Source organism: Pseudovibrio sp. Alg231-02, from assembly GCF_900143565.1.
Taxonomy (GTDB): domain Bacteria; phylum Pseudomonadota; class Alphaproteobacteria; order Rhizobiales; family Stappiaceae; genus Pseudovibrio.
The window spans coordinates 1-56,484 of record NZ_FREX01000003.1; the positions used below are offsets into that span (position 1 = coordinate 1).

The 56,484-nt window shown below is 51.8% G+C and carries 57 protein-coding genes, 1 other RNA gene, 1 pseudogene and 1 riboswitch; of the genes and pseudogenes, 37 read left to right on the plus strand and 22 right to left on the minus strand.

The features are described 5' to 3' along the window. Positions 1-218, plus strand: a pseudogene (locus DHN43_RS09530) (IS6 family transposase); the annotation flags it as partial. On the opposite strand, the gene DHN43_RS09535 reads toward DHN43_RS09530, so the two are convergent. From DHN43_RS09535 to nudC, 4 genes are all read right to left on the minus strand, one after another. Beyond that, the gene (locus tag DHN43_RS09535) at positions 185-598 is read right to left on the minus strand and encodes a GNAT family N-acetyltransferase (protein WP_108818467.1); all 414 of its coding nucleotides are present in this window, start codon (positions 596-598) and stop codon (positions 185-187) included. The pseudogene DHN43_RS09530 and the gene DHN43_RS09535 sit on opposite strands and share 34 nt — an antisense overlap. 46 nt (positions 599-644) lie before the next feature. Then, positions 645-1,352, minus strand: a complete 708-nt coding sequence (locus DHN43_RS09540; RefSeq protein WP_373456187.1) for a sulfate transporter family protein — start codon at positions 1,350-1,352, stop codon at positions 645-647. Positions 1,353-1,463: 111 nt separating this feature from the next. Then, positions 1,464-2,078, minus strand: a complete 615-nt coding sequence (locus DHN43_RS09545) for a histidine phosphatase family protein (RefSeq protein ID WP_108818469.1) — start codon at positions 2,076-2,078, stop codon at positions 1,464-1,466. A 61-nt stretch (positions 2,079-2,139) separates the two neighbouring features. Next, entirely contained in the window at positions 2,140-3,105 is a 966-nt protein-coding gene (gene nudC, locus DHN43_RS09550; protein ID WP_108818470.1) for an NAD(+) diphosphatase, read from the minus strand. A gap of 192 nt (positions 3,106-3,297) precedes the next feature. Here nudC and ffs point away from each other — a divergent pair. The 5 genes from ffs (at position 3,298) to DHN43_RS09575 (ending at position 7,198) form a co-directional block, all read left to right on the plus strand. Next, an RNA gene (ffs, locus tag DHN43_RS09555) (signal recognition particle sRNA small type) lies at positions 3,298-3,396 on the plus strand. Positions 3,397-3,499: 103 nt separating this feature from the next. Then, the gene (locus DHN43_RS09560; RefSeq protein ID WP_208995264.1) at positions 3,500-5,368 is read left to right on the plus strand and encodes a DNA polymerase III subunit gamma/tau; all 1,869 of its coding nucleotides are present in this window, start codon (positions 3,500-3,502) and stop codon (positions 5,366-5,368) included. Between the two features lie 80 nt (positions 5,369-5,448). Next, on the plus strand, positions 5,449-5,775 hold the full coding sequence (locus DHN43_RS09565) for a YbaB/EbfC family nucleoid-associated protein (protein WP_057463002.1): 327 nt from the start codon (positions 5,449-5,451) through the stop codon (positions 5,773-5,775). A gap of 177 nt (positions 5,776-5,952) precedes the next feature. Next, positions 5,953-6,564 carry a recombination mediator RecR gene (gene recR / locus DHN43_RS09570; protein ID WP_063302662.1) on the plus strand — a complete coding sequence of 204 codons (612 nt, stop codon included), beginning with the start codon at positions 5,953-5,955 and terminating at the stop codon, positions 6,562-6,564. A 115-nt stretch (positions 6,565-6,679) separates the two neighbouring features. After that, positions 6,680-7,198: a GNAT family N-acetyltransferase gene (locus DHN43_RS09575; RefSeq protein WP_108818472.1), complete on the plus strand. Its 519-nt coding sequence runs from the start codon at positions 6,680-6,682 to the stop codon at positions 7,196-7,198. A gap of 120 nt (positions 7,199-7,318) precedes the next feature. Here DHN43_RS09575 and DHN43_RS09580 read toward each other — a convergent pair whose 3' ends face one another. After that, positions 7,319-7,834 (minus strand): hypothetical protein, encoded by a 516-nt coding sequence (locus DHN43_RS09580; protein WP_108818473.1) that lies wholly within the window; start codon positions 7,832-7,834, stop codon positions 7,319-7,321. A 225-nt stretch (positions 7,835-8,059) separates the two neighbouring features. Beyond that, positions 8,060-8,269: riboswitch (cobalamin riboswitch) on the plus strand. 344 nt (positions 8,270-8,613) lie between these two features. Here DHN43_RS09580 and DHN43_RS09585 point away from each other — a divergent pair. The 4 genes from DHN43_RS09585 (at position 8,614) to DHN43_RS09600 (ending at position 12,370) form a co-directional block, all read left to right on the plus strand. After that, positions 8,614-9,396, plus strand: a complete 783-nt coding sequence (locus tag DHN43_RS09585; RefSeq protein ID WP_108818474.1) for an ABC transporter ATP-binding protein — start codon at positions 8,614-8,616, stop codon at positions 9,394-9,396. Positions 9,397-9,408: 12 nt separating this feature from the next. Continuing rightward, entirely contained in the window at positions 9,409-10,347 is a 939-nt protein-coding gene (locus tag DHN43_RS09590; RefSeq protein ID WP_108818475.1) for an ABC transporter substrate-binding protein, read from the plus strand. A 56-nt stretch (positions 10,348-10,403) separates the two neighbouring features. Further along, the gene (locus tag DHN43_RS09595; RefSeq protein ID WP_208995273.1) at positions 10,404-11,405 is read left to right on the plus strand and encodes a FecCD family ABC transporter permease; all 1,002 of its coding nucleotides are present in this window, start codon (positions 10,404-10,406) and stop codon (positions 11,403-11,405) included. A gap of 257 nt (positions 11,406-11,662) precedes the next feature. Then, entirely contained in the window at positions 11,663-12,370 is a 708-nt protein-coding gene (locus DHN43_RS09600; RefSeq protein WP_057463012.1) for a class I SAM-dependent DNA methyltransferase, read from the plus strand. Positions 12,371-12,546: 176 nt separating this feature from the next. Here the strand turns inward: DHN43_RS09600 and DHN43_RS09605 are convergent, their stop codons facing one another. Together DHN43_RS09605 and DHN43_RS09610 are read right to left on the minus strand one after the other, a co-directional pair. After that, positions 12,547-13,014: a DUF1499 domain-containing protein gene (locus DHN43_RS09605; protein WP_108818734.1), complete on the minus strand. Its 468-nt coding sequence runs from the start codon at positions 13,012-13,014 to the stop codon at positions 12,547-12,549. A 306-nt stretch (positions 13,015-13,320) separates the two neighbouring features. Continuing rightward, positions 13,321-13,656 (minus strand): hypothetical protein, encoded by a 336-nt coding sequence (locus DHN43_RS09610; RefSeq protein ID WP_063294261.1) that lies wholly within the window; start codon positions 13,654-13,656, stop codon positions 13,321-13,323. Between the two features lie 451 nt (positions 13,657-14,107). Between DHN43_RS09610 and DHN43_RS09615 the strand changes: the two genes are divergently transcribed. Continuing rightward, entirely contained in the window at positions 14,108-14,746 is a 639-nt protein-coding gene (locus tag DHN43_RS09615) for a septation protein A (protein WP_108818477.1), read from the plus strand. An 87-nt stretch (positions 14,747-14,833) separates the two neighbouring features. On the opposite strand, the gene DHN43_RS09620 is transcribed toward DHN43_RS09615, so the two are convergent. Next, the gene (locus tag DHN43_RS09620) at positions 14,834-15,379 is read right to left on the minus strand and encodes an ActR/PrrA/RegA family redox response regulator transcription factor (RefSeq protein WP_057463014.1); all 546 of its coding nucleotides are present in this window, start codon (positions 15,377-15,379) and stop codon (positions 14,834-14,836) included. A gap of 131 nt (positions 15,380-15,510) precedes the next feature. After that, positions 15,511-16,866 (minus strand): ActS/PrrB/RegB family redox-sensitive histidine kinase, encoded by a 1,356-nt coding sequence (locus DHN43_RS09625; RefSeq protein ID WP_108818478.1) that lies wholly within the window; start codon positions 16,864-16,866, stop codon positions 15,511-15,513. A 231-nt stretch (positions 16,867-17,097) separates the two neighbouring features. Between DHN43_RS09625 and secB the strand changes: the two genes are divergently transcribed. The 5 genes from secB to rsgA all read left to right on the plus strand — a co-directional run bounded on the left by secB (position 17,098) and on the right by rsgA (position 21,251). After that, the gene (secB, locus tag DHN43_RS09630; protein WP_063294263.1) at positions 17,098-17,607 is read left to right on the plus strand and encodes a protein-export chaperone SecB; all 510 of its coding nucleotides are present in this window, start codon (positions 17,098-17,100) and stop codon (positions 17,605-17,607) included. Positions 17,608-17,771: 164 nt separating this feature from the next. After that, positions 17,772-18,221, plus strand: coding sequence for a hypothetical protein (locus DHN43_RS09635; RefSeq protein WP_063294264.1), 450 nt, complete (start codon positions 17,772-17,774; stop codon positions 18,219-18,221). A gap of 41 nt (positions 18,222-18,262) precedes the next feature. Next, positions 18,263-18,688, plus strand: a complete 426-nt coding sequence (locus tag DHN43_RS09640; RefSeq protein ID WP_108818479.1) for a hypothetical protein — start codon at positions 18,263-18,265, stop codon at positions 18,686-18,688. A gap of 403 nt (positions 18,689-19,091) precedes the next feature. Beyond that, complete coding sequence (locus DHN43_RS09645; protein ID WP_108818480.1) at positions 19,092-19,892, plus strand: protein-L-isoaspartate O-methyltransferase; 801 nt, start codon at positions 19,092-19,094, stop codon at positions 19,890-19,892. Positions 19,893-20,210: 318 nt separating this feature from the next. Next, positions 20,211-21,251, plus strand: a complete 1,041-nt coding sequence (gene rsgA / locus DHN43_RS09650) for a ribosome small subunit-dependent GTPase A (RefSeq protein WP_108818481.1) — start codon at positions 20,211-20,213, stop codon at positions 21,249-21,251. A gap of 408 nt (positions 21,252-21,659) precedes the next feature. Here rsgA and DHN43_RS09655 read toward each other — a convergent pair whose 3' ends face one another. From DHN43_RS09655 to DHN43_RS09675, 5 genes are all read right to left on the minus strand, one after another. After that, the gene (locus tag DHN43_RS09655; RefSeq protein ID WP_108818482.1) at positions 21,660-23,252 is read right to left on the minus strand and encodes a sensor histidine kinase; all 1,593 of its coding nucleotides are present in this window, start codon (positions 23,250-23,252) and stop codon (positions 21,660-21,662) included. Beyond that, entirely contained in the window at positions 23,249-23,950 is a 702-nt protein-coding gene (locus DHN43_RS09660; RefSeq protein ID WP_108818483.1) for a response regulator transcription factor, read from the minus strand. The genes DHN43_RS09655 and DHN43_RS09660 overlap by 4 nt, the downstream gene beginning before the upstream one ends. Before the next feature lie 2 nt (positions 23,951-23,952). Beyond that, positions 23,953-25,551 carry a DUF4153 domain-containing protein gene (locus DHN43_RS09665; protein WP_208995159.1) on the minus strand — a complete coding sequence of 533 codons (1,599 nt, stop codon included), beginning with the start codon at positions 25,549-25,551 and terminating at the stop codon, positions 23,953-23,955. Between the two features lie 201 nt (positions 25,552-25,752). Further along, the gene (locus tag DHN43_RS09670) at positions 25,753-27,810 is read right to left on the minus strand and encodes a methyl-accepting chemotaxis protein (protein ID WP_108818484.1); all 2,058 of its coding nucleotides are present in this window, start codon (positions 27,808-27,810) and stop codon (positions 25,753-25,755) included. Between the two features lie 344 nt (positions 27,811-28,154). Next, entirely contained in the window at positions 28,155-28,664 is a 510-nt protein-coding gene (locus tag DHN43_RS09675; protein WP_108818485.1) for a DUF2867 domain-containing protein, read from the minus strand. Positions 28,665-28,953: 289 nt separating this feature from the next. Between DHN43_RS09675 and DHN43_RS09680 the strand changes: the two genes are divergently transcribed. Further along, complete coding sequence (locus tag DHN43_RS09680) at positions 28,954-29,886, plus strand: alpha/beta hydrolase family protein (RefSeq protein WP_108818486.1); 933 nt, start codon at positions 28,954-28,956, stop codon at positions 29,884-29,886. Positions 29,887-29,954: 68 nt separating this feature from the next. Here DHN43_RS09680 and DHN43_RS09685 read toward each other — a convergent pair whose 3' ends face one another. From DHN43_RS09685 to pyrF, 3 genes are all read right to left on the minus strand, one after another. Next, on the minus strand, positions 29,955-30,392 hold the full coding sequence (locus DHN43_RS09685) for a type III secretion system chaperone (RefSeq protein ID WP_159096816.1): 438 nt from the start codon (positions 30,390-30,392) through the stop codon (positions 29,955-29,957). Between the two features lie 395 nt (positions 30,393-30,787). Then, positions 30,788-31,456, minus strand: coding sequence for a pyroglutamyl-peptidase I (pcp, locus tag DHN43_RS09690; protein WP_057463242.1), 669 nt, complete (start codon positions 31,454-31,456; stop codon positions 30,788-30,790). Positions 31,457-31,591: 135 nt separating this feature from the next. Further along, entirely contained in the window at positions 31,592-32,308 is a 717-nt protein-coding gene (gene pyrF, locus DHN43_RS09695; RefSeq protein ID WP_108818488.1) for an orotidine-5'-phosphate decarboxylase, read from the minus strand. Between the two features lie 204 nt (positions 32,309-32,512). On the opposite strand from pyrF, the gene hisB reads away from it, so the two are divergent. From hisB to DHN43_RS09750, 11 genes are all read left to right on the plus strand, one after another. Further along, complete coding sequence (gene hisB, locus DHN43_RS09700) at positions 32,513-33,106, plus strand: imidazoleglycerol-phosphate dehydratase HisB (RefSeq protein WP_108818489.1); 594 nt, start codon at positions 32,513-32,515, stop codon at positions 33,104-33,106. A gap of 35 nt (positions 33,107-33,141) precedes the next feature. Next, the gene (locus DHN43_RS09705; RefSeq protein WP_063294277.1) at positions 33,142-33,615 is read left to right on the plus strand and encodes a DUF2628 domain-containing protein; all 474 of its coding nucleotides are present in this window, start codon (positions 33,142-33,144) and stop codon (positions 33,613-33,615) included. Positions 33,616-33,628: 13 nt separating this feature from the next. Further along, positions 33,629-34,282, plus strand: a complete 654-nt coding sequence (gene hisH, locus DHN43_RS09710; RefSeq protein WP_108818490.1) for an imidazole glycerol phosphate synthase subunit HisH — start codon at positions 33,629-33,631, stop codon at positions 34,280-34,282. 45 nt (positions 34,283-34,327) lie between these two features. Then, the gene (hisA, locus tag DHN43_RS09715) at positions 34,328-35,071 is read left to right on the plus strand and encodes a 1-(5-phosphoribosyl)-5-[(5-phosphoribosylamino)methylideneamino]imidazole-4-carboxamide isomerase (RefSeq protein WP_063294279.1); all 744 of its coding nucleotides are present in this window, start codon (positions 34,328-34,330) and stop codon (positions 35,069-35,071) included. After that, positions 35,068-35,847 (plus strand): imidazole glycerol phosphate synthase subunit HisF, encoded by a 780-nt coding sequence (gene hisF, locus DHN43_RS09720; protein WP_057463033.1) that lies wholly within the window; start codon positions 35,068-35,070, stop codon positions 35,845-35,847. Before hisA ends, hisF begins: the two co-directional genes overlap by 4 nt. Positions 35,848-35,901: 54 nt before the next feature. Further along, the gene (locus DHN43_RS09725) at positions 35,902-36,225 is read left to right on the plus strand and encodes a phosphoribosyl-ATP diphosphatase (protein ID WP_057463034.1); all 324 of its coding nucleotides are present in this window, start codon (positions 35,902-35,904) and stop codon (positions 36,223-36,225) included. A 54-nt stretch (positions 36,226-36,279) separates the two neighbouring features. Then, positions 36,280-37,245 (plus strand): type I pantothenate kinase, encoded by a 966-nt coding sequence (gene coaA, locus DHN43_RS09730; protein ID WP_057463035.1) that lies wholly within the window; start codon positions 36,280-36,282, stop codon positions 37,243-37,245. Between the two features lie 325 nt (positions 37,246-37,570). Next, positions 37,571-38,533 (plus strand): hypothetical protein, encoded by a 963-nt coding sequence (locus DHN43_RS09735; protein WP_108818491.1) that lies wholly within the window; start codon positions 37,571-37,573, stop codon positions 38,531-38,533. A 92-nt stretch (positions 38,534-38,625) separates the two neighbouring features. Further along, a complete protein-coding gene (locus DHN43_RS09740; protein ID WP_057463037.1) occupies positions 38,626-39,405 on the plus strand; it encodes a GNAT family N-acetyltransferase in 780 nt (259 codons plus the stop codon). A gap of 165 nt (positions 39,406-39,570) precedes the next feature. Continuing rightward, positions 39,571-39,828, plus strand: coding sequence for a SemiSWEET family sugar transporter (locus tag DHN43_RS09745; protein WP_063306068.1), 258 nt, complete (start codon positions 39,571-39,573; stop codon positions 39,826-39,828). A gap of 152 nt (positions 39,829-39,980) precedes the next feature. Beyond that, positions 39,981-40,286 carry a hypothetical protein gene (locus DHN43_RS09750; RefSeq protein WP_063294282.1) on the plus strand — a complete coding sequence of 102 codons (306 nt, stop codon included), beginning with the start codon at positions 39,981-39,983 and terminating at the stop codon, positions 40,284-40,286. Positions 40,287-40,361: 75 nt separating this feature from the next. On the opposite strand, the gene DHN43_RS09755 is transcribed toward DHN43_RS09750, so the two are convergent. Beyond that, positions 40,362-45,170: an NAD-glutamate dehydrogenase gene (locus DHN43_RS09755; protein ID WP_108818492.1), complete on the minus strand. Its 4,809-nt coding sequence runs from the start codon at positions 45,168-45,170 to the stop codon at positions 40,362-40,364. 357 nt (positions 45,171-45,527) lie between these two features. Here DHN43_RS09755 and argC point away from each other — a divergent pair, with 357 nt between their 5' ends. Further along, a complete protein-coding gene (argC, locus tag DHN43_RS09760; protein WP_063286369.1) occupies positions 45,528-46,475 on the plus strand; it encodes an N-acetyl-gamma-glutamyl-phosphate reductase in 948 nt (315 codons plus the stop codon). Positions 46,476-46,515: 40 nt separating this feature from the next. Continuing rightward, on the plus strand, positions 46,516-47,121 hold the full coding sequence (leuD, locus tag DHN43_RS09765) for a 3-isopropylmalate dehydratase small subunit (RefSeq protein WP_057463042.1): 606 nt from the start codon (positions 46,516-46,518) through the stop codon (positions 47,119-47,121). Positions 47,122-47,194: 73 nt separating this feature from the next. On the opposite strand, the gene DHN43_RS09770 is transcribed toward leuD, so the two are convergent. Together DHN43_RS09770 and DHN43_RS09775 are read right to left on the minus strand one after the other, a co-directional pair. Beyond that, positions 47,195-47,872, minus strand: a complete 678-nt coding sequence (locus tag DHN43_RS09770) for an ankyrin repeat domain-containing protein (RefSeq protein ID WP_108818493.1) — start codon at positions 47,870-47,872, stop codon at positions 47,195-47,197. Positions 47,873-48,014: 142 nt separating this feature from the next. Then, positions 48,015-48,638, minus strand: a complete 624-nt coding sequence (locus DHN43_RS09775) for a LysE family translocator (RefSeq protein ID WP_057463043.1) — start codon at positions 48,636-48,638, stop codon at positions 48,015-48,017. Between the two features lie 91 nt (positions 48,639-48,729). Here DHN43_RS09775 and DHN43_RS09780 point away from each other — a divergent pair, with 91 nt between their 5' ends. Beyond that, positions 48,730-49,200 carry an Lrp/AsnC family transcriptional regulator gene (locus DHN43_RS09780; protein ID WP_082596803.1) on the plus strand — a complete coding sequence of 157 codons (471 nt, stop codon included), beginning with the start codon at positions 48,730-48,732 and terminating at the stop codon, positions 49,198-49,200. Between the two features lie 12 nt (positions 49,201-49,212). Here DHN43_RS09780 and DHN43_RS09785 read toward each other — a convergent pair whose 3' ends face one another. Both DHN43_RS09785 and DHN43_RS09790 read right to left on the minus strand, forming a co-directional pair. Next, positions 49,213-49,650 (minus strand): cyclic nucleotide-binding domain-containing protein, encoded by a 438-nt coding sequence (locus tag DHN43_RS09785; RefSeq protein WP_208980539.1) that lies wholly within the window; start codon positions 49,648-49,650, stop codon positions 49,213-49,215. A 94-nt stretch (positions 49,651-49,744) separates the two neighbouring features. After that, the gene (locus DHN43_RS09790; RefSeq protein WP_063286368.1) at positions 49,745-50,428 is read right to left on the minus strand and encodes a response regulator transcription factor; all 684 of its coding nucleotides are present in this window, start codon (positions 50,426-50,428) and stop codon (positions 49,745-49,747) included. Positions 50,429-50,693: 265 nt separating this feature from the next. On the opposite strand from DHN43_RS09790, the gene DHN43_RS09795 reads away from it, so the two are divergent. The 6 genes from DHN43_RS09795 (at position 50,694) to DHN43_RS09820 (ending at position 56,368) form a co-directional block, all read left to right on the plus strand. Beyond that, positions 50,694-51,200 carry a L,D-transpeptidase family protein gene (locus DHN43_RS09795; RefSeq protein ID WP_244306701.1) on the plus strand — a complete coding sequence of 169 codons (507 nt, stop codon included), beginning with the start codon at positions 50,694-50,696 and terminating at the stop codon, positions 51,198-51,200. A gap of 152 nt (positions 51,201-51,352) precedes the next feature. Further along, complete coding sequence (gene dapF, locus DHN43_RS09800) at positions 51,353-52,258, plus strand: diaminopimelate epimerase (RefSeq protein WP_208995163.1); 906 nt, start codon at positions 51,353-51,355, stop codon at positions 52,256-52,258. Then, positions 52,255-53,523, plus strand: a complete 1,269-nt coding sequence (gene mtaB, locus DHN43_RS09805) for a tRNA (N(6)-L-threonylcarbamoyladenosine(37)-C(2))-methylthiotransferase MtaB (protein ID WP_108818494.1) — start codon at positions 52,255-52,257, stop codon at positions 53,521-53,523. Before dapF ends, mtaB begins: the two co-directional genes overlap by 4 nt. A gap of 30 nt (positions 53,524-53,553) precedes the next feature. Next, positions 53,554-55,107, plus strand: coding sequence for a signal recognition particle-docking protein FtsY (gene ftsY, locus DHN43_RS09810; protein WP_057463048.1), 1,554 nt, complete (start codon positions 53,554-53,556; stop codon positions 55,105-55,107). 145 nt (positions 55,108-55,252) lie between these two features. Next, a complete protein-coding gene (locus DHN43_RS09815; RefSeq protein ID WP_108818495.1) occupies positions 55,253-55,864 on the plus strand; it encodes a LysE family translocator in 612 nt (203 codons plus the stop codon). A 42-nt stretch (positions 55,865-55,906) separates the two neighbouring features. Next, on the plus strand, positions 55,907-56,368 hold the full coding sequence (locus DHN43_RS09820; protein ID WP_108818496.1) for a methyltransferase family protein: 462 nt from the start codon (positions 55,907-55,909) through the stop codon (positions 56,366-56,368). Positions 56,369-56,484: the final 116 nt, after the last annotated feature.

Here is a 56,484-nt window from a genome sequence, read left to right on the forward strand (position 1 = left end):
CCACACTAGGCTTCAAATCACGTAAAACAGCCTACGCCACGATCAAGGGTTTTGAGGTGATGCGTGCCCTCAAAAAGGGCCAAGCCAAAGCGTTCCAGATCCAACCTGGGATCAAGGGCGAGGTCCGTCTTATCGAGCGTACATTTGGCTTAGGGGCGGACATGTTCTCGGAGCTCTTTGATCATCACCGTGCCGAAATTGAGGCATGGGCCGCTTGATAAACGGCGCTGAGGTAAATATTTAACTCAAAGCAATATTTGCAACAGGGCCCCTTTGACTTCGCGAAGTTGAACAGGTCATCGTAGAGTTTGCCTGCAATGCCTTGTCCTCGTGCAGCTTTAGAAATCACAATCCGATCGACATAGAGAAAATCATCGTAGGTTACGCAGAACCATTTGAAATTAATCGAAGAATAATCACCGTCCTGGTCGTATGTGATGAGAAGACCAGCTTCCTTGTCAGCAATCCTTACATAGGTTGCTTTCTCGATAAGCTCTGCAAAGCCATCACGTGTCAAAGAGGACAATTCGACAGCATGCTCTTCGTTCAGAGCGTGCGTCCAGGTTAGATCGTCAGCAATAAAGCTTCGAATAGGCAACGCAGCTACTTCCTGTTATTTCTTAAAATTGTAGTTATTATTGAGTCTAGACGGATAGATTGCGTTTTGTTCGCAATGTCTTGAAAACGTGCACCATAAAGATCGTCGCAAAGAGTGGAGTGATCAGGTTCACGATTGGAATTGCGAGAACAAACGCAACGATCAGTCCGGCTGCGAATACGGTTCCGCCTTGCGATTTACGAAAAGCTTTTGCTTCTTGCGGCGACATAAAGCGCATTGCGACAAACTCAAAATATTCCCGGCCCAACAGATAGCCATTCACGAGCAAAAATGCGATTTGGCCGATACCGGGAATGAAGAACAGCATCAGAGCAAAAATGTTGGCGACAATGATAACGCCGACAAAACGGAGAGCCGTTACAATAGACTCGCCAAGCGGCAGCGCTTTGCCTCGCTTTTCATTGGGATAAGAGTCTTCTTCAACAAGTTCGGAAATCTGATCTTGATAGAAGGCTACCACCATCGCTGAAACCGGAGCTAGGATATAGCCGAGACCAATTAATGCGCCGATGCCTGTTACGATACTGACCGTCGTATCCTGCCAATCTTGTGGTAAGTCTATGAAATACCCGACTACGCCTTGAATGGCGATCCAGACGACAAGAAGAAGAAGCAATGTTAGCCCTAAGGCTTTGAAAAAGATGCTTCTGAAATGCGGTTCAAAAACCTGCGAAAATGATTTTATTGCTGCCGATAACATCTCTTGTGCCAAATTTATGAAAACAGATGGCACTTAGATAAGCATTTCCCCGGTCTGCAACAAGAGCTGACGCTTGTAAAGCAGCTTGCCATCCATCAGGATCAACAGGCTGCTTCAGTTCTTTGCGCCGGAACGTTCCCAAGTTTACTGAGCGAGTTCCATCTCATCGATCAGCTGCCACTTCAGGTTCTCGAGACTAGCGGAACACTTCTCAAGATCGACTGGATCAAAACGGAACCAGCAACCACCTCCAACATTCGGAGGCTGATCGAAGGCGCGATCGATTGCATTGTTGGCGAGGTGACATTTGAGCAGCGTTCCCACGCCTCCATGGCCAGAAAATAGAACAGGTTCGCCACTTGGAATTGCGGTGAGCGCCTGTTTAATTGCAGTGACGACACGACTTTGCGCATCCAACGCCCGTTCCCAGCCGCGAACGCTCACTGCGGGGCGACTGAAGAACTCATCAGCGACAAGCTCAAACTCATCTGGCTCAAGAAAACCGGTTGAGCTGCGATCATTTTCGTGAAGGCCAGCCGCTGTGATCAGCTCCCTACCCAGGTGGCTCGCGATAATCTGACCAGTCTCGATTGCCTTTTTTTCGCGACTGGAAATGACGTGATCGATTTCCAAAAGCCATGGCTGGCGCAGGCCTTGTTCTAAACGTTCGCGGCCTTTATCCGACAAATCCCAGTGCGGAACTGGGGTTGCCGGATCGATGTCAACATTTGGGTGGGTCAAATATATACAGTAAGTCATGGCACCTCCCCGGTGCCATCAGGCACCTGTTAAATAACCACTGGCTCTACTCGTCCATGGGTCATTTTTCCTCGATATATTTCTTGATCAAATGATGCGCGATAGAGATGTCAGGGGGACAAATTAATCCCGACTCTGCTTCGCCTTGGAGCATCTTCAGTGTCTCCTCTTTAGAAAACCACTGACAATCCTCCATTTCTTCATAGTCGATATTCAAGTCAGTCGTCAGCGCTTCACCGTGGAACCCGATCATAATATTTGATGGGAATGGCCATGGCTGGCTGGCGACGTATTCCACTTTGCCGACTTTAACGCCTGCTTCTTCAAAAACTTCTCGGCGGACGGCGTCTTCAAAGGTTTCGCCCGGCTCAACAAACCCAGCGAGTGTTGTGTAGACATTTTCCATCAGATGGTAAGGACGCCCCATCAGGCATTTGTCCCCGTGGGTGATCAACATTATCACCGCGGGGTCCGTTCTTGGGAAGTGCTGCGCAGAGCAAGACGGGCAATCCCGTCGATAGCCAGATTCGGCGAGTTCCGTTGGCTGTCCACACTGAGAACACATCTTATGGGAGGAATGCCAGCGGCCTACAGAAGCAGCCTGTGCCATCATTCCAAGCACTTCCTGACTGGCTGCTCGTTTCATCGCTATTCCGCGCAGTCCGTATGCCGCGAATGCTCCGAGTTTTTCCAGTTCCTCATCAAGCGTTTCAGCATCCACTGTGTAACGCACACTAAAGTATGGGCGGTCTCCATCAGTCTCGTCAATGCCAAGAAAGATGGTCGTCCGATCAGTGATATTCAGAGTTTTGAGCATCTCAACGGAATGAATGAAAGGCTCAGTCATAACCTCTTTATTGAAGATGAAAGCGTCGTTTGCCTGAATTAAAAAGCGGGCATCCGGGCTCGTCTTTAGCGAGTTAACCCATTCAGTGTCTTTACGTTTTTCACCACAGCGATTAAGCGAGTTGGCAGAATAACAAAGAGCTGCAGAGGCGTCATACACCTCAGCTGTTTCGGCCAGCATTTCGAATTCCTTAAATTATAAACTTATGTAAAGTGAACCCGAGATAGCACTGAAATGCAATGTTGTGGCGACATTTTCTGAATTCAGATTTGGCAGAACTCTCTGAAGATTCACAGTCTCGTCCACAGTAGCAAGCGGTAAACGCCAATGAACGCTTGCAAAATACAGGTAAAGCGACCATATACACGATCGGGAGGTTGGTGGTGGACGAGCCACTCGCCAACCGGGTCAGATCCGGAAGGAAGCAGCCCTAACGAGTCCATGGCACGGGTCATCGTGCCAGCCTCCCACCTAATTTTCCCCGCGCCCATACTCGACAAGCGGCCGGTCTTCGTCTTGAATGGCCGGGAGTAAGTTTTACCTTGCCTTTGAAGTGGCTGAGGATTTGGGCGATATGGACGGAATAGACCTTCAAGACGAGCACCAGACAACAACAGGCGCGGAAGATAATTCTTCCAGCAGCGATGGTGCATATCGCGTTCTCGCCCGTAAATACCGACCTAGTACCTTCGATGATCTTTATGGTCAGGAACCGATGGTTCAGACTCTGCAGAATGCATTTGAGACTGGACGCATCGCTCAAGCGTGGATGCTAACCGGGGTTCGTGGTGTTGGTAAAACGACCACTGCACGTATTCTGGCACGAGGCCTGAACTACGAGATCGCAGGCGAAATTGATAAGCCTACCATACACTTAGATAAACCCGGCGTTCACTGTCAGGCGATCATGGAAGGTCGTCATGTCGATGTGATCGAGATGGATGCGGCGTCTCATACCGGCATTGACGACATTCGCGAGATTACCGAAGCAGCGCGGTACCGTCCGGCGAGTGCGCGGTACAAAGTGTACATCATCGATGAGGTGCATATGCTCTCCAAGTCGGCGTTCAACGGGTTGTTGAAGACGCTGGAAGAGCCGCCGGAGCATGTGAAATTCATTTTTGCGACTACAGAAATCCGTAAGGTTCCTGTGACTGTCCTCTCTCGTTGTCAGCGGTTTGACCTGCGCCGGATTGAAAGCTCTACGCTCGTTTCTCTGCTGCGCGAGATCTCCGGTAAAGAGGGCATAGAAATTTCTGATGAGGCGCTGGCTCTGATTGCTCGCGCTGGTGAAGGGTCTGCCCGAGACAGTTTATCCCTTTTGGATCAAGCTATTGCGCATGGTGCAGGCCGCATTGAGCCGAATGAAGTGCGCCAGATGCTGGGCCTTGCTGACCGCAGCCGGGTGATAGATTTATTTGAGCACGTGATGCGCGGCGACATTGCCAGCGCTCTTGATGAGCTCAAAGCCCAGTACGATGTGGGCGCCGATCCGGCAGTTGTCCTCTCTGACCTTGCAGACTTTACCCATTTGGTGACTCGCCTTAAAGCAGTGCCGAAGGCGGGTGAAGAGAACTCTGTCACGGAGAGTGAGCGGCAGCGTGGGCGGGACTTTGCTGAAAAGCTATCCATGCGCGTTCTTTCTCGAACATGGCAGATATTACTGAAGGGAATTAACGAAGTACAGAATGCGCCGAAACCGTTGGCTGCGGCTGACATGGTTTTGGTGCGCTTGTGCTACGCCTCTGATCTTCCTGATCCGGAAGAGGCGCTGAAGCTACTAAAGTCTGGCAAGTTCTCTCCTGCTGGTGGCAATGCGCCTGCGGGCAACGCGCCACAGGGCGGCGGTGGACCAAGCGCCAGCGCTGTTCCATCCGGTGGCGGCTCAGCCCCTCAGTTACGCGCTGTGGCTGGCGGCCAGCCGATGACGCAAGCTATTGGCGCTGCACCGCAATCAGCCCCTCAGATGCGACAGGCTGAGGAAGCGAAAGAGAAGATTGCGATCCGCTCATGGGCCGAGGTTGCTCAACTTGCAGCCCGCATGAAGGACATTCCAGTCAAAGTTTCTGTCGAGCGTGCGCTGCGTCTTGTCAACTTCCAGCCGGGACGCATTGAAGTGCAGCCGACTGAGATTGCGACAGCTGATGCGGCTGGAGAGTTGGGCCGAAAACTGACGGAATGGACGGGTCGTCGCTGGATTGTTGCGGTTAGTCGTGACCAAGGCCGACCGACGTTGCATGAGGAAAAAGAAGCTAATCAAAGGCAGTTGGTTTCGGATGCACATTCTGATCCGGAAGTGGTGAAACTTATTTCTGCCTTTCCCGGGGCTAAGGTTGTTGACGTGCGCATTTTGAAGCAGGAGGAAGATCTCCCCCTTGAAGCGGCGTCCGAGTCTGTCGACATAGAAGACATGGACTCTATGGATTTCACCCAAGATTTCTAAGGTTTCTGTGCTATGAAACCTTATGAACCGAATTGATAGAGCGCTGATGCGCGCTCAAGAGACGTTTAAGGAGCGAGTCGATGGACTTTCTTAAAATGATGAAGCAAGCCAAGCAGATGCAGGAAAAGATGGGCGAGCTTCAGGAGACTGTAAACGACCTTTCCGTTGAGGGAACCTCAGGCGCAGGCATGGTCACCGTTACGCTGAATGGTAAAGGTGAAATGACTGGTTTGAAGATTGATCCTTCTCTCATCAATGCGGATGAAGTTGAGATCCTGGAAGATCTTATCCTCGCTGCGCATAACGATGCTAAGGGAAAAGGCGAGGCTTTGGTGCAGGAGCGTACGCAGGACATGATGTCCGGCATGGGTCTGCCAGCTGGCATGAAACTCCCGTTCGGCTCTTAATATCTTCAAGGCTATCTGTTGCCAAATCACCGCGGCCCTGCGCAGATTTGGCGGTAGGCCTGAAACGGATTTATTCCCTCTTGCCCGCCTCTTCAGGCGGGCATAGTTTATCTGGCATTGTCTCGCAAAACTGCTTTGCGGGTGCCTTTTCTTTCTCGCAGAGAGCATAGATTTTAGATGAGTACACGCAGGGTTGCTGGTCCCGAAATTGAACGCCTGATACAGCTGCTGTCCAAGCTGCCCGGCCTCGGCCCGCGCTCGGCCAGACGTGCTGCTTTGCATCTGGTTCAGAAGAAAGATCAATTGCTTATCCCACTGGCTGAAGCCATGGGCGTGGCGGTTGATCAGGTCGGCATCTGCTCTGAATGTGGCACCGTCGACACCAGTGACCCTTGCACCATTTGCTCTGATCCGCGCCGGGATGGAGCAACCATTGTGGTGGTTGAGGACGTCTCTGACCTTTGGGCGCTGGAGCGGGCATCCGCTGTGAGTGCGCATTATCATGTCCTCGGTGGCACCCTGTCTCCGCTGGACGGGATTGGGCCGGATGACCTCAACATTTCCAAGCTGGTTGAGCGGATTGAAGGCGGTGCGGTGAGCGAAGTTATCCTCGCTGTTAATGCGACCGTTGAAGGGCAGACCACTGCGCATTTCATTACGGACCAGCTTGCGCGATTTGAGAATGTGAAAGTGACCCGTCTTGCCCATGGCGTGCCGGTTGGTGGGGAATTGGACTACCTTGACGAGGGCACGCTGGCACAGGCTTTGCGAGCAAGAACAAAGTTTTAGCAGGTTTCTTGCTCGGCACTTATGCGGGTATTTCCGCCGCTTAAGTCGTTTGCGTTGCTATGTGCGTTGATTTGAAAGATTTGCGTATTTATTGCGTTGAACAGGATTTTTGAAAATGGACACGTCTTCCGCCAAACCAACCCAGTTTTTCATCCGTAAAACCCAGCGCAACGATGTGGACGAACTGCTCGCCCTGCTCAACCGGATTATTGAGACCGGGGGGACAACTGGACTCGAGAAGCCATTGAACAAAGGTGAGTTCATTGAGTGGTTTCTTGAAGCCAAAATTCTGGAGAGCAGTGTTTGCGCGATTGACCGTGAGAGCGGTGAGCCACTTGGCTTCCAGACTGCCAGCCATTACGGAGATATCCCCGCTGACTGGGTTGATATCGGCACCTTTGTGAAACCGGGCCTGCACAAGAGCGGCATCGGCAGTGCGCTGTTCAAAGCGACACTTGCCAATCTGGAAGGCAAAGGCCTCGTCGCCATCAACGCCACCATCCGCACCGACAACACCGGCGGCCGCGCCTACTACACCTCCCGCGGCTTCAAAGACTACAAAGTGCTGGAAGCCGTGCCGCTGGCTGATGGGACACCAGTAGACCGGATTTGTAAGCGGTTTGATTTGGGGTGAGTAGGTTGCTTCCGTCGGTCTTCACAAAACAAATTCAGAAGAAACCGTTCAATTTTGTTTGTGTCACTCTGGATCCTGGATCTGCGCTGCGCTTGTCCGGGAAGACGGAGGGGTGTGCTGTTATTGCAGGTTTTCTTTGATAATCCGGGCAAATTTTTGAGCGATTTTTTTGCTTGGGAGCTTCATGTAGTACGCACCTTGTCCCTTTACCGTGACCTCCAACTCGTCGTTATTAAGTCTTCGAAATCTCGCTGATTGCCCTGCTACATTGTTATTGTACTCAGGGAAGTATCCAATAACGATTATGGCTTTATCAGCATTCACTTTTGGTTGCTCTGGCTGATGATAAGCTTCCCAAATGCAACCATTCAGCGATCTATAGTAAGCTGAGTAATTGACCGCGTCATAGAACTCGGGACTTAGCCTTGACCATGCACACGGTGCTATACCGTAATTTCTAAAGATAACAAGTAACTTGCGGGTAAGCTCCTGGTTCGTCAATGATGAGTCGATTTTCACAATCTCAGTATACCCAGGGGCTGGAAGAATAGCTCCAGTCAACAAACATCCCGAAACTGCAAAACAGGCAGCAAAGACACACGCGATTATCGAAGTCTTTTTAATGACTGTTTTCATCTCTTTTCACTTATTGCTATCCGGATGGTCAAAGTTGGTGAATTCAAGCAATCTCTGTTTGGTCATTGCCAAGAGCCTAGCAAGGCGTTGTCACAAGTGAAATTCATGGAAAACTTGGGATGGTTTTGCGAAAGTATTTGAGTGTTTCAAGTGAGTTGCTGGCAATTGCTATCAACAGCACCTCAGGTCTATTCTCGAAAGCGCTTGCAATTGAGGTCTGCAAAATTCAGTATGCGGGCCTATGGTTTCTGAGGTGCGAAAGGCCTCGGGATTAAAAGGGAACACGGTGAAGTGTAGCCAACAGGCGCTAATTCCGTGACTGCCCCCGCAACTGTAAGCGGCGAGCGACGCCAAGCATGCCACTGGAGAGATCCGGGAAGGCTGGCTGAGCACAGACCCGCGAGTCAGGAGACCTGCCATTATGTTTCACTTCAACCCGGGCGGGGCGTCCCGGAGGAGGCCATAATGGTTGCATTGGCGCAAGCCTCTCACATATCCGGTTTCTGTTTGCCCCTGCCGTTGCGCGGAGGGCGTTATGTTACCTGTTTCCTCAAGACTTAAACTTTATCCCGGATCGTTTTGCGAACCGCTGATGGTCGACGCGCGTGTGCGCTTGACTTTTGCCTCAGGATTCGACAATCAATGTAACGTTATAACGTTACATTGATGATGTGTAGTGTTTCACTCAGGTGGGTTGGTACGATGCTTGATCCTGTTTCTCATCATTTAGGCACCTTTGGTTGCCCGATTGAGGCTGAGCTGCGCACGGGTGCTTTGGCATGAGCGCGGCTTTTGTTTCTGTGTGCGATGTTTCGTGGGCGCCTGATCGGAAGAGTTCGTTGGTGTTACAGCCACTGAGTTTTGAGTTGGCTGCGGGGCAAGTGCTTGGCGTGGTTGGCGCGAACGGGGCTGGCAAGTCTACGCTGTTGCGGCTGCTCTATCGGTTCAACAAGCCGATGAGCGGACGGATTTGTGTTGGCGGCGATGACATCTGGTCCCTCTCCGCCAAAGTGACGGCGCAGCGGGTGGCGGCGGTGTTGCAAGAGCAGCCAACGGACTTTGCGCTGAAGGTGCGTGAGATCGTGGGGCTGGGGCGCACGCCTTATCGCAGCGGTCTGGCGGCATATGGCGAACGCGACCGGCAGGTGGTGGACCGTGCTATCCGCGCTTTGCAGCTGGATGGGCTGGCCGGACGGTTGTTTGGCACGCTTTCTGGCGGGGAGCGGCAGCGGGTGATGGTGGCGCGGGCACTGGCGCAGGAGCCAGAGCTGCTCATTTTGGATGAGCCGACCAACCATCTCGACATTCGCCATCAGCTGGAAATTCTGAAGCTCATTGAAGAGCTGGATCTGACAATCATCACCAGTCTGCATGACCTGAACATGGCGGCTGAGGTGTGTGACCAGATCCTGTTGCTGGACCACGGGCAGATGCTTGGCTTTGGGGCGCCGGAGCAAATCCTCTCCCCCGCTTTGGTTTCCAAGGCTTTTCAGGTGCGTACAACGCGCGATCAGCTGGTGGCCGGACAACACTCTCTTCTGACATTCGACCTTCATTCTTAAGGGTACTTTTTCATGAAAAAACTTGGTTTGGCGCTGGCTGTGGCGCTGCTTTCCTCTTCTGCTGCGCTGGCAGACGTTTCCGTCAAGAGCTGTAACCGCACTGTCGAATTTGATGGCGTGCCGCAGCGGGCGATTTCCAACGACTCCAACCTCACCGAAATGATGCTGGCGCTTGAGCTGCAGGACAACATGGTGGGCTACACCGGCGTTTCTGGCTGGAAGACGCTGGATGAAGAGCTGACAGATAAAGTGGCCGTGCTGCCGGAGCTTTCTCCGAAATATCCAAGCAAAGAAGTGCTGATCGGAGCTGATGCGGACTTCTACTTCGCAGGCTGGAACTACGGCATGAGGGTTGGCGGTGAGGTGACGCCGGAGACGCTGGAGCCGTTCGGCATCAAGGTGTACGAGCTGACCGAGAGCTGCATCCATATTGGTGAGAAGCCTAAGGTTTCCATGGATGACATGTACAATGATCTGTTGAACCTTGGCCGCATCTTTGATGTTGAAGAGCGGGCGGAAGCGTTGGTGCAGTCCTACCGCGATGATCTTGCGCAGTTCAAGGCCGGCCTGACCGCTGGCGATACGCCGCTGCGCGTCTTCGTGTTTGACAGTGGTGAGGATTCTCCGTTTACAGCGGGCCGCTATGCCATGCCGACGGCTATGATTGAGGCTGCTGGCGGCACCAACGTGATGGATACTCTGGAAAAGAGCTGGGCGCGGGTGAACTGGGAGGCTGTTGTTGAGGCTAATCCAGAGATGATCGTGATTGTGAATTACGGCGAGGTGACTGCTGAGCAGAAGCGTGAGTTCATGCTCAACAACCCAGCCTTTGCGGATATGGATGCGGTGAAGAACGACCGGTTCGTGACGCTGGAATATGCTGAGGCCACACCGGGGCCGCGCAACATCAAAGCGATCAAGAAACTCGCAGCGGCATTCTGGGGGAACTAAGAATGAGCGAAGGAACCGGCGTTGTTGCTGCCCCCAAAGGGGGCTCCTCTCATCATATGCTGCAGATCATCTGCGTGGGATTGGCTGCGCTGGTTCTTTCTGTCTGCCTTGCGGTCTCCGTTGGGGCGGTTTCCATTTCCATGGAGACTGTATGGGGTGTTCTTGCCAACAAACTGGTGCCGGGGGCGGTTGAGCCGAGCTGGTCGCTGGGGCGGGAGAGTATTCTTTGGGAGATCCGCCTGCCCCGTGCGCTGCTGGCGATTATGGTGGGGGCTGGCCTTTCCATCGTGGGGGCTTGCCTTCAGTCCGTCACCCGCAACCCTTTGGCTGATCCGCATTTGATCGGTATTTCAGCTGGTGGTGCGTTTGGTGCTGTACTGGCGCTGCTGCATACCGGGTTGTTTCTGGGGATGCTCACCGTGCCATTGCTGGCGTTTCTGGGTGCTCTTGGGGCAACGCTGCTGGTGATTGGGGTGGCGAAGTTTACAAGCGCGACCAGTGCAGATCGGCTGGTGCTGACCGGTGTGGCGGTGAGCTTTGTGCTGATGGCAGGCGCGAACATTCTCATCTTTTTGGCAGACCCGCGGGCAACGCACAGTGTGGTTTACTGGATGTTGGGTGGGTTAGGTCTGGCACAGTGGGGACACCTTATCTATCCGTTGGTGGTGCTGGTCCTTTGCGGGGTCTGGCTGTGGCTGCGGGCCGGACACTTCAACGCCATGACCATTGGCGATGAGACAGCGACCACGCTTGGCATTTCCGTTGGCGCATTCCGGCTGGAGACCTTTGTCATTGGGGCACTGATTACCGGTGTTATGGTGGCGTTCTCGGGTATGATCGGGTTTGTGGGGCTTATGGTGCCTCATATTGTGCGGTTGTTTGTGGGTGGTGATTATCGGCGCCTGATCCCGGTCTCAGCATTGTTCGGGGCAATCTTTTTGTTGCTGGCGGATGTGGCTGCACGGACACTGATGAAGCCGGAGGACATGCCGATTGGCATTATCACCGGGCTTGTTGGTGGGGTCTTCTTTATCTGGTTATTGAGAGAAAAGCGGTAGGTCTGCCGTTTTTCAAGCACTCCGGCATCTCGTAGTTGCTGTGATATGAGCTTGTGCTTGCCGTCATCACGACACAGTTTTTTCGCGTTAGACTCATACAAGGCCCATCTGGCAGCATGGCAGAAACACGGATTTTGAAAGGTATTTACCTTTATTCCGGTTGGTTTCGGCTGCTTTTAATTATGGTTTTGTCGCATATTCCTAGGCGTTGATCAGAGGTCTTGTTCGGGAACATGTGTTTGATGCGGAGTACGTGAATGACATCTCGGTTGTATAGCGATTTTGCCGAGCAGTATGATGAGGCCATTCAGGAGAACATCTACAACGCTCTTTTAGAGCGCCCCACCCTGCTTGGCATGCTGCCGCCGCTGCAAGGGCTGAAGGTGCTGGATCTTGGGTGCGGCCCCGGCGTGTATGCGCAGTTTCTCTATGATCACGGTGCCGATGTGACCTGCATTGATGAATCCGAGCAGATGCTGAAGCTGGTGAAAGAGAAGCTGGACGACAACGTCAAGTGCTACACCTCTGACTTGTCTAATGGGTTGCCGGAAAAACTGGAAGGCACGTTTGATATCGTGATCTGTCCGTTGATGATCCATTACGTCGAAGACCTGAACAAGCTTTTCAGAGACATCGGAAACGTGTTGAAGCCGGGTGGTTACTTCGTTTTCTCAACCCATCATCCGCTGGTGGATGCACAGTGCTCTCCAAGCGGTAGTTATCTGCGTCAGGAACATGTGACGGAGGAATGGAACACCATTGGTATGCCGGTGAAGGTGAGTTTTTATCGCCGCCCACTCTCCATGCTGTTTGGGTGGCTCTCAGCTGCCGGAATGTGTGTTGTGGACCTGCGCGAAGGGATGCCAGCTGCCGAGATGAAAGAAAAATCTCCAATCCACTATGAGAAGCTGCAGAAGAACCCGAGCTTCATCTTCTTCAAATGCCAGAGCCACTGCAGCAAGTAGACTGCCCTCCTGACCCGCTTCAGACTCACTGGCTACTTACAGTTTTGTGAGTCTCAAGGTTTCTGCGGTTTATCTCCCGCAGAGTCAGTGCGCTGTGTGAAGTCGGGTAGATTCATGAGTCATTTCAAGGGGATATTGACTCTGCGAAACTCACAGGCGTGTTAGTTGCCTCTGAGTCAATTCTCAGCATCGGTGAATGTGGAATAAATGCTTCTGAAGCGCTCGTAGCGAGCCTTGTTGGCGCCCATATCGTTGTAGCCAACGCGGGATTGAGAGCGGTAGTGCACGACGCCTGCCTCTTCATCGATCCAGAGCTCTACATCGTCGTTGTAACCCATGCTTGAGCTTGTGAAGACGGCGTGGAGGTATGATCCTTCCACCTTGCTGATCTTGTTCTTGCCCATCTCCTGCAAGGTGTTGGTGAGAGCTGCCTGTGTGATCTCAAAGGAGGAGAGCATGGGCAGAGGCTCCACACGGCGGGCTGTGTCTTCTGTTTGAGAAGAGACGGCATTGGGGGAGTTGGGCAGAGCCGCAAACTGACCATCTTGCACGCCAACATAATCCGGTACTCTGGAGTTTTGCCAGATAAGTTTTACAGTGACGCCAACCACAAGCGCAACCAGAAGAATTGCAATAACAGCCATTTTAGAAAGACCTTTGAATATCATCGTTCCCGAATTTCCCACTTGCACAAAGCATAACTCATTCAGAGGTTGCGGGCGAAATGAAATTCTAGTGTTTAGAGTGCGACACAATCTGTTGGCATCTCTTACAGGTTTGCATCTGAGATCAGATGGGCTGCTCTGCAACTCTGAACATGTCATCAGAAACAACAAAGGCGGAGCTGAGGGTTAATCCAAGCGCCGCCTTAGAATGCTCAATCACGACTGACTTGCAAGTGCTCCCAGCCTCAAAGATATGATCTGGTGAGCAAGTGTTTAAATGTTGACTTAGTCAATCACGCCCTGCTCGCGCGCTTCGGCGATGAGCTCAGAGCAATATTTTTCACGAGCGGCAGGATCTTCGATTTTCTGAACAACTTGCTCATGCACCATAGACATCATGACGACACTCATAACAAACCCTTCATCTTCACTCTTGATTTCGTCGAGCAGTGCTTTGCCCCTTGCATCAGGAATAATGAGTCCGCAGCTTTTTTCTGCTCCAATGAAGCTCGCGATGGTGGCGTGCTTGATCATTGCATCTTTAATAGGGCCAGCAAAGGCAGACTGTGTAGAAGCACTAAGCAGAAGTGCAGCTGCGAGGCATTTGAGAGTGGTTTTCATAATATTTAGTTCCAGATGAATTTGGATATATCGCCACTACACATCAACATGTGCAGCATTTTAATAAATATGAGATTCAAAACACTCTGTCGACGTAAACTCATCGCGAACTAATTGATAAATTTTGCTTTTTGCCATTTGTAATTCATGAGTAAAATCAAATAGACACATTAAATGTGACTACAAAACACTCATAAATTGCTTAGAATTTCTAATGCAATCTAAATTTCAGCGCTAACTAGCAAGCAAACTGCTACTTCCTAGTTGGCTGTAACACCTCGCGTTTTGCAAGATGAACGCATAATTAAGGCTATAGCCCCTCAAAACGGCTATATTGGTGCCATAAAACTTGACGATTTTGCAATTTCGCTCTTAATTGCCCTTTTAATAGCAAAATTGCTGCTTAAATCTCTCAGGTCGGGAGAAAAGCAACAAAAGGAAGCCTTTGCAGATGAATTCAGAACGCTCTACGCAGACAACTGAGCGCCAAGACGTTTCGCCACTTTTGAAACTGGCCCTTGAGCTCGGTCCATTGGGCGTTTTCTTCATCGCCAACTCCAGAGGCGCACAGCTTGCCGAGATGTTTCCTGCATTGGGTGCTCTTGGTCAGCCGATCTTTATTGCAACAGCTGCCTTTATGGTGGCAATCACCATCTCCCTCACCGTGTCCTACATCCTCACCCGTCATCTGCCCGTGATGCCGGTGGTGTCTGGTGGTGTGGTGCTCGTGTTTGGCGCACTGACGCTGTATTTGCAGGATGATCTGTTCATCAAACTCAAACCAACCATCGTGAACACCCTATTCGGTTCCATTCTGCTGGGTGGGCTGTTCTTCGGTAAGTCTCTGCTGGGCTATGTGTTTGACAGCGCGTTCAAGCTGGATGCGGAAGGCTGGCGCAAGCTGACTATGCGCTGGGGTCTGTTCTTCTTTGTGTTGGCGCTGATCAATGAGTTTGTCTGGCGCAACTTCTCAACGGACTTCTGGGTGGACTTCAAGGTCTTTGGTTTCATGCCAATCACCATGGTCTTCACCATGATGCAGCTTCCGTTGATCCAGAAACACAGCTTAGAGAGCGAAGAGAAGAGCTAAAACTCTCTCACTTCCCCAAGTACAGACAAAATTAAAGCGCGGTTTGAGCCGCGCTTTTGTGTTTTTGTAGCAATGAATGCCGCTGGATTAGCGCGGTGCACGCTTTGCCAGGATCCGCTGGAGTGTTCTGCGGTGCATGTTCAGGCGACGGGCTGTCTCTGAAACGTTGCGGTCACACAGTTCGTAAACGCGCTGGATATGCTCCCAACGAACCCGGTCAGCAGACATTGGATTGTCTGGTGGTGGGGCTTTATCGTTTGGACGGCGGGTCAGCGCTGCCAGAATATCATCAGCATCAGCTGGCTTTGCGAGATAGTCGATGGCACCAAGCTTTACTGCTGTTACAGCAGTTGCGATGTTGCCATAGCCGGTCAGGATGATTGCGCGCGCGTCCGGCTTTTTCATGCGGATGGCTTCAACCACGTCCAGACCGCTGCCATCTTCGAGGCGCATGTCTACGACAGCATAATCAGGTGCCTGTGCTGCAACTTTACTCAGCGCTTCTCTTACGCCGTCAGCGGTTTCCGTGTGAAACCCTCGTTTCTGCATCGCACGTTCCAAGCGCTGCTGGAAAGCACGATCGTCATCAACGATTAGAAGGCGTCCAAGAGGTGCAACTTCTGGTTCTGTCATTTTGCAGGTCCGATTAATCTACGGTATTCACAGGACACTTTAGTATATTTTTCAGTTAAGGGAAGTTCCCATGGGCTTTTATAGCCAGATTTCGCTAAAGTATTTTTACTAGGATACCTAGAGATTTACTCTCAGGATTCTGGAGTTTGCGCTCCTTGATCCATAGTTTCACGTAGCCAGCGTATATGAACCAAAGCTCCGTGGTCAGGATCTTTTCGATTATGAAAATTCACTCTTCCACCAGAGCGCTCCAGCAATGTTTTGGCAATGAAGAAGCCAAGACCCAAGCCACCGCCTGACTGGCGTTCTGCTTCGTCGTCAAATTCTTCTTCACCATCCTCTGAAATTGCAGGTGCAGAGCGTTTGGAAACATAGGGTTCGCCCATTCTGGCAAGCACGTCCGGCGCAAAGCCTGGGCCGTCATCCAGAATGAAGATTTCGACGTGCTTATCATCCCACTTTGCTTCGAAAAGAACGGTGGTTTCTGCGAAGTCTACCGCGTTTTCGAGCAGGTTGCCGAGGCCATAGCTGATGGCAGCATCACGGACGCCGACGGGTTCTGGTCCAACACCTTCGGCCTTGATATTGATTTCAATGCCGAGGCCTCGGTGCGGCTCAGATACATCTGCCAGCAACAGCGAAATCGGCATGCGCTGGAACACCTGATCAGCATCACTGGACAGGCTTGTGAGCTTCTTCAGAATCTCACGACAACGCGCGGCCTGAGAATAAACCAGCTCAGCATCTTCACGCAGTGGGTCGCCCTTCTCAAACTCAGTGGAGAGTTCTTTGGCCGTCAGATAGATGGTGCCCAGCGGTGTGCCGAGTTCGTGCGCGGCAGCTGTTGCAAGGCCGTCCAGCGCGGACAGGTGCTTCTGGTGCGCCAGAACCATGTCACTGGCTGCCAATGCATTGGAGAGCTGGCGAGCTTCTTCTGCAACCCGCAAAGAGTATGTTGCCATGAAGAACATAGAGCACATGAGCGAGAACCAGACGCCGACAAGGTAGAGCGGCGGCAGATCAATCTGCGTGCCATCATACCATGGCAGCGGCATATGGAATGCGGTGAGCAGCGTGACAACTGCACCGGCCAGCGCGCCGAGAATGATGGTGTTGCGGGAAGAGAGCGCGGTTGCAGAGACGACAACAGGTGCAAGAATGAGGAAACAGAACGGGTTGCCCAGACCACCTGTGAGGTAGAACAGGCCACCGAGCTGAATGATATCGTAGGCCAGCTGAGCTGCTGCTGCATTTTTGGAAATGCGCGTGCTTGATGGCCAGCGAATTTTGAGAATGACATTGAGCCATGCGGATGCGGCCACCAAAACGTAGCTGTAACCGATGGGCAGCGGGAAGTTGAGCAGATAGTGCACCACAAGCAAAGAGACAGTTTGTCCTGCCACTGCCAACCAACGCAGGCGCACAAGCGTATCCAGCTTGATCTGCGGGTCTAACAGTCGCGACTGCCCTTCCGGTGTGCTCATCATTTAATCTTGCTCCAATATGTCACAGATGCCCTTCATAAATCACAGGTGATCCACTTGCCAATGGGTTATGTGGCAGAACTATCTTGTTTTGCCGCTGAAATGTTAGCATAGCCTTGTATCCGCCTCTGGGGCATGCTAGCCACCATCTAGTTGCGCAGGTACGGCAAACAAACACTTAAGAGTGACAGTGTGTTGTACCAGTGATTGTTATTGCGACACGGGAAAAACGATATGAGTGAAGCTAATACTGCTGGTGAACAGGGTGAAGCAGCTGCACCAGGCATGAACATCCTGGCTCAGTACATTAAAGACCTTTCTTTTGAAAACCCAAATTCTCCGAAGTCTCTTCAGCCAGGTGAACAGCCAAAGCTGGACATCAACGTAAACGTTGGTGCGAACCCAATTGGCGAAGACCAGTTCGAAGTTATTATTACTCTGAACGCAAAAGCGAACACTCCTGAGCAGGTTCTGTTTGCTGTTGAACTCGTTTACGGTGGCGTATTCCAGATCACCGGTGTTCCTCAGGAGCATATGCACCCGTTCATCCTGATCGAGTGCCCACGCATGCTGTTCCCGTTTGCTCGCAACATCCTTGCAGACACCACACGCAATGGCGGCTTCCCACCACTGCTGCTCGATCCAATCGACTTTGCAGCTCTGTACCGTCAGAACCTCGCTCAGGCTGCTGCTGCTCAGCAGGCACCTGCTGCAGGCGAAAACGGCGAAGCGAAGCCAAACTAAGAATTTTAAGTTTCCGGCATTCCGTCGGTACTTTGACAAAGCCACGTTGGATTCCAGCGTGGCTTTTGTTTTGCCTGCAATTCGATATTTCGATCTAGGAAGATATTTATGTTCGCCGCCTAGGATCTCCGCGATAAACGGAGAGAGGCCTCAAGAGACTTAAGATGCGGCATCCAAACTTACGAAGTATCGCTGGTGCTCTGGGCATTGTTGCCCTCATGATGACACCTGTTGGTTCCCTTGCTCAGGACGAGCCGGAAATTGCCGGCCCGGAAGACTGGCACGCCTACAGCTTTTCAGCTGAGCAGATCACCGGAGACATTATTCTGGCTCCCGGGACGATCGAGATGGGCAAATCTGGAATTCTGACAATCACGGGCGTTGAAGGGTATACCCCCAACCTCTTCTCCTTCACTGGTGCAACGTCTCTCGACCTGCCAGAGGGCAAAGTTTTCTGCGAGAAAGACGTCGATAAAGGTTTCATGATCATCGACCGGTCGCAGCCAGATTTTCTCGTGATTGATGTCTTCGGAGGTGATGTGCCGCCTGAAGCTGGCAAGAGCGTTGATCAGCAAGCCGGTTTCTGCGGCTCGTTTACCTACAACAAGTCGTAGGGCAACCTACGCCCTGACTGTTTCAATCAAGGTAGTTCCAAATGAAAATCAAGATTACTTCTGTCTTTCTGGGCTTGTCTCTCGCTTCCATTCCGCTTGCTTATGCTGGTGAGGCTCCTGATAAAAAATGGGGCGCCTCCAGCACCACTGCGACCAGTATTACCGGTGATATCGTCGTGGGGATGACCTCCATCACGATGGCAACAGGAAGTGTGTTGCATATTAAGCCCGTAACCAGCGAAGTTCCCAATCTCTACCGCTTTACGGGCGCTGATATGCTCATGCTGATCCGTAACAATAATCTCTGTTTACCAGACACGACAGATGGCTATCTCGTTCTCAGCTACCCAAGCAAGAACATGCTGGCAATCGATGTTTTTGACGGTGATATGCCGCCTATGACGGTAGAAGGCATGGAAAGCCAATCCAACTTCTGCGCTTCTTACAGCTATGAGATGCCTGGCTAAGAAACTTCGCATTGTACCCAAGTAAGCATTGTGCAAAATACGGAGCATTCTGTCGGTTGCACGAGCCAGATATTCAAACCAAAGGTGCTAACTTCTATCGGAAATACTGTAAGAGGTATCATGTCGCGCGAGATTTTCTCCTGACTGACCTCTTTGGCGGTGATGTGCCGCCTGAAGCTTGCAAGCCTTGGGACCAGCTCCGCGCAATAGGGCTTCGTTAAAGTTTGGACCCTTAATTCAACTGGTCTTCAATTGCTCTTGGGAAAAGTTAGTCTGTCCTGGAGTTTGTGGCACTCACGTGCTGCGCTCTAATATTTGATTTGAGTAGACCGATGCGGTTTGATTGAATCCGGTCGCATGGGTCATACTTTCTCTCTTCTCTTGAGGCGGCGGTTTTTCTGCGATGTCTGAAAACGCATACGCGCAAGAAGTTTGTTACAATTTGCGCGGTGGGAACCGGGCATTGCTGATGGATGCGTTTGCCACTGTTCGCAAAGAAGGTTTCCTCTTTCCCCCTCCATGGCGTGTCGCTATCACAACGCAGGGATATGGCCGCAGGGCGGTTCTGGAGGATCCTGAGGACCTTTATCAGGACATGCTGGTAGAGCTTGTGCACGAGGCCAATATCAATACTGGTCAGCCGTCTTTATGGGCGCAGATCTTCAACTGGTCAGACCTAAAGCCGGGAATGGCGGTTTTTGAATCAGGTTCTGGCCTTGGTTATTTCACTGCCATCATTGCTCATGTGGTTGGCGCTGAAGGCGTTGTCTACTTCGATGAGCCGCATGACAAACTGCATGATCCGTGTCGTGAGAATCTGGCGTCCATTGCGAACGTTCATGCAGATTACAAAGGTGCGCCGTTAGATCGGGTCTACCTTTGCTATGGCACAACAACGATCCCGGCCCAGCTTTATCTCAATACCAAGCTGCGGGGGCAAATCGTGTTTCCCTTTACCAATGACTGGGGGCATGGCTTCTTCATCAGCTTGAAGAAGAAAAAGAAGACGTGCGAGCTGAAGGTCAGCTCCCCGTGTGCTTTTGTTGTCAGCCACACATACAAGAACAGTCCGTTTACAGACGATTTTGGCGAGCTCTATGACATGACGGTGGACATCAGCTTGGTTGAGCAAGCGCTGAATGATGACGTGCTGGACGTAGCGAAAATGATCCATCTGGCGCTCGAAGCCAGGTCGAACTCTTAGAGCACATCGCGCTCCAAAATCTTTAGTGCAGCGACTTCTTGTAGTTTGACTGAAGCCAATCAGACACAACGCGCTTTGGCCATTATGCCGCACGGGAATCCTGCTTGCCAAACACCCGGTAGCTCTATAAGCTCATAGATGTTGCACAAGAGTGTGATGCCCGAAACGTAACCAAAGGAGGTGTTTGATGATTGTAATAAAGGTGCCTCAGGCAGGTTCGTTTGAATAGGCAACACGCCTTACCTGCCTGACCCACTTTGGGGTCCGTATGCGATGGCTACGGCGACCCTATGGTGCTGTTCTATTTCAGGCAGATAAATGTCCCATAAATTGATTGAGCTGGGTTGGTCGGCTCATTTTATGATGCAGCTTCGCGATGACGAGCTGCAAACCCTTTCTGTTGCGCGCATTACTCAGGTTCATAGGAACCAGATGGTCGCCATCAGCAGTGAGGGAGAGTTTTCTTTGAGCGTCCCAGGCCATGGTTCTACAGGCTCTTATGCCGTTGGTGACTGGGTGATCTATGATTCTCAGTTTCAGGTTACGCGTGTTCTTGACCGCCTTACTGTCGTGGAACGACGGGCCGCGGGGGAAGATGCACGGACGCAGCTGATTGCGGCTAATCTGGATGTGCTGTTCGTAACCACCTCTTGCAACAAAGACTTCAACATTGCGCGCCTTGAGCGATATCTGGCTGTTGCCCAGCAAGCTGGCATTCAACCTGTTGTGCTGTTGACCAAAGCCGATTTGGTGGAGGACTCGCGAGACTTTGAAGTGCAGGTGCAAAAGATTGATCCTTTGTTGCCAGTCATCGCGCTGGATACCCGCGACACCTCTCAAATCACGCCGCTCTTTGACTGGTGGAGAGCCGGACAGACGGCAGCTTTGGTTGGGTCATCTGGTGTTGGTAAGTCTACCATTCTCAACAGCTTGAGCGGGTCTTCCGCCAAAACCTCTGGAATTCGTGAAGATGATGCCAAAGGTCGGCATACAACGACGGCACGCTGCCTTTACCCGATTGGTGAAGGCCGCTGGCTTATGGACACGCCGGGTATGCGTGCCTTGAGGCTCTATGAGGTTTCCGAAGGCGTTTCGGCGGTGTTTCAGGATCTGGTTGATCTTGCTGAGGACTGCCGGTTTGGTGATTGCAGCCATGATGCAGAGCCTGGGTGTGCCATTCAGGCTGCGATTGAGTCGGGTGAGCTGGATGCTGCCCGGTTGAAACGCTGGCAGAAGCTGGTGCGGGAAGAGCAATACAACAGTGAGACTGTTGCGCAGTCCCGGTCCCGTTCAAAAAACTTCTCAAAAATGATCAAACGCGTGCAAAGCGGTAACCGACACATGAAAGGCGACGCCTGACACTCATGACATGTGCTCCCGTGGATGTAAGTTTGCGGGAGTGCATTAGGGCGGTTTCTTGCGGTTTTCAGCATCTCCAAGGGGGAGCCGACCCACGAATTTGGCAGTTTCCGCAGGTCGGCCAGATGTCTTTGAAGTGTTGTTGTGTTGAGGCAACTTCAAAGACCTCGGGAGGCTTATCCACTCGGTAAATTTGCTGTCTGACCGAAGTGGTGACGCTCACCTATTTTTTAACCGAATGCAGTGCTGCAATACCGTACTCGGTGTGGCAGCCTTGTTTTTGCAGCTGCTTTAGATGAGTGTCGCGCGGATCCATGAAACAAGCTGTCCTATAAAGAACAGCGCAAGAATTTTTTTTAGGCTAGACGCTCCCCGCGAAGCAGGGGGAAGCCACACACAGATTCGGGATTATGCGTCCTGTGGCAGGACTTTGGGCAGCTCAACACAGAAGGTTGTTTCTGCACGATCCGCCAAAAAGGTGAGAGAGCCGTAGTGAGACTTAACCATAGATTGCACGATGCCAAGGCCCATTCCGGTCCCACCTTCTGAGCGGCGGGTTGTGAAGAACAGGTCAAAAATTTTCCCTGCATTCCCCTCAGAAATACCGCTTCCATTGTCGCAAATGTAGAATCGCAGTGTTGTCAGCGTTTCTTCGATTTGGATAGTAACTTTTGTGGCCGCGTGGTTGATCGCATTGTCCACCAGGTTGAAGAAAATGATTTCTGCATTTTCAAGCGTGATCGGCACTTGGACCGAAGATTGGCTCTTAAGGTTCACTTCAAGACTAGCGTATTGATTCTGCAGGTGGTTGAGCAGGCTTTCCAGATCCAGCTGACCCGTTGATTTCGGGTTATCTGCACGCGCCAGATGACGCAAGCGATCCAGCAGGGCTGTTACCCTGTCGGAGTCTTTGAGGATGTTATTCAGGAAGCGGTTTCGCTGTTCCTTCGACATGTCCTCACCAGACTCCATGAGCAACTCTACCGCGCCCTTGGTTGCTGTGATCGGAGACTTCAGTTCATGCGCGGCGTGTGAGGCAAATGTTGAGATGTAATCTGCTCTCTCGGATATCTTGCGCGCCATAGACAGAAAGCTGTCTGCCAGCGATGCAAACTCACGTGTGCCGTTGTGTTTGAGCGGGGCAATGGCATTTGCATCACCCGTACTGATCCGCTGCGTGCGTTCTATGAGCTCGTGGATTGGCTTCGTGATTACCCGCAGAAAGACAAAGCCAATCAGCGCTGTCACCAGCAATGTGAAAGCGCTTGCTATAGCAACAATTTCCCATTGCTTGAAGAGCTGGCGCAGGGTGTTGCTTGGGGTTCTGGACGCATAAATCACGCCGACAACCTTGTTGTGCAAGATGACTGGCATTGCGGAGAAAATACGCGTTGCCGTTCCGCGGCTTAAGGATGAGAAAGCTGGAGCTGGTTCATCTGAAATGCGTTCTCGTAAAACGCTTTTATATTCACCCGAAAGAGCGGCCTGAACCTCTTCAATGTGGCTTAGTGAGAGCCCCAGTTCGCTGCGCCCAGCGATGACGTTTCCTTTGTGGTCCAGCACCCGGAAACCAGCCAAAGTGACCTTTTGGGTCTCTACGAGCAAGGGAGACAAGCGGCTCCCGATCTCCTGCATAATGTCGCTCGATGGATCACCTGAAGGGCGCGCCTTTGCCCGGCGTGGGTATGTTTTTGCAGAAAACAGATAGGTGCGGGGGGCGATGGGCTTGTATGGACCATTCTCAATGGAGATGGTTTGTTCAACGGCTGCAAACTCACCGAGCTCTATCTCCTCTTGCTCGGCCACCATGCGTGACATGACAGCAGACAGGACTGCGCTTTGGGCAATCAGTGCATTTTCCGTTTGCTGGAAAATCTGATGCTCGAAGATGCGGAAGAACAGGATGATTGCGAATGGCAGCAGAAGCACGCTTAGCAACACAGCAACGACAACCATGCTCAGGGTCGGGCGCCACTTTTTGCGGGTTGTGGCAGCCTTCATGTTGCAGCAGACATGGCTGCTAACCGAAACCCGACGGCATGAACGGTTTCGATGAGATTTGGAGCCCCTGCATTTGTCAGCTTCGAGCGCAGATTGCGGATGTGGCTGTCGATCGTGCGGTCGGAGACATGGATGTTTGGCGGGTATGCAAGATCTATAATTTTGTCGCGCGAAAACGTCATTCTTGGACGATCGAGAAACAGTTTCAGGATCTCAAACTCGATTGATGTCAGCTCCACAGGTTGCTCACGATACGTCACAGATCGATACGCGGCATCCAGTTGCACGCCTCCGGCTTCTCGTTGAGCAGAGCTTGCGGGTTCTGCGAGCTTAGGGCCTTTCGTTCTCTTCAGAATTGCGCCAATACGCGCGACAAGCTCCCGAGGGCTGAATGGCTTGGTGACGTAGTCATCACCGCCCATCTCCAAACCGAGGATCCGGTCAATTTCTTCATCGCGCGCTGACAGGAACAGGATCGGCACTTCTGAGTGCTTGCGGATTTCCCGGCAAACCTCAAAACCATCCATTTCAGGCATGCCGATATCGAGGACGATCAGATCTACCGGCTCGTTCCTGAAACGGGCGACAGCATCGAACCCATCTTGAGCAACGCTTGCTTTGTAATTGGCTTTTTCGATTGCGAAGGTGATGACGTCGCGAATATGAGCGTCATCATCAACTACGAGAATATTTTGCATTTTCAGAGGCCCGGATCGTCACGATATCGAGTTTTACTGTCGCTTGGTGCCGTTTGCAACTCGGTCGGGGTTTGCAATTCGACTGGGACCTCATTCTCTTGCAGATAATCGAGCAGCAACTGATTTCTAAGGCTCCAAAGGCGCCAGTCCCTTGCATCGAGCCGCACGTGGTGAGCCATGTAACGCCGGGAGGACTGCAACTCTATCAATCTCCCATTTTTGCCTTCAACACCGCGGTCCAGCTCGCTTTTGATCTTCGCATCAATTGCAGGGATCGCCTGCGGACCAAGCTTGATCAGATACCAATGGTCAAACTTGGAGTTCTCGGCGTAGGTCACATTGTAGTTTGCGATCAAAGCGGCTGTATTTGTGAGGCTGAGGGAATACAGGATCACTGCCACTGCAAGCATGTTCACCCGAACAAGCCAGCCGTTGTTGCGCCTCAGAGCAAGTTTCACGATGATGCTAAGCACACCGATAAGTACCAGCATTACCCAAACCAGCGCGTAGAGGCGCAGGTAAGTCATTGAATACTCGCTGACGTAATTGCCGAGGCGAGCAAGACAGGAGACCACAAGCAGAGTGGTTTGAACTGTCCATGCCAGCAGCAGTACCTGCACGAGCTTGGATTTTGCGGTCGCAGCCCCTGAACGGCTGGCAAACAACACGAAGATTGCAGCAAGCAGAGCGGCGATGATGAGCGTATAAACGCCTGAGTGTGCGTAATTGGCGTATGTGGTTCCTGCTGGGAGTTCTTGAGAACCCCACAGATAAACAGCATCCAACACCGTTTGCAGGGCGAAGAGGCCGTTGAAGAGGACCAGCGAGCGAACCACTGCCTTGTAGCCAAAGAGATCATCCATCACTGATTGATAGGCCTGGACGACTTCCTGCTCCGGTGTTTTGACACTCGGAACAGTAGTTTTCTCTTTCTTCAGCTTTTTTCTGAACTTGACCCGCAGAAACGGCCAGACCAAAGCAAAGGCAATAGACCAGAACACGATGCGTGCCATGTTCAGTTTTTCGAAGAACTTTCCAGGATTGATGTTGAGCAACCACTGCTCAATGACCGGGTTTGATGAGCTGAACAGGTAGAGGAAGACCGGGAACAGCGTTAGCGGCAAGAACCAGGTGAACGCCAGTTTTGCGTAGTTGGAGAATGGCCGCTTACGACGCTTCACGCGACTTAGAGTGATCATGTCCTTTACAAAGCCCAGCGGCCAGCAGCGCAGGAAAACGAGCAGCACTCTTAGTAACTTCAGGTCGAAGGCGTTTATGCGCAAGTTCATGATCAGTGCGCTTGTGGCTAGTGATAGGATCGCAATAAGGCCGCTGAGGAAATCCCACTGGAGCACGCTTGGTGCAACGCCAACAATTACTGTCAGTCCTGCGATCCATGCACGGTGAGCACTTACCCTGCCTGCACCCGCCAGCATGATTGCAAAGGCAACGGCCACGATGAAGATGCTGAAGCCGATTTCTGCGCGGTGGCCAAAGAACAGGAAATCTGCGAGCAGGCAGAGCCCCAGGCCGAGGATAAGACGCACCTGAATGCCAAGGACAGGCATCCATGGCAGCTGTTTGCGAGAGGTCGATAACATTGATTTTGCCCCAAAATCACTTGAAAGAATGAAGTTGGGGGAGATCTAGAGACCTCGATTGCAGGGAGTTGGGCAAAACACATGAGATCGCGTGCAGATTTGTGCAGTTTCTGTGCAGGCGGTTTTCATGATGTGTTGGGCAGTGAAAAAGGCAGCCTACGCTGATGTGCAAACTGCCTTTGGTTTGTTGTTTCAGTCTCCCTAAGCCGCTTTTATGTCGCCGAGGAATTGGTCGATTTCCGTGCGGAGGTGGTCAGCTTCTGTGCGGAGTTCTTCGGAAGCGATGAGGACTTGCTTGGAGGTTACGCCGGTTTGGATGGCGGCCTCGTTGACCTTGGAGATGTTTTCCGTGACCTCCGCCGTTCCACCCGCAACTTCGCTGACGTTGGTTGCGATTTCCTGCGTGGCGAACTTTTGCTCACTGATTGCACAGGAGACAGCACTGGCACGTTCGTCGATCTCACGAATGATCTTGTCGATGTCTTCCATTGCCGTGAGAGAGCCCTCTGTTGCGCGCTGGATATCTGCAATCTCGTTGCGGATCTGCTCGGTGGCCTGAGATGTCTGCTCTGCCAGCGACTTCACCTCGCTTGCCACCACAGCAAAGCCTTTGCCTGCTACCCCTGCCCGCGCGGCCTCTATTGTGGCGTTGAGCGCAAGCAGATTGGTTTGTTCGGCAATATCTGTAATGATGCTGACCACATCCCCCACACTTTGTGCAGCCTTGCGCAGTTCTGCTGCATCGGAATTGGCGCTGTGCACTTGTTCCACGGCTTCTGACGCCGCTTTTCGGCAATGGTGCATCTGATTGCCGATTTCGGCGACGGAACTGTCGAGTTCCTCCGTTGCTGAGGCGACGGACTGGACGCTGCGGGACGCTTCTTCAGCTGCTGAAGCCACGGCTTTGGATTGGGAGCTTGTGAGCTCGGAGATATTCGACATTTCCTGAGAGGAGAGCTGCATGGTCTGCGAGTTGCGGCCCATGGTCTCCAGCACGTATGAGACAGCCTGCTCAAAATCAGCGATACGCCCTTCCAGAAACTCACCACGCTCAAGCTGGACTGCGTGCTGAGTGTCTTGCTCGTGCTTCAGATCACGCGCCAGGATCATATTTTCCTGGAATACGGATACCGCCTTGATCATCTGGCCCACTTCGTTTTTAGCAGGCTCCGGCAGTTTGATGTTCAGGTTCCCACTCGCCAGTTGCTCCATGGCCTCAATGATACCTGCGAAGGAGCGCTGGATGGATTTGATAAGGATGAAAGACATCAGGAACACCAGTAGGAAGGCAGCTGCTGCGATGCTCATGTGCAGTGTCAGGCGTCCGTTGGCATTGGCTTGAAGGTGCTCCGTATCTGTGATCAGGCTTGCGGCGATGGTGTTTTCCAGTGTCTTGAGCTGATTGATCTTTTGAGAGGCTGTTTCAAACCACTCCGGACCGCTTATTGCTTCCAGGTCAGTTGTGGAGTTTGCATCATCTAGCGCGATGTTGCGGTAGGTGTTCAGCTTCGTGTTGGCGGCCCCTTCTTGCACCTTTGTGAAGTCTGCAAAAATTTCACGTGTGGCGTAGGTCTGGAAGATATGAGTGAAGGCCTCTTGTTCCACGATCAGCTTTTGAAACTTCTTCATAGCTGCAGGTGGGAACGCGTTGCTTGCAAAGCCAGCGGCACCAACCGCCCGCTCCAACCCTGCCCGCTCCTTTGCCAGAAGGAAGGCATGATAACTCACAATGCGATCTACGATCTCCGCATTGGGGCTGAGTTCACTCATGGAGCCGATGATATCCAGCTTATCGGAGTTGAGCTGGGTGTAGAAGCCGACGGCCTCTCCAATTTGCACGTTAAGGTCATCCACTTCAGAACGCAGGGCTGGAGTCTTTTGCAGTTGCGCGTTGATGCCTTCCAGGTCTGCTGCAAATTCCGGCTGATAGATGGTCAGGTCAAAGTCATCCAGAAACTGCAGGTAGTCGATGCGCGCTGTATCAGTTGCCCGGCGTTGCTCTTTCAGGTCAACCGCAAACTGCTGGCCTTTGCTGGCGAGGAACAAGGCAGTGGCTCCGCGCTCCTTTTGCTGCTCATGCACCAGACTGCCGATTTTGACCGACAGGCGCGTGAGCTGAGACAGTGCTGCCAGCTTCTGCTCGTCCTCGGTATCCACCTTGATGAGCTGATAGAGAAAAACGAGAGCTGCAATACTTGGAATAATTGAGAGCAGTGTAATAGTATGAACAATTCTGAGCTTAGCTAAATATGCAAACATGATAATATGGGTCCGCTGAAATCTAGCTAAGCATTTTCCCTTGTTTATTTACGGCCAGTTAACGATACAGGGCCGATTTCATGCATGCGAGTAGCATTTGGGATCGTGTGAAAGTTGCACTTTTGATAGAGCCTTGTTCAGAAGTTCTTTTTCTGGAAATGAAGTCCTTTTGTTATTCAGATAAAAAACATTAGTTATTTCGTATATTCTTTAAAAACAAACATTAGAGATATCAGTAAACTGATTAATCAGGTCAACAATTATTGGCATACAAACTTAAATCAGAGCAGAGATTCGAAATAAAACGCCTCATTCAGCAAACTAATACATTCTGATTAAGCGTTTTACTTAGCTGAGCAAAATGAACGACTTACGTTACGTAGCATGCGCCAGGAAATGAACTTGTGGGCTGGGCCAACGGGCAGCATGTAGAGGTTGCCGAACCAGTTGTGGGTGATGACTGAGGACGTGATGCGGACCAGCGCCCCTTCATTTGCAGCGTCGACACTGATGGTGGTCATGACTGAGAGGTGCTTGTCTCTTGAGGTGAGCACTAACTCGCGATCCTCGATATGTTCCACCAAAAAGAAGTCGAGATATTCTCCCGCAGCAGGCGGAGTGGTCGGCCGCTCTTTTTCAAACCCTTTTATCCTTGTGACGCCAGCCAATGCAGAGATTTGGTCTCTCAGCCAAAAGGCAGCGTTGAGCCAGACAGACCGCTTGCTCAGCAAAGCGCAAGAGACCTCAAATGCGGTTGGTTGTGCGTTTATCTTCAAAGAATTGACGTGATAGAAGTTAAGCTCTTCGCGTGGAGCAACCAATTGAGGGACCGGGATGGATGAGATTTCCGGCATTTCTGATGCTCCTTCAATGCAGCCATGACTAATGTGACCATCTCTTTAGAATAATCTAAAGTACTTTTATAGACAACGGATTAGATCCTGTTACGCAGCTTGCCTGAAACTATAATTATATATCTTAGGCGCCACACTCTCGCCTTATGATTGCAGCACACTTTTCCTTGCACCAGTTCGGTGTTTCTATTTTTATATTACGGGCAGATCACGTTGAGTGTGAGGTACAGCAAGACAGGCTTTTCTGTATGGCTCTGTGCGCTTGCTGTGTCTGCTCACGGGGGAATTTATGCAATCTAGTTTGCTTCGTGTTGCTATTGGGTGTTCCGTTCTCTTCACTGCTCAGGCCGCTTTTGCATCAGGCCTTTATCTTGTGCGTGAAGACGGCAGTGAGATCACAATCTATCTGAAATCCCAAAGCCCGAAGGATGCGACAGACCTCCTTGTTCTCATTCAAGGCTCTGACTGCAACAGCGTTGCTCACAATACTCTGATCAATGAGCAGTTTTCTCAGGTTTTGCCCGAAGCGGATGTTCTGACCGTTGAGAAATACGGGATCACATCCGACCTCTCGTGGGATCGCAGCAGCGATGTTCACCCTGATTGCCCAGCGGATTACATCCAGAACGACTCACCGGAACGTCGAACAGCAGATTACATCAAGACTATCAGTGAGCTGAAAGAAGGCGGGACTTACGAGCGCGTGTTCTTAGTTGGCGGAAGTGAAGGCGCAATGGTCGCCAACATGATTGCTGCAAAAACTGATTTTGTGACGGCCAGTGTTGCTCTGAATGGTGGAGGGCGTAAATTTCTGGATACAATCCTTTATAATATCAAACACACTTCCAACTCAAAAGAGCAGGAAAAAGAAGATACAGAGGGCTTTACCGGCTTTGCGATGCACGTGATGAACAGTGAGCCATTCGAATTAAACATGGGCGATCACGGTTATGCTTGGTGGCGATACATGCTTAATTCTGACCAGCTGGAAATTCTTGCGCAGGTAGATAATCCACTTCTGATCGTGCAAGGAGGCAAAGACATCAATGTTTCACCTGAAGCTGTTGATCAACAGATTGCGAAACTCACGGAGCTGAGTAAGACCAATATTACTTACAAATCCTACCCAGACATGACCCACTCCTTTAAGGGGGCCGGAGGGGAAAGCATGGTCGAGCAGGTCATCACCGACATTAAGGGATGGTTGGCGCAGCTGGATTGATCCATCGAAGGGCAGTTTTCTGCCCTTTTCTTTTATGGTGGGGGATGGATTGTCAGCTTGGCTGCTTATTAATGCAGTTCCAACTTTGCCTTGGCACTATCCTGCGAGTGACAGACACCATCGCGCTTCATCTTGCGCTCGCACTGACGTTGGGAGGCAGGGATGAACTTTGGCTTCCACGCACGGACAACTTCTTTAAATTCTGCAAGGAACAGTTTGAGTTCTGCGGCATCAAGCTCTTCAAGAGCGATGCAGGAAACAACGGCAGGCTGGCCAAGGGCAACACGAATGAAGGTAAAGCGGTTCTTTGCGGTATGGTTCTCGTGCAGCATCTGAACCATGACATGCTGCGGTACGTCGGCATCCTCTGAGAGGTAGGCCATCATCTTCAGGCGCTTGTCACAGGCCCGCATGTGGATCTCAATATCATCGGCATTCAGCGTACACTCACCGTCTGTATTAAAGACAGGTGCTTCCATGCCGCCATCCGATGCAACCTTATTCATAAGTGTTTGCGGTGTCATATTCTGCAAGACAGACCATCCAATCCATTTGTTTCTATAGTGGCAGAAAATATCGAATATTCTCCTAAGAGCTCCCCGTTTTTGAGGCAGGAAGTTCCAGTCACCACTATGAATTGGAATAAGGGCAGAAACTGTCTTCTATGAGACACAAAGCCGTGATGTGCGTGCAGAAATCGTCAGTCTTACCACCTAAATAACGCTGCTGTGATCTGGGCTGACCCGCAAAACTGCGAAGGCAGTCATATGAGTTGTGATATTTACAAAACACAACCCAACCTGATCACATCTGCTGAACTCGGCGTCAGAGGGTATGGATAAGTGTTGAGAGACGCTTTTATGCCCGATGTGCCGTTTTTTAGTGCTGGGGTGTGTCCTTTTCAGATCAGCATCTTGGAGATGATGTTGATCTTCTGGTCCTGATGATTTGCCTGTAACGCTTCAATTCCGGCTCGCATGCCTTTGACCAGAGTATCGACGGACATGCTTGGTGCGCCGAGGTTCTGGATCATAGCAGCAACCTCTGGCAAATGAGGCAGGTGCACCCAACCAGCCCGAACCGGGAGATTGTGTTTCGTGATGTGGTGCAGGACGCCGTACATCAGATGATTGCAGCAGAACGTGGCAGCTGAATCCGAAATATCCGTTGGCACCCCTGCATCACGCATGGCTTGCGTCATAGCCCGAAGAGGAACCGTTGCGTAGTAGCCAACTGGCCCATCTGGCACGGTCAGCTCACCCTGAAGTGTGACACCTGCGGTATCGGTTACGCCATAGCGAGCGCAGTCGTTGAGGTTTTGTGCGAGGCGCTCCAGCGTGATCATGGAGCGACCACCATATTCGCCCAGCATGAGGACAGAGCTGGGTTTCAGCTCTTCCATAGCGGCCACGGTTTCTTCTATGCAGTGAAAATAGCTGCCAGAGACGATGCGGGAGACGATTTTAGCACCAGCGATCTCTTCACCATCCAGTGCCAACGCAAGCTTTTCTGCCGGATTGGTGGGCGTATTGGCATAGGCGCCAAAGCCTGTGATGAGAATGGTTTCCATAAAATGCGCTCCCTCTCGTTTAGATCGCGCAAATGGTACCCAGAGCAGCTTAAGCCTTTGTTCAAGAGACAAAGACAGATGAAGCAAAAAGAGCCTCTGCATGACAGAGGCTCCCGAGTTTGTGCAGTTTAGGCCTTACAGAGCGCTCTCGATCTCAGCGACAACAGCTTCAGCTGCGGCGCGGGGGTCTTCGGCGCGGTAGATTGGGCGGCCGATGACGAGATAATCGGAACCCGCTTTGATTGCGTCGTAGGGTGTCATCACGCGGCGCTGATCACCAGCATCTGCACCTTTAGGGCGTACGCCTGGTGTCACGATGCAGAGCTTGTCGCCAACTTTGGCACGCATGGCGGCGGATTCCATTGGCGAGCAGACGATGCCACCGACGCCAGCAGTTACCGCATCAAGCGCACGCTGTTCCACCAAGGTTGCTGTAGGGCCGACGTAGCCCGCGTCTTTGAGGTCTTGCTCATCCATTGAGGTGAGCACGGTGACGCCCAGCAGGCAGAGGTCTTTGTTGCTGACTTCTTCCAGTGCCTTTACAGCAGCGCGCATATTTTTCGGGTAAGCGTGCACGGTCATGAACTTCATGCCCATTTTTGCAACGTTTTTCACTGCGCTGGTGATGGTGTTGTCGATATCCAGAAGCTTCACATCCAGAAAGATGGAATGCCCTTCCTTCGCCATCTCTTCAGCAAACTGAAGACCACCTGCGAACTGGAGTTGCATACCAATTTTGTAAGTGCCGACAAGTCCTTGTGTTTGTTTGACGAGCTGGCGGGCCTCATCAACTGTTGGAACATCCAGAGGGAGGATCAGGCGATCGACTGCACTTGCTGGGCGATAAGACATGCGAGGCTCCAAATATCTGCTAGATAAACGGCTCAGTTCCTAACAGTTTGTGCCGAGAAATACCAGAGGGAGTAGCAGATCCTAGCTTTTTCATCTTTGGGTATTTTCAGCGATCCCTTAGCCTGTTAAAACGGCGCGTCTTTAAATGCTTGTGCAGGGGTTTTGCATGAGTATAAGGACTATAAACTTATCAAGGGACATCCCATGCGTCAGGCCACTATTGCCCGCGGCACAAAAGAAACGACGATCTCTGTTTCCATCAATCTGGATGGCACAGGCAAGTACGACATCAAAACCGGTGTTGGTTTCTTTGATCATATGTTGGAACAACTTTCCCGACATTCGCTCGTGGACATGACGATCCGCGCAGATGGTGACACCCATATTGACGACCACCACACCACCGAGGATGTGGGCATTGCTCTGGGACAAGCGTTTAAAGAAGCGCTTGCCGACATGAGCGGCATCACCCGCTATGCAGACACGCACCTTGCGATGGATGAAGCTCTGACTCGTGTGGCTCTGGATGTCTCCGGTCGTCCTTTCCTTGTCTGGCAGGTAGATTTCCCACGGGACAAGGTTGGCACGTTTGATACTGAGCTTTTTGAGGAGTTCTTCCGTGCGTTTGCCATGAATGCAGGTTTTACTCTGCACATTGCAAACCTTTATGGCACCAATTGCCATCATATTGCGGAAACATGCTTTAAAGCAGTTGCGCGTACTGTACGCACAGCTATCGAACCAGATCCACGTCAGAGTGGACGCGTGCCAACTACAAAAGGTCAGCTTGGCGGCTAACCTTTTCGGCCCGCAGCTCTGCTTGTTCAGGGAGAATGCAATTGGCTGTCTATTATGTCATGACCGAACCAGGGGTTTCACTTGACCACCTGAAGGACGAGGACGCACGAAACATCAAGTTCGTGAAAGACGGTTTCTCGTGGTGGGCGATGCTCTTCCCGCTGCTCTGGTCTTTGTACAACCGGATGTGGCTGGTCTTCCTCGGGTATCTGGCAGCTATCATTGCACTGGTGTTTGTAGCTGAAGCCTTTGGCTCTACCACTGGCGGCTTTATCACCGTGCTCGCCACTTTATTTTTTGCGATGGAAGCCGGGTTCCTGAAAAGCTGGAGCCTGCGCCGCAAAAACTGGCAGACTGTCGGGTTTATCTCTGCCGCCAATCTGGATGAGGCAGAAATTCGTTTCTTCGACCGCGTTTCCAAAACTAAAAGTGAAGTGCGGCTTCCACAGGGGCCAGTGGCCCCACACACCAGCGACACTGACGTCGTTGGAATGACACTCAAGCGATAACAGGAGTTTCTTCATGAGTGTGGCAATTATTGATTATGGTTCTGGCAACTTGCGCTCCGCGGCAAAGGCGTTTGAGCATGCAGCCCATAACCATCATCATACTCATGAGGTTACGGTAACTTCTGATCCTTCAGTTGTTGCCAAGGCTGACCGTATCGTTCTGCCCGGTGTTGGCGCATTTGCGGATTGTCGCCGTGGCCTGCTGGCACTGGGTGGCATGGAAGAGGCATTGGCGGAAGCTGTGCTCACCAACGGTAAACCCTTCATGGGTATTTGCGTGGGCATGCAGTTGCTGGCGACTCGTGGGCTTGAATTTGAGAGGGCGGAAGGGCTGGACTGGATCAGTGGTGATGTCACCGCGATGAAACCAGCTAATCCTGAGCTGAAAATTCCTCACATGGGTTGGAACACCATCAACGTCACTGGTGATGAACATCCGGTGCTTGAAGGCATCAAAACCGGCGGTGATGGCCTGCACGCTTACTTCGTGCACTCCTATCACTTTGCGACCGAGAACCCTGAACACCGTTTGGCAAGCTTTGACTATGCGGGTGAGTTCACTGCGATGGTTGGCCGAGACAACATGGTTGGCACGCAGTTTCACCCGGAAAAGAGCCAGAAGCTCGGTCTCTCTTTGATTTCCAATTTCCTGAGCTGGGCGCCGTAACGGCTGCCCGCTTTCAGTGACACAGACAAGTCCAAGGACAGAATTATGATTATTTTTCCAGCGATTGACCTTAAAGGTGGCCAGTGCGTTCGTTTGAAACTGGGCGACATGGATCAGGCAACCGTGTTTAACGATGACCCGGGTGCACAGGCGAAGGCGTTTCAGGACCAGGGCTTTGAATGGCTGCACGTTGTTGACCTTGATGGTGCGTTTGCCGGTGAAACCAAAAACGGCGAAGCTGTTGATGCGATCCTTGCCAACACAACCAACCCGGTTCAACTGGGCGGCGGTATCCGCACCATGGAACACATCGACAACTGGCTGGCGAAAGGCGTTGCACGCGTCATTCTTGGTACCGTGGCTCTCCGTGATCCTGAGCTGGTGAAGGAAGCTTGCAAGAAGTACCCTGACCGCATTGCCGTTGGTATCGACGCAAAAGGTGGCAAGGTTGCCGTTGAAGGTTGGGCAGAGACCTCTGAGCTGACTGTGATTGAGCTGGCGAAGCAGTTCGAAGATGCTGGCGTTGCAGCGATCATCTACACCGACATTGACCGTGATGGTGTGCTGAAGGGCCTGAACATTGAGAGCACACTGGAGCTGGCGAATGCAGTGAGCATTCCGATTATTGCTTCCGGTGGCTTGGCAGATATCAAGGACATTGAGCGTCTGGTGCAAACAGACTGCGATATTCTTGAGGGCGCGATCTCTGGCCGTGCACTATATGACGGTCGCCTTGACCCTGCAGAAGCGCTTGATCTGATCAAGAAAAGCCGTGAGGGCCTCGCATGACCCTGAAGGCTCGCATTATTCCATGCCTTGATGTGAAGGATGGCCGCGTCGTGAAAGGCGTCAACTTTGTTGACCTGATTGATGCTGGCGACCCTGTTGAGGCAGCCAAAGCTTATGACGCAGCTGGTGCAGATGAACTGACATTCCTTGACATCACGGCCTCCAGCGACAATCGCGACACGATCTATGATGTTGTGCAACGCACTGCTGAAGCTTGCTTTATGCCAGTGACTGTTGGCGGCGGTGTGCGCACTGTTGAAGACATCCGCAAGCTGCTGATCGCCGGGGCTGACAAAGTTTCAATCAACACCGCAGCGGTGAAAAATCCTGAATTTATTCGGGAAGCAGCTCAGAAATTCGGTAGTCAGTGCATTGTTGTCAGCATTGATGCCAAGCGCGTTTCTGCTGAAGGCGAAGAAGAGCGTTTTGAGATCTTCACCCATGGTGGCCGTACGCCAACTGGCATTGATGCTGTTGAATTTGCGCGTAAGGCAGTGGACCTTGGCGCTGGTGAGCTGCTTGTTACATCTATGGACCGTGACGGCACGCAAGAGGGCTACAATTTGCCGCTTACCCGTGCAATTGCGGATGCTGTACATGTACCTGTGATCGCTTCCGGTGGGGTTGGAACTCTGGATCATCTGGTTGAGGGTGTTCGTGATGGACACGCAACTGCTGTGCTTGCTGCTTCAATCTTCCATTTTGGGACTTACAGCATTGAAGAAGCCAAGCAACACATGGCAGATGCTGGAATTCCTATGCGTCTGGATAAGTAAATTTCGCTCAGGTATTCAGAGTAATCCTGAAGCGGCCTCAACAAGGCTAGCCAAATGACCAATTTTACCCTTTCGGACCTAGAGGCTATTGTTGCTGCACGTGCGAACAGTGACGATGAAATGTCATATACCCGCAAACTCATTTCAAAGGGCGTTTCCAAGTGTGCACAGAAGCTTGGAGAGGAAGCCGTTGAAACTGCGATTGCAGCCGTAGAAGGTGATAGGGACGGCGTTGCTTCTGAAGCAGCTGACCTGCTTTATCATCTACTTGTTGTTATGAAGGTTTCCGATGTGTCGCTGGATGAAGTTCTAGCTAAGCTTGCAGCACGCACCGGCCAAACCGGACTGGAAGAAAAAGCGTCTCGTACGGACGACTAGTTTTCTTCCTGTCACGCGAAGTGGGAGGCACGAGGGGCCTTGAGCGCTAACGCTATGCATAAAGAAATCGCTCCAGTGCAAGAGCTGGACCTGTCCCCCTACTCTGTCTTTACAGAGACTGAATGGGCGTCTTTACGCGCAGGCACACCAATGACGTTGAGCATGCAGGAGATTGAAGACCTGCAATCGCTCAATGACTTTGTGTCTCAGGAGCAGGTGAAGAATATTTACCTGCCACTGTCTCGTCTGCTTGCCTATTACGTGGAAGCTTCCCAAAGCCTTCAGTTTGCAACGAAGCGCTTTTTGGGCATGCAGCTGACCCGAACGCCGTTCATCATTGGTATTGCGGGTTCGGTCTCTGTCGGCAAGTCAACGACGGCCCGCCTGTTACAGGCACTGCTTTCGCGCTGGCCTGCAAGCCCGAAAGTGGACCTGATCACCACTGACGGTTTTTTGTATCCCAACTCTGTTCTGGAAACAGAAGGATTGATGCGTCGGAAGGGCTTTCCTGAGAGTTATGACCGCTCTGCACTGCTCAAGTTCCTGACAGACATCAAGGGCGGAGAGCGCAAAGTTCGTGCCCCGATTTACTCTCATTTCTTCTATGATGTGATGCCGGGACAGCATGTCACAGTCGAACAGCCAGATATTTTGATCGTCGAAGGGCTGAACGTTTTGCAGACTTCACATCAGCCAAAAGCGGCAAAGGCAGTGCCCTTTGTCTCTGATTTCTTTGACTTTTCCATCTACATTGATGCGGAAGAGCAAGTGCTGCAACGCTGGTATCTGGAGCGTTTCATGCGTCTGCGTGAGACGGCATTCCGAGATCCCGGTTCATATTTCCATAAATTTTCCACAATTTCGAATGATAAGGCGCAAGAGATCGCGAAGGACCTTTGGCAAAACATCAATCTGGAGAACCTTCGCCAGAACATCTTGCCGACGCGACCACGCGCTGATCTGATCCTGACAAAGGGAACAGACCACAGCATCGAAACCGTGGCGCTGCGCAAGATCTAAACGAGCAAACGCGCTCTTACATTGCTGACTGACAGACTGGCACCGAGAGGCAGGCGCCAGCCTGTATTGCATGTGTTTGAGCGTTGAGTGCCTGCAGGCCTTCCCCGGAAAGCTTGCTGGAAAGTTTTGCCTGCCGGCGTGCAAAATGCCCCCGAGCAGGAGCTTGCGTCAGTAAAACGACAGCTGCGCACCATCATCAGACTGGCATGAACCACGAAGCGTGTGAGCGCCTCGACCGTTTCTTATTGCCAAGTTCCAGCAATCTCGCATGCAACGCGCGCGGGAACCGGTGCCGCTGTGCCTAAAAAAGGCTTTCGGAGGAATTATGCTACAGCTTGCAAAAGTATCCGCGTATGCAGGGTTTAGTTTTCTGGTTCTCACTACAGCAGTTGCTGCAGGGCCAAACGCTTCTTTTGGTGATCTTTCCTTGTCTGTGGAACCAGTTTCTCTGCTCTCCGGCAAAGATACTCTTCCGCAAAACAAGATGACCACCTCCGGCAACTATAATGTTGCCAAGCCAATTCTTGCTAAAGGCTGGGCGACAGCTGAAGACGGCAAGGCAGGCTCTTCTCTTCAGAAAATCCTACCTGTTGGTGCACAGCTGAGCGTACTTGACTGGGCGACGGACCCAACCAAAGGCGAGCTGGTTCGTCTGGGCGTTGACCAGCCGGACGAAGACGGCAGCATCACCGCTGACATTTATGTTTCCAAAGCAGATTTTTCGACCTACACACTGACTGAAGTTGCCAAACTCAGCCGTGACGAAGCAGACAAGATCGCCGGTAGCGAAGAAGACAGCTATATTGGCTATGCTGGCGCAGTGCTGGCTGCAAGTTCTGGCCGTGTTCGCTCTGCTCGTCGCCGCCGCGGCATGACTTACTGCTACCGCTATGTGAAGAAGCATCTGATTTCTGAAGGTCTGGTAGACACCTATATTCCGGGTGGCTCGGCTTACATGGCGATCAAGGCTCTCCCGAAATATGGCTTCAAACGCTTGCGCGTGAGCAGCCCTGATCGTGCGCCAGATGGCTCAATCTGCGTTTATAACCGCGACAAACGCAATCGCCACGGCCACATTGAAGTGAAGAAAAGCGATACCTGCTACTGGTACGGCTACGGCTGTAGCAAGAACTCCATGTATGGACGTCGCGACTTTTACGACTGTTTTGCCAAAGGTGACATTAAGCGAAGTTTCTGGGCGTTTACGTCTTCGAGGAAAGACGAGGACGACAATGAACGCGGAAGTTCTGCTCTTGTAAGAAGGAATGATCCTTCTGAACGCCTTTAATACCTGATGATGACACCCTGACTGAAAGGTCGGGGTTTTGTCATTTTGGTGCTTTAAACTTTCCAGATCGGGACATTCCGAGGAGGCCTAAAATGCTTGCATATCTAGCTGCACTGAAATCCGCAGAGAAATCCGAAAAGGATCCCTCTCAAAACCAGAACGAACTGGGGCAGGTCGTGGGCGAAGATATGTTGGATTGGGCTCCGGCTCAGCTGCCGACAGACGAGACGATGGTCGGTCACTTTTGCAGACTGGAGCGATTGGACCCCGAAAAGCATGCGCAAGACCTGTATGAGGCGTTCAGCGTTGATACAGAAGGCCGCAACTGGACCTATCTGGATGAAGGTCCCTTTCCAGACTTTGAAAGCTTTGAGCAATACATCAAGGAGTTGGCTGCCGGGAACGACCCGTTTTCATTTGCTATCATTGAACAAGAAGGCGGAAAAGCTCTTGGTGTTGCGAGTTACATGAACATTGTGCCTGAAACTGGCAGCATTGAAGTTGGGCACATCCACTTCTCGCCTCTGCTGCAACGCAAGTGCGGCGGCACGGAAGCGATGTTCCTGATGATGCAGCGTGTGTTCGATAAATGGGGATACCGTCGTTATGAATGGCGTTGTAATGCCTTGAACAAAGTATCTCGCAAAGCAGCTGTACGCCTTGGCTTCAGTTATGAGGGAACATTGCGTCAGGCATCCGTTGTCAAAGGCAAGAACCTGGATACGGCCTGGTTCTCGGTGCTTGATAGCGAATGGCCTGTTTTGCGTGCCTCCTTTGAGAAGTGGCTTTCGCCTGCGAATTTCAAAGAAAACGGCGCGCGCATCAAAACGCTGTCCGAACTGGTTGCACGAGAAGAGGTCCGAGTCTTTTAACGACTTCTTAGCCGACCTAATGATGATGAAGCCTCGGTACGCCCGAGGCTTTTTTGTGCGAAGACCTGCCGCACATGCACCTATTACGCTAGATTTCATGTTGTGCTACTCTGCGTGCACCTACCCAAGCTTTTCTTATCTCACATTACAAATGCGATTATCACTATGCTCATTTATGCAGATTACATCGGCTATCTCGCTGCTATTATTGGCACCTTGTGTTGGCTTCCGCAGACCGTGAAAACGTGGCGGTCTCGCGAGACAAAAGACCTCTCCCTTGCTGCAAACCTTCTTGTGCTGAGCACTGTAGTGCTCTGGTTTGTCTATGGCATCATGATGGAGGCCTGGCCGCTTGTTGTTGGCAATATCATTTCCATTATCGCGGTTGGTGCGATTGTGACTGCCAAGCTGATCTATAAATGAGATCGCGCACAGAATGGTCGGATTTGAATAGATAGAGACCCACAGCATTAAGCTCAGGTTCAGCACACCTTTCGGGACGTAATAGACAGAGACGCTGGTTTAAATTCATATCTATGGGGAGGATATGTTTTGACACGTGAGAAGGAACCAGCATGTTCGACCTCAATAAAAACAATAAGAACGCCGCCGCCCAACAGGAACTCAAAGCGCAGTTGGAAGCGCTCCGTTCAAAGTCAGGAACCAAGGTCGAAGAAGAGCGCATCGAAGGCGTAGACAAGAGTGTGCTTGATCGTGCTGCCGCCCCTCGCGAAGTGCAGCTGACCCATGACATTGCCGCAGCACGTGAGAAGTACCGCGCTGCTACCGGCGATGAGGACAAAAAGGCCGCAATGAAGCATATCTCCGACCTTGAAATGCGGCTGGCGATGGAAAAAGAAAAGAACGCCAAGAATAGATAATTCTGATCTCAGGCAAAGAAAACCCCAGTGCAGGGTGCAGCACCGGGGTTTTGTTTTTTGTACTGTTTGCAGAGCTTAGTTTGCAAGCTCTGCCAGCATGCCAGCTGCCACAGAGAACTTGGAAACCGACAGGTTCTTCTCCAGAATCTCGTTGGTTGCCTGCTGTGTTCTTTCAGCTTTACCGCCATTGCGTTCCAGCCAGCCATCAAAGCCTTTTTCGTCCGCAAGGGCTTGAGCAGCCAGATCACGCAGAGCATTTGCCAGGATGGAGCGGGAACGGTCGAGTGCCAATCCGTCGTAGTAATCACGAATGACAAACTCACGAGCCAGTTCTTCAATCGCACCAAACTTGAAGTGCTCGGCCACGCGGAAGTAGGAGGCTGCAACTTCATCCACGTCACGGTTGGCTTTTTCGGAGACCAGAACGATATCCGGGATCACCATTTCGCCGATGAGACGGGCGATGCGAGCCGCGATCATGATTGGAACACCAGCTTCCACCAGACGATCAGTTTCCGCTTTGAGCGTCGCTGCCCGTTCTTCGGAAAGGAACGTTTCCAGACGTGGAGACAGACGCTTGACGGTTTCGCGGAAGCGGTTGATCGCTGCTTCCAAACCATCTTCGAAGGAGACGTTGCGCAGGAACCAGATCACCATACCCAGCACCAGATCCTGAACCAGAGTGTAGAGCTCTAGCTGCAGATCACCGGAGATGGTGTTGTCTAGACGGTCGATCTCTTCGTTCAGCTGGGTCAGCCCAAAGGCATCACGCACCACAGCGAAGGCACGGGCCACATCAGCAACAGACGCGCCGGTCTGATCGATGATGCGGGTCAGGAATGCAGGGCCACCTCGGTTGATAATGGAGTTCGCCAGCATTGTTGCGATGATTTCGCGACGCAGACGGTGTCCTTCGATTTCCTGAGTATAGGTTTCTGCCATTTGTTTCGGGAAGTAGCGGTAAAGCTCTTTCGCGAGGTAGGCATCATCAGGAACAGAGCTGTTCAGCAGCTCATCATGAAGCGTGAGTTTTGCGTATGCCAGCAGCACGCCCAGTTCTGGGCGAGACAGGTGCTGACCTGCTTTTTCACGTTCCTCAATAGTCACATCGTCCGGCAGATCTTCAACAACACGATCCAGCAGATCCTGAGATTCAAGCTGACGCATCATACGGACCTGATAGCCCAGATCTTCAAGACCACGACGATCACAAAGTGAGATTGCCAGAGTTTGCAGGTAGTTGTTACGCAGCACCAGCTGAGCAACTTCGTCTGTCATATCCGCCAGCAGAACGTTGCGGTCCGGAGTGGTCAGCGTACCCTTCTTAACTGCAGCGCCCAGCGCAATCTTGATGTTCACTTCCATATCGGAGGAGTTCACACCAGCGGAGTTGTCAATCGCATCGGAGTTACAGCGACCACCGGCACGAGAGAACTCGATACGAGCTTTCTGAGTGATGCCGAGGTTTGCACCTTCGCCGATGACTTTCGAACCGACTTCAGCTGCTGTGATGCGGATTGCGTCGTTGCCGCGGTCGCCCACATCGCTGTTGTTTTCGTCAGAAGCGCGGATGTATGTGCCGATACCACCGAACCACAGCAGGTCTGCCTGCATCTTCAGGATAGCGGTCATGACTTCCTGAGGAGATGCTTTCGACTTGTTGAGGCCGAGCATCTTCTGAACCTGAATGGTCAGAGGAATAGACTTGGAAGAACGTGGGTAGATGCCGCCGCCTTCTGAGAGCAGTTCCTTGTTGTAATCTTGCCAGGACGAACGCCCTAGATCGAACATACGCTTGCGTTCTTCCCAGGTCACAGCTGGATCCGGGTTCGGGTCAAGGAAGATGTCGCGGTGATCGAAGGCAGCAACAAGCTTGGTCGCTTTTGAAAGCAGCATACCATTGCCGAACACGTCTCCAGACATGTCACCAACACCACACGCGGTGAATGGTTCTTTCTGGATGTCACGATCCATTTCGCGGAAGTGACGTTTCACAGCTTCCCAACCGCCGCGTGCGGTGATGCCCATCTTCTTATGGTCATACCCAGCGGAGCCGCCGGACGCGAATGCATCGCCCAGCCAGAAGCCTTTGCTTTCTGAGATCGCGTTTGCGGTGTCTGAGAAGGTCGCGGTGCCTTTATCAGCTGCCACAACGAGGTATGGGTCGTCCTGATCGTGACGAACAACCAGCTCTGGTGGCAGGATGAGGTCAGCGTCCAGGTTATCTGTCAGATCCAGCAGGGAGGAGATGAAGATCTTGTAGGCTTCAGTTCCTTCTGCGATCCACTCGTCACGGCTGCCTGTTTTTGGAAGCTGTTTCGGCAGGAAACCACCTTTTGAGCCAACAGGAACGATCACAGCGTTCTTGACCTGCTGTGCTTTCACAAGGCCCAGCACTTCTGTGCGGTAATCCTGAGCACGGTCGGACCAACGCAGGCCACCACGAGCAGCCGGACCAAAGCGCATGTGCACGCCTTCAACGCGTGGGCTGTACACAAAGATCTCGCGGTGCGGCAGCGGCTTTGGCAGGCCTTCCACTTTATGTGGGTCAAGTTTGAATGCGAAGGTTGGTTTTGGCTGGCCAGCATCATCCAACTGGAAGAAGTTGGTGCGCAGTGTTGCCAGGATCAAATTCTGGAAACGACGGAGAATACGGTCGTCATCCAGGCTCGTTACTTCATCAAGGCTTGCGGAAATCTCATCAATCAGACGACCCTCCTTACCCGAACGTTCAAACGTTCCGAGTGTAGGATCGAAGCGTGTATGGAACAGGTGAACGAGCTGCTGAGCGATCTGTGGATAGCGGTTAAGAGTTCCCCACATATAATCTTCAGAATAGAGGATTCCAGCCTGACGCAAGTAGCGGGAGAGTGCGCGGATCATAGCGATGTCGCGCCATGCCAATCCTGCTGTCAGTGCAAGGGCGTTATAACCATCGTTTTCAGCCTGTTTGTTCCAGACTGCGAGGAACAATGCACCGAGTCGTTCAATGTCGGCTTCGGTGAAGTTGCGGAAGCGGTTTTCGTCCAGATGCAGCGTGGTGTCGTGCAGATAACTAAGTTCGCGATCTGACGGTGTAATCCGATAGGTTCTCTCGTTGATGACGCGGAACCCGAGATTTTCGAGCATCGGCACACGAGCGGACAATGGAATCGGTTTGTTGAGGTGGTAGGCCCGCAGAGAAATCTGGCCCTTACCTTCACGCTCGCGCTTGTAGAAGCTGATGACAAGCGGGCGCTTCTCACCCAGCTGTTCAACGCGGCGAATATCCTTGGTCGCAGTCACCGCTGGTGTCGCAGAGGTGTATTCACCATCAAACGCAGAACCATATCGCTTCAGCAGTGCGCCAGAGATGGCATTGCCATAGACTGAGCGGAGCGCTTCTCGTAGGCTGTCTGTCCAGGTGCGGACAATGACCTGAATGGAGGCTTCCAGCTCTGCCTGAGACGGCTGAGGCGTATCTCCGATGTAACGGCCAACAATATAATGGACGCGGACGAGAGGCCCTTCAGGGAATGTTGCGTACCAAGCTGACAGACGGCCTTCGTAGACATTTGCCAGATACTTACCAACCCGCTCACGAATGCTCGTGGTGAAATGATCACGCGGGATGTAGGTGATGATCGATACGAAACGGTCGAACTTGTCGGTTCTGGACAGAACACGGACACGTGGCCGCTCATTGAGCTGAAGAATCGCATCAGCAAAGTTGGAGAGGGTTTCAACATCAATCTGGAACAGATCATCACGCGGATAACCTTCCAAGATGTTGCGAAGTGCACGACCGCTGTGGCTTTCCGGATCAAAGCCGTGCTTCTTCATTACTTTCGCGGTCTTATGGCGAATGTAAGGAATGGAGCTGGTTGAGCGGGTGTACGCTGTTGCGGTGAAGAGACCGACAACGCGCAGTTCACCACGAAGCTTGCCTTCATCATCAAACAGCTTCACGCCAACATAGTCCATGTGAACATGACGGTGGACGCGGCTGCGGATGTTGGCTTTACCGATGATCAGTGGTTCCGGCTTCAGCAGGAACTCTCTGATTTCCGGCGTCATAACAACGAATTCAGAGCCCTTGCGGAGCACCCGGACCTTCGGATCGGTCAGAATGCCGAGACCTGAGCCTTCGATCAGAGAGAGTTCGCTGTTTTCGCTGGTGTCATCAAAAATGAATTCGCGAATCCCCAAGAGGGTGAAATTATCAGCCGCCATCCACTCAAGGAAGGCGATTGCCTCGTCAAACTGCTTGTTGTCTGCCTTTGCGCGGACCTGCTGGTATTCTTCAACCGCCAGCTGGATTCTGTCACGCATTGGGCGCCAGTCTTGCACGGCCTGACGGACGTCATTGAGAACAAGGTCAAGAGTCTCTTCGAGTTTCTTGATGTCCTCATCAGAGTTCAAACGTGTAAGGTGGATGTGGATGAGACTTTCACGGCGAACAGATGGTCCTCCAAGACCAACCGTGCCGTGGAACTTTTGCAAGCCGCCATCATCATCACGCTCTACGATAAAGAGCGGGTGCAGTACGAGGCGGACTTCGTAGCCGGCTGTCTGGATCGCCCCCATCGCGGAGGAAACGAGGAAGGCCATGTTATCGTTGACGATTTCAACGATGGTAATGTCTTCGAGCTGCTTGCCGTCAGCGTTTGGCTGCGGATTGAACACACGAATACGATGGGTCCCCAGCGGGTGATTTGCGAAATCAGCCCAGGCTTCCTGCGATACGACCGCAAGCTCTGATGGGGTATAGTTCAGGAGATCTTCTGCATCGGCGTGAGAGAAGAGGTCTTCGGCAAACCTTGCTTCGTCTTCGTTATCGTCAATTAGCAGTGCACAGGTATCGGCAATAAGCCCAGCTTTAGCCTCGGCTGTCGTTACAGACATTCAGGCGTTCCTCATCCAACATTATAGTCGGCACAGGCTGCGCGAACATGCCACATGGACGCGGCCTATGCCTTTGAAACCTATTAAGGTGCATTTACTCAATATTTCAATGCGAAACGCGACAAGAATCCCGCAAAAACATCGTTTTCAGTAGAATGTGTTCGGATGTGAGCGACATACGGGAATTCTTGTAATATTCGAAAAGCCCTTCCTGTGAACCTGAAGTTGCTTGAGCCTCCCTCAACTGCCAATTGAGGACAGAGGCCTAAAAAAACACGCCCTATTCTGTGACAATGGGTGATGGACGTTGTACAACCCCTGAACCTAATTCCAACTACAAGCTCCAAGGAGTCGAAAATGTCAGTGCGCGTGTTCATTGATGGAGAAGCCGGAACGACGGGTCTACAGATCCGCGAGCGTCTGGCCGGGCGCCGTGACATTGAGATCCTCAGCATCGCTCCGGAGCGCCGCAAGGAGCTGGCAGCTCGTGCCGAGCTTTTGAATTCTGCTGATGTTGCGATCCTGTGCCTGCCCGATGCAGCTGCACTGGAAAGCGTGTCGCTCATTAAGAATGACAGCACCCGCGTTATTGATGCATCTTCTGCACACCGCGTTAATCCAGATTGGGCCTACGGCTTTCCTGAGATGACGAAGGATCAGGCGGAGATCATTTCCAACGCGCGTTTCGTTTCCAATCCGGGTTGTTACCCGCAAGGCGTGATCGCGACTGTCCGTCCACTGCTGGAAGCTGGGGTTATTCCGTCCACCCACGCACTCACTGTGAACGCAGTTTCCGGTTATACTGGCGGTGGCCGTCAGATGATTGAAAAGTATGAAGCCAGCGACAAGCCGTCTTCTTACTGGCCTTACGGTTTGCAGTTTGGACACAAGCATCTGCCGGAAATGCAGCTGTATGCTGACCTTGCCCATGCACCATTGTTCCAGCCAGCGGTTGGCAACTATGCGCAGGGCATGATGACATTTGTTCCGTTGCAGCTGGGACAACTGCGTAACGCACCGACAGGCAAAGACCTGCACGCTGTGCTTGATGACCATTTCTCCAGCATTGCTGGCGATGTGGAAGTCGCACCGTTTGAAAGCGTCAACGCAATTGAGGATCTGAGCCCGGAAATCTTCAACGGCACAAACAAAATGCAGCTGCACGTTTTTGCCAATGATGACCGGCACCAAGCTCTGCTGGTCGCAATCTATGACAACCTTGGCAAGGGCGCTTCCGGCGCAGCCGTCCAAAACCTGAATATTATGATGGGCCTGAACGAGAGCATTGATCTCGCTGTAGCCTAATAAAAATTAGAGAATTCCAGAGATCCGAGGAGAGTCTTCCATGGAAAAGTTTAGTACACTGACAGGCGTTGCTGCGCCGTTGCCACTGGTCAACATCGACACCGATATGATCATCCCGAAGCAGTTTCTGAAAACCATCAAGCGTTCAGGCCTTGGCACTGCACTTTTCCATGAGATGCGGACCAACGACGACGGTTCCAGGAACGAAGAGTTTGTGCTGAACAAGCCAAGCTACGAGAATGCTCAGATCCTTGTTGCTGGTGACAACTTCGGCTGCGGCTCTTCCCGTGAGCACGCGCCTTGGGCTCTGCTGGATTACGGCATTCGCTGTGTGATCTCCACCAGCTTTGCTGACATCTTCTACAACAACTGCTTTAAAAACGGTATTCTGCCGATCGTGGTGAGCCAGGAAGATCTCGACAAGCTTATGGATGATGCGTCCCGCGGCGCAAACGCGACACTGACTGTTGATCTGGAAGAGCAGGAAGTGCGCGGCCCGGATGGTGGCTCAATCAAGTTTGATCTGGACCCACACCGCAAGCATTGCCTGCTGAACGGCCTTGATGACATTGGTCAGACTTTTCAAAAGACCGACCACATCGACAGCTACGAAGACAAACTAGGACTAAGCCATCCTTGGCATTAAGCCATCATGTCAAAGCTGATGAGACAAAGGGCGCCCTGAGCGCCCTTTTTTTGTTGTCTCTCATACTGCTTGATCAATCTTCCAAGAGCTGCACGATTGCTGTGTGGCCTTTGTTGCGGGCGTAGTCGATTGGGAGGGTGCCGTTGCGGTCGGCGATGGTTTTGTCAGCTTCGGCATCAACGAGTTTCTTGACAATCGTCTGATAAGGTTCGCTGCCGTCGCCAAGAATGGTGGCCTCAAGAAGTGCGGTCCAGCCCAGGTTGTTGACATGATCAAGCGGTGCTCCAGCATCAATCAGCATGGAAACAATCTCGACAGCCCCCTGATGGCTGCCGTAGATGAGCGCAGAACCTTCATAGACAGATGTCACCATGGAAGGGTTGATCCCTAAGTCCAGAGCCAATCGTGCCAGTTCAGGGTTACTCGTGGTGATCGCGATGTTCAGCACATCACGCTTTTTGGCGTCCATCAGATTGATGTCAGCGCCGAGTTTGACCAAGTGCTCGACCAGCTCAAGATCTCCGCGTCTAGCCGCAACGATAACCGCTGTATCACCAGAGCTGTCACGGGCATCCAGTGACGCTCCGGCTTTTGCGATTTGGTCTAATGCCTTCATGTCATTCGCCTCTACTGCAGCAAAAACGTCTTGCTCTGTATAAGTTTGAGCAAGCGCAGAAGAGTTTAGCCCACCCAGCGTGAGCAGTGTAGCCACAACGGCTCCTGCAAGTACTTTACTGACTGTGTTTGGCATGGAAGCAGTTTCCTCTTTGAGTGAGACGTTGGTTAGCTCAGTCAAAGCGGCAAACTATGACTGCATAAAGGCGACATGCAGTCATATCACAAGCTGACGGCTTGATTTACAATGCGCTTTTCAAAAGATCGTGCAGATGCGTTTACGCTATATCGGCAACGACCATAGAGATGCCGACAGCAAAAACACAAAGGCTGGCAAGCATGGAGACGCGTTTGCCGTTGTTGCTGTTTGCCAGCCACACGCGGGCAGGACCGGAAACGAGGCTGCCAACACCGTAATAGACAATCAGACAGAGCAAGCTTGCCACCATACCGAAAACCAACGCGTAGAGCCAGAAAGGCATAACCTCCGGCACATAGAACTGCGGCAGCAGGGAGAAATAGAAGAGCATTCCCTTTGGGTTCAGCAAACTGGTGAGGAAGCCGAATTTCAGATCATTGGTATCTGCTGGTGCTTGTTGCTCATCTTCTGAAGTCCACATGCCGCTTGCGAAGAAGAGGCGATAGGCCAGGTACATAAGGTAGGCCAGACCTACCCAGCGGATTGCCTGAAACAGTCTTGGTTCCGCTAGGAAGAGAGACTGAAAGCCCGCCGCAACCAAGACGGTGAACACGAGATAACCAGCTGAAATTCCGAGGGATGCTTTGAGGGCAGCGGGTTTTCCGCTCGCAAGTGCCCTGCTGGTGACATACAGCATATCCGGGCCGGGCACGATAATCAGACTTAGGATGGTGATCAAAAAGAGAAGGGTATTCGCTGCCATTGAGAGTATTTTCTTATGAGAGGTTTTATTCCAAATTTTCTCCGAATATACTGCGGCGCATACCCTCCGAATATCGAATTGATTCCGAAAAATGACCTCTTCTCACCATCTCGACCGAACAGACTTCGTCATATTGGAAATTTTGCAGAATAATGCACTGCTTCCCAATAAACAGGTGGCCGCTGAGGTTAACCTGAGCCCATCGGCTTGTCATGAACGTATTAAGCGATTGAAAGACAGTGGTATTTTACAGAGTAGCCATGCGGTTGTGGACCCGAAAGCCTATGGAGTGGGCTTTGAGGCAATGTTCTTCATTCAGCTGGACAGACACGAGGCGCTGCTGGTGGAGGAATTCATGCAGGAGGTCGTTGGGTTACCGGAAGTAAAATCCGTCACGCTGATCAGTGGAGCATACGATATCGTCGCCCATCTGCGTGTTCGCGATATCGATCACCTGAAAAGCCTTGCCTTTGAAAAGTTCACAAAGCGGGCCTACATCACCAAGATCGAAAGCTCGATTATCTATGATTTTAAAGAGAGTCGTGTGCAGAAGCCGCTATAAAGGGCCGCTGGCTTAACTGCGCTTGGCAGCAACTTCTTGTTTATGGCGCTCATTGAGAGCGTCCACTTCATCCAACTTGCGACCAACGCGCGCCAAAGCGGCGGCGGCTGTCGTAAACTGGTTAGCCTTATCGACATAAAGCTTTTGCGCAGTTTCAGGGAATTCCTGCAGCATGCGGGAGAAGAGTGCGCGGCGGACACGGATCAATTCGCAATTTTCAAGTGCGACAGCGCGAGCCGGACGTTTGCCCTCAGCCATCAGCGCGTTTTCGCCGAACAGAGTACCGGGGCCGTAGGTGCCTCTGGGACGCGCGTCGCGCCCCATACCGGTTTCCAGCTGCACCTTGCCGATTGTCAGCACGATGCCACCGTCTGCCCGCTCACCCTCATTAAAAATTGTTCCACCTTTAGACACCTGCATGGTTTCCGCACTGAATGCGAGCAGGCGCAACTGGTCCTCTGAAAATTGCGAGAGGAGAGGAACGCGTCTTAAGATTTCGATGTCGCGGGCTAGACTCATAGTTCTTGGATTAGCTGCTTATGCCTCAAGGCACAAGCTTATATCCACCAGCTTCTGTCACGAGCAGCTCCGCATTGGACGGGTCACGCTCAATTTTCTGACGCAGACGGTAAATATGAGTTTCCAGCGTGTGTGTTGTGACGCCGGAGTTGTAGCCCCAAACCTCATGCAGCAGCACGTCGCGTGTCACTGGCTTTTCACCTGCACGGTAGAGGAACTTCAGGATAGAAGTTTCTTTTTCGGTCAGACGAACCTTCCCACCATTATCGTCCTGCATGGACTTTGCAGCAGGCTGGAAGGAATAACGGCCAATGGTGAACACAGCATCTTCGCTCTGTTCATGCTGACGCAGATGCGCACGAATGCGAGCAAGCAAAACAGCGAACTTGAATGGCTTGGTGACGTAGTCATTTGCGCCAGCTTCCAAACCGAGGATCGTGTCACTGTCTGTATCGTGACCGGTGAGCATGATGACTGGAGCGCCAAAGCCTGCTTTACGCAGCAACTTCACAGCTTCACGGCCATCAATGTCCGGCAGACCAACGTCCATAAGAACCAGGTCGAAGTGATCTTCTTTTGCTTTTTTGATGCCAGTCGCAGCACTGTCAGCTTGAGTGGTTTCAAATTCATCATAAAGCGACAGCTGCTCAACGAGCGCTTCGCGCAGATCGTTATCGTCATCTACAAGCAGAATTTTACGTGCAGTCATATTCTCACCCAATCACCAATCTTTGGTGCTAGCCCTAAAACTTATCTCACATAAATACATGAAGGGTTGCCGAAAAAAAGGCGAGCAAAAACGTGGTAAATCTCAAAGTTTTTCGTAAAATCTACTTCACGCGTAAGTGACCCCCGCTTTATTTGGGAGTGTTTCTCCCGGTGTTTTCCGCAGGACAACAGGTTCATAGATGCTTCCTCTCGCAGTACCCACTCCCCCCGCAAAGCTACTTAAGAAGACCCAGAAGACCCTATTTGTGCGGCATACAGGTGATGAGCCTCACTCAGGAACACTGACACTAGGCGCAGTAACATTTGCGTGTGCACTTGGACGATCTGGTTTGACGCACACAAAGCGCGAAGGTGACGGCGCAACTCCGATTGGGCGTTTTGAACTGCTGAATGTGTATTACCGCTCGGATCGCAGCTCTTGTCCAGTCACATATTTGCCAGTTTCACCCCTGTCTCAAAGCGACGGGTGGTGTGATTCTCCTCAGGATACTCTTTATAACCGCCCCGTCGATCTGCCGTTTGAGCCCAGCCATGAGAAGATGTGGCGAGATGACCGGCTTTACGACATTGTTGTCGTGCTGGATTGCAATATGTATCCGGCGGTCAAAGGCGAAGGCAGCGCAATCTTCTTTCACGTGGCACGAGAAGGCTTTTTACCGACAGAGGGATGCGTTGCGGTTTATCCGGAAGTGATGCGTGAAATCCTGAAGGAAATGGCGCCTGGGGATATAATGGAAGTCTGTGCGGATTAGTGCAAAACCAGAGAATTCGATTAGGGAGGCTTTAAAGCTGGCCTCACAATCGTCTCAGACAAGGTTTTTCCCTGCATTTTCCCTAGTAATCTAAAGTAATTTAATCCATATAGTGCCTTCTTGACGGATTACGCATGAATGGAAGCAAGCTCATGGCGGATACGCTGGTTCCCTTTTTGAAAATGAACGGTTTAGGCAATGATTTCGTGGTGTTCGATAGCCGCGCAAAGAAGGTTGTCTTAACTCCGGCGCAAATTGCAACTATCGGAGACCGCAAAAAGGGTATTGGTTTTGACCAGATGATTACGGTCGAGCCTGCAAGTTCTGATGCTTATGCCTTTATGCGCATTCACAATCGCGATGGCAGCGAAGTAGATGCTTGCGGTAACGCAACACGCTGCATTGGCCGTCTGCTAATGGGTGAAGCAGGCACTCCAAGCGTTCCTATTCAGACCAACGCTGGTTTGCTGATTGCGCATGCATCTGACAGTCAGACTTTGGTGAGCGTTGATATGGGCAGGCCTCGCCTTGAGTGGGATCAGATTCCACTGGCAGAAGAGTTTGCTGATACACGCGCCATTGAGCTACAGATCGGGCCGATTGATGCTCCGGTTCTGCACTCACCAAGCGTTGTGAATGTTGGTAATCCGCATGCGATTTTCTGGGTGGATGATATTGAAGCCCACGACCTTGAGCGATTTGGACCATTGCTTGAGTGTCATCCGATGTTCCCTGAAAAGGCGAATATCTCTCTTGCTCAGATCATTGGCGAAAACGAAATCCGCCTGAAGGTCTGGGAACGTGGTGTTGGCTTGACGCGAGCCTGTGGCACTGCAGCCTGCGCAACAGGTGTTGCAGCAGCACGGACAGGCCGGACCGCACGCAAGTGCACCGTCCATCTGCCGGGAGGACCGCTGGGTATTGAGTGGCGTGAGGACAACGACCACATCATGATGACCGGTGAAACCGCAATTGAATTCGAGGGCGAGCTCAATCTCGACACCCTCACCTACACAAAGACCGCTTCGGGGGACGCGGCAATGGAGCCTACGCAGTGAGCATTGATGTTGTGACATTTGGCTGCCGACTGAACGCTTATGAGTCGGAAGTGATGAAGCGCGAAGCAGAGGCCGCGGGCCTTAAGGATGCCGTGCTGATCAACACATGTGCCGTGACCAACGAAGCTGTCCGTCAAGCACGACAGACCATTCGCAAAACCCGCCGCGAAAATCCGGATGCACGTATTATCGTGACTGGCTGTGCGGCGCAGACAGAATCTGAAACCTTTGCCGAGATGGGCGAAGTGGATCTGGTTCTTGGTAACTCTGAAAAGCTGGAGCGCGCCTCTTATGGCCGTGTCGCTCAGTTTGGCATTGAAGAAACCGAGAAGGTGCGTGTCAACGACATTATGAGCGTGCGCGAGACTGCAGGTCACCTGATTGATGGACTGGAAGGACGCTCTCGTGCGTTTGTTCAGGTTCAGAATGGCTGTGACCATCGCTGCACCTTCTGCATCATCCCTTATGGCCGTGGTAACTCCCGCTCTGTGCCGATGGGTGTGGTCATTGACCAGATCAAACGCCTTGTCGACAACGGTTATGGCGAGATCGTTCTGACTGGCGTTGATATTACGTCCTACGGTGCTGATTTGCCGGGAACGCCTAAGCTTGGCACGCTTTGTTCCAAGATTTTGAAGATGGTGCCTGATCTTAAGCGCCTGCGTCTGTCCTCCATCGACAGCATTGAAGCCGATGATGAGTTGATGGAAGTGATTGCGCATGATCATCGCCTGATGTCGCATCTGCACCTTTCCTTGCAGGCTGGCGACAATATGATCCTGAAGCGCATGAAGCGTCGTCATTCCCGCGAAGACACGATCCAGTTCTGCGAAGACGTGCGCAAGATGCGTCCTGATGTTGTCTTTGGCGCTGACATTATTGCCGGTTTCCCAACTGAGACCGATGAGATGTTTGAGAATACCCTGCGCATCGTTGATGAGTGTGGGCTGACACATCTGCATGTGTTCCCATTCTCCCCACGTCCAGGCACTCCAGCGGCCCGTATGCCGCAGCTCGATCGCAAGATCATTAAAGAGCGCGCTGCACGCCTTCGTGAAAAGGGGCAGGAAGCTTTGCTGGCTCACCTTCGTGCTGAAGTGGGCAAGAAGCGTGAGATCCTGATTGAGCGTGAGGGACTTGGTCGCACCGAGCAATTTACTCAGGTTGAACTGGATGCGGATGTTGCCGGAAGCCTTGTCTCCGCACGCATTACAGGGCATACCGAAAGACATCTAATTGCAGAGCCTCTTGGCAAAGCAGCTTAAGCTTTTACATTTCAAAGGTATCTTTCCAGCATGAGCGAAAAGAAGCGCGGTTTTTTCAGTCGCCTGTTTGGCGGTTCCTCAGAAGAAACACAGAGCCTGCAGGAGGAAAAAGCTCCTGACAGTGCAGAGCTGCGTGAGTCTTTAGAAGGCGTTCAATCCGTTCCGCTTGACCCTGTTAAAGGCCTTGAAGAAACGGCTGAAGCAATCGCAGATGAAACTCTTGATCTGGAAAATCCAGAGCTCACACCTGAGTTGGAGCCTGCGACCGAAGAGAAAGTTTCTGATAAGCCTCATGATTTGGATGAGGCAGAAACCAAAGCTCTAGAAGAGACCGCCTACCTGGACAATGACGATCTGCATGAAGAAAATTCAGCAGACGTTGAGCCTGAGCAAGATATACTTTCCCCAAAGGTCAGCGATGATGCTGCGCCCGTTGCTGAGGATACTGCCGATGGACAACCCGTTCTCACAGATGAGATCACTGAAGCATCAGGAACAGCGGAAGGACCTGAAGAAGCAGGAAGCTCTGAAAGTGTTCGGGAAAGCGGAGGATCCGGAGGAGACGAGGAAACTGGAGCGGTCGAAGAGAGCCGAGAGGCTGAAGAAGCTGGAGAAACTCCGGGAATTGCGGAAACTGGAGAAGATGTTCCAGTAAAAACGAGCTGGTTCCAGCGTCTTAAAGCTGGGCTCTCCCGTTCTTCTAATGCCCTATCCGAGGGCATCAGCTCGATCTTCACCAAGCGCAAGCTGGATGCAGATACTCTTGAAGAGCTGGAAGATATTCTGATTCAAGCAGACCTTGGCATTGATACAGCGATTGCGATTACCGACCGTGTATCTGATGGTCGCTATGATAAGGAAATTTCAGGCGAGGAAGTCCGCAGCATCCTTGCTGAAGAAATTGAAAGCGTCTTAGAACCTGTTGCTAAACCGCTGGACCTTGAAAGCGGTCATAAACCACACATCGTCTTGATGGTTGGCGTAAACGGTACAGGCAAAACCACCACAATCGGTAAGCTATCATCTCTGCTGCATGAGCAGGGTAAGAAAGTGATGCTCGCAGCGGGCGACACATTCCGCGCTGCAGCTGTTGAACAGCTGAAAATTTGGGGTGAGCGCACTGGCGCTGAAGTTGTGGCGCGCGATACCGGCGCAGATGCTGCTGGCTTAGCTTACGATGCCGTTGATGCCGCTCTCAGCAACGACACGGATGTGCTGTTGATTGATACCGCTGGCCGTTTGCAGAACAAAGCTGAGCTGATGGATGAGCTTGAGAAGATCATTCGTGTGATCCGCAAGCGCGTTCCTGATGCACCGCATACCACTTTGCTAACCCTTGATGCGACCACAGGCCAGAATGCTCTTTCTCAGGTGGAGATTTTCGGCAAGGTTGCTGGTGTAACTGGTCTTGTGATGACCAAGCTGGACGGCACAGCACGTGGCGGTATTCTGGTGGCGATTGCCCGTAAATACGGCCTGCCAGTGCACTTCATTGGCGTGGGTGAAGGCGTAGAAGACCTTGAGCCATTCTCAGCAAAAGACTTTGCAGCAGCGATTGCTGGCAAAGATCACGAACAAGACTAACTAAGCTATGTGATTTGGGAAGGCGTCTTTCGCCTTTCCACTCCTACCTACTTTCAGGTCATTTTCTTCAAGTTCATTGGACACGCCAGAGCAATCAGATAGACTGGTGCTTCTGTTGCCCTGCCATCAATTTGTGAGCTCTTCCATGACACTTGAGTATCTTCTGACCTCCTTCATTGTTGTTCTGTTGCCCGGCACAGGTGTGCTTTACACGATTGCTATCGGGCTTGGGAAAGGGCTTAAGCCAAGTGTTGCTGCTGCGTTTGGTTGTACGCTCGGGATTGTTCCGGCAGCTTTGGCAAGTATTATTGGGGTGGCAGCGATCTTTCATAGCAGCGCCCTTGCTTTTCAGATCCTGAAGTATCTTGGGGTTGCTTATCTGCTTTACATGTCATGGAGCATCCTGCGCAGTGGTGGCGCACTGGAAGTGAGTGGTGAAAGCCGCGAGAGAACTCTTTATCGCACCGCACTCGACGGTATTCTGCTCAACGTGCTGAACCCGAAACTGTCTCTGTTTTTCCTCGCTTTCCTCCCTCAGTTCGTTTCTCCTGGCAGTGCAAATGCTACATCTGCTCTGCTCTTCCATGCCTTTGTTTTTATGGCGCTTACATTTGTTGTTTTCATCGGGTACGGCGCAATGGCGTCGCTGGCCCGCGATTATGTGATCAACCGACCAAAAGTTATGGCTTGGCTCAAACGAGGTTTTGCAGCTACGTTTGGCGCGCTTGGTGTTAAGCTGGCACTCTCTGAGAACTGATAGGCTTCCTGCATTTCTGGAACAACAAACTACTGGAACACAATGGAAAATTTAAAACTCAGGTTCCCGCCTGTGGCTGTCTTCTTTAGCTTTGCGGTTATCATCTGGATGGTTGCAACACTGCTTCCCGGAGATATCAATCTGCATGGTGCAGAGACAGCATTTCTTGTGATTGGCATCGGAGCTGGTGGTTATTTTGGAGTGACCGGGCTCTCTGAGTTCCGCAGAGCGCGGACGACAACGAGCCCTTCGCACCCTGAAAATGCGAGTGCGATTGTGTCTGACGGAATTTACTCCAAAACACGTAATCCGATGTATTTGGGCTTGCAGTTCATTCTGTTGGGATGGGCCATCTTTCAGGGGAACCTGTTCGCTATTCCAGTTGCTCTGGGTTTTGCTGTCTATATCACCCTCTTCCAGATCAAACCTGAAGAAGACCTTTTAGAAGAGAACTTTGGTCAAGAGTACCTTGCCTACAAAGCACGCGTCCGGCGCTGGATGTAAGTTCTCCGCACGATGCACAAGCGCTTTGCCTTGAATGCTTCAACCTCCACTTCCTTTTGTTACCCTATGGTAAGAATGCACAAGTAGTGTCCCTAGCGTGATACTGGCCGTTGATC

Coding starts and splice junctions, on each gene's coding strand:
- DHN43_RS09545 (WP_108818469.1), bottom strand. CDS start 2,078: ATGACTTACTGTATATATTTGACCCACCCAAATGTTGACATCGATCCG.
- nudC (WP_108818470.1), bottom strand. CDS start 3,105: ATGCTGGCCGAAACAGCTGAGGTGTATGACGCCTCTGCAGCTCTTTGT.
- DHN43_RS09560 (WP_208995264.1), top strand. CDS start 3,500: ATGGACGGAATAGACCTTCAAGACGAGCACCAGACAACAACAGGCGCG.
- DHN43_RS09565 (WP_057463002.1), top strand. CDS start 5,449: ATGGACTTTCTTAAAATGATGAAGCAAGCCAAGCAGATGCAGGAAAAG.
- recR (WP_063302662.1), top strand. CDS start 5,953: ATGAGTACACGCAGGGTTGCTGGTCCCGAAATTGAACGCCTGATACAG.
- DHN43_RS09575 (WP_108818472.1), top strand. CDS start 6,680: ATGGACACGTCTTCCGCCAAACCAACCCAGTTTTTCATCCGTAAAACC.
- DHN43_RS09580 (WP_108818473.1), bottom strand. CDS start 7,834: ATGAAAACAGTCATTAAAAAGACTTCGATAATCGCGTGTGTCTTTGCT.
- DHN43_RS09585 (WP_108818474.1), top strand. CDS start 8,614: ATGAGCGCGGCTTTTGTTTCTGTGTGCGATGTTTCGTGGGCGCCTGAT.
- DHN43_RS09590 (WP_108818475.1), top strand. CDS start 9,409: ATGAAAAAACTTGGTTTGGCGCTGGCTGTGGCGCTGCTTTCCTCTTCT.
- DHN43_RS09595 (WP_208995273.1), top strand. CDS start 10,404: ATGCTGCAGATCATCTGCGTGGGATTGGCTGCGCTGGTTCTTTCTGTC.
- DHN43_RS09600 (WP_057463012.1), top strand. CDS start 11,663: ATGACATCTCGGTTGTATAGCGATTTTGCCGAGCAGTATGATGAGGCC.
- DHN43_RS09605 (WP_108818734.1), bottom strand. CDS start 13,014: ATGGCTGTTATTGCAATTCTTCTGGTTGCGCTTGTGGTTGGCGTCACT.
- DHN43_RS09610 (WP_063294261.1), bottom strand. CDS start 13,656: ATGAAAACCACTCTCAAATGCCTCGCAGCTGCACTTCTGCTTAGTGCT.
- DHN43_RS09615 (WP_108818477.1), top strand. CDS start 14,108: ATGAATTCAGAACGCTCTACGCAGACAACTGAGCGCCAAGACGTTTCG.
- DHN43_RS09620 (WP_057463014.1), bottom strand. CDS start 15,379: ATGACAGAACCAGAAGTTGCACCTCTTGGACGCCTTCTAATCGTTGAT.
- DHN43_RS09625 (WP_108818478.1), bottom strand. CDS start 16,866: ATGATGAGCACACCGGAAGGGCAGTCGCGACTGTTAGACCCGCAGATC.
- secB (WP_063294263.1), top strand. CDS start 17,098: ATGAGTGAAGCTAATACTGCTGGTGAACAGGGTGAAGCAGCTGCACCA.
- DHN43_RS09635 (WP_063294264.1), top strand. CDS start 17,772: ATGCGGCATCCAAACTTACGAAGTATCGCTGGTGCTCTGGGCATTGTT.
- DHN43_RS09640 (WP_108818479.1), top strand. CDS start 18,263: ATGAAAATCAAGATTACTTCTGTCTTTCTGGGCTTGTCTCTCGCTTCC.
- DHN43_RS09645 (WP_108818480.1), top strand. CDS start 19,092: ATGTCTGAAAACGCATACGCGCAAGAAGTTTGTTACAATTTGCGCGGT.
- rsgA (WP_108818481.1), top strand. CDS start 20,211: ATGTCCCATAAATTGATTGAGCTGGGTTGGTCGGCTCATTTTATGATG.
- DHN43_RS09655 (WP_108818482.1), bottom strand. CDS start 23,252: ATGAAGGCTGCCACAACCCGCAAAAAGTGGCGCCCGACCCTGAGCATG.
- DHN43_RS09660 (WP_108818483.1), bottom strand. CDS start 23,950: ATGCAAAATATTCTCGTAGTTGATGATGACGCTCATATTCGCGACGTC.
- DHN43_RS09665 (WP_208995159.1), bottom strand. CDS start 25,551: ATGTTATCGACCTCTCGCAAACAGCTGCCATGGATGCCTGTCCTTGGC.
- DHN43_RS09670 (WP_108818484.1), bottom strand. CDS start 27,810: ATGTTTGCATATTTAGCTAAGCTCAGAATTGTTCATACTATTACACTG.
- DHN43_RS09675 (WP_108818485.1), bottom strand. CDS start 28,664: ATGCCGGAAATCTCATCCATCCCGGTCCCTCAATTGGTTGCTCCACGC.
- DHN43_RS09680 (WP_108818486.1), top strand. CDS start 28,954: ATGCAATCTAGTTTGCTTCGTGTTGCTATTGGGTGTTCCGTTCTCTTC.
- DHN43_RS09685 (WP_159096816.1), bottom strand. CDS start 30,392: ATGAATAAGGTTGCATCGGATGGCGGCATGGAAGCACCTGTCTTTAAT.
- pcp (WP_057463242.1), bottom strand. CDS start 31,456: ATGGAAACCATTCTCATCACAGGCTTTGGCGCCTATGCCAATACGCCC.
- pyrF (WP_108818488.1), bottom strand. CDS start 32,308: ATGTCTTATCGCCCAGCAAGTGCAGTCGATCGCCTGATCCTCCCTCTG.
- hisB (WP_108818489.1), top strand. CDS start 32,513: ATGCGTCAGGCCACTATTGCCCGCGGCACAAAAGAAACGACGATCTCT.
- DHN43_RS09705 (WP_063294277.1), top strand. CDS start 33,142: ATGCAATTGGCTGTCTATTATGTCATGACCGAACCAGGGGTTTCACTT.
- hisH (WP_108818490.1), top strand. CDS start 33,629: ATGAGTGTGGCAATTATTGATTATGGTTCTGGCAACTTGCGCTCCGCG.
- hisA (WP_063294279.1), top strand. CDS start 34,328: ATGATTATTTTTCCAGCGATTGACCTTAAAGGTGGCCAGTGCGTTCGT.
- hisF (WP_057463033.1), top strand. CDS start 35,068: ATGACCCTGAAGGCTCGCATTATTCCATGCCTTGATGTGAAGGATGGC.
- DHN43_RS09725 (WP_057463034.1), top strand. CDS start 35,902: ATGACCAATTTTACCCTTTCGGACCTAGAGGCTATTGTTGCTGCACGT.
- coaA (WP_057463035.1), top strand. CDS start 36,280: ATGCATAAAGAAATCGCTCCAGTGCAAGAGCTGGACCTGTCCCCCTAC.
- DHN43_RS09735 (WP_108818491.1), top strand. CDS start 37,571: ATGCTACAGCTTGCAAAAGTATCCGCGTATGCAGGGTTTAGTTTTCTG.
- DHN43_RS09740 (WP_057463037.1), top strand. CDS start 38,626: ATGCTTGCATATCTAGCTGCACTGAAATCCGCAGAGAAATCCGAAAAG.
- DHN43_RS09745 (WP_063306068.1), top strand. CDS start 39,571: ATGCTCATTTATGCAGATTACATCGGCTATCTCGCTGCTATTATTGGC.
- DHN43_RS09750 (WP_063294282.1), top strand. CDS start 39,981: ATGTTCGACCTCAATAAAAACAATAAGAACGCCGCCGCCCAACAGGAA.
- DHN43_RS09755 (WP_108818492.1), bottom strand. CDS start 45,170: ATGTCTGTAACGACAGCCGAGGCTAAAGCTGGGCTTATTGCCGATACC.
- argC (WP_063286369.1), top strand. CDS start 45,528: ATGTCAGTGCGCGTGTTCATTGATGGAGAAGCCGGAACGACGGGTCTA.
- leuD (WP_057463042.1), top strand. CDS start 46,516: ATGGAAAAGTTTAGTACACTGACAGGCGTTGCTGCGCCGTTGCCACTG.
- DHN43_RS09770 (WP_108818493.1), bottom strand. CDS start 47,872: ATGCCAAACACAGTCAGTAAAGTACTTGCAGGAGCCGTTGTGGCTACA.
- DHN43_RS09775 (WP_057463043.1), bottom strand. CDS start 48,638: ATGGCAGCGAATACCCTTCTCTTTTTGATCACCATCCTAAGTCTGATT.
- DHN43_RS09780 (WP_082596803.1), top strand. CDS start 48,730: ATGACCTCTTCTCACCATCTCGACCGAACAGACTTCGTCATATTGGAA.
- DHN43_RS09790 (WP_063286368.1), bottom strand. CDS start 50,428: ATGACTGCACGTAAAATTCTGCTTGTAGATGACGATAACGATCTGCGC.
- dapF (WP_208995163.1), top strand. CDS start 51,353: ATGGCGGATACGCTGGTTCCCTTTTTGAAAATGAACGGTTTAGGCAAT.
- ftsY (WP_057463048.1), top strand. CDS start 53,554: ATGAGCGAAAAGAAGCGCGGTTTTTTCAGTCGCCTGTTTGGCGGTTCC.
- DHN43_RS09815 (WP_108818495.1), top strand. CDS start 55,253: ATGACACTTGAGTATCTTCTGACCTCCTTCATTGTTGTTCTGTTGCCC.
- DHN43_RS09820 (WP_108818496.1), top strand. CDS start 55,907: ATGGAAAATTTAAAACTCAGGTTCCCGCCTGTGGCTGTCTTCTTTAGC.